This window comes from Variovorax sp. UMC13, assembly GCF_014170375.1.
GTDB lineage: Bacteria > Pseudomonadota > Gammaproteobacteria > Burkholderiales > Burkholderiaceae_C > Variovorax.
The window spans coordinates 1-55,355 of the sequence record NZ_LZZW01000017.1 but is presented as its reverse complement, the minus strand read 5'-3'; the positions used below and the strand labels follow the sequence as shown (position 1 = coordinate 55,355).

Here is a 55,355-nt window from a genome sequence, read left to right as displayed (position 1 = left end):
GCGCGCCTCGGACGCCAACCTGATGCTGCGCCGCCCCTTCAACTACTCCAACGGCGTCACCAAGTCGGGCCAGCTCGAGATGGGCCTGCTGTTCATCTGCTACCAGGCCGACCTGGAAAAGGGCTTCATCGCGGTGCAGAAGCGCCTCGACGGCGAGCCGCTGGAGGAATACATCAAGCCCATCGGCGGTGGCTTCTTCTTCACGCTGCCCGGCGTGCGCGACGCGCGCGACTGGCTCGGCCGGACCTTGATGCAGGCCTAGGCGGCCGCGTCATCCACTCGTTTTTTTCACGCAGCCATTCTTCAAGGAGACCCATGTCCGTGCACTTCCGTCGTCGCTTCCTCGCCACCCTCGTTGCCGGTGCCGCCGGCCTGTACGCCGCCGGTTCGCTGGCCGCCGTGTCACCGCTCGAACTGGTCGCGCCCATCGCCGACTACAAGATCTACGTGGCCGAGAACGTGCGCAAGCTGGCGACCGACACGCGTGCCTTCACGGCCGCGGTGAAGGCCGGTGACATCGAGAAGGCCAAGAAGCTCTATGCGCCCACGCGCACCAGCTACGAGAAGATCGAGCCCATCGCCGAACTCTTCAGCGACCTCGACAGCGCCATCGACTCGCGCGCCGACGACCACGAGAAGGCCGAGAAGGACCCGGCCTTCGGCGGCTTCCACCGCATCGAGTACGCACTGTGGGTGCAGAAGAGCACCAAGGAGGTCAACAAGACCGCCGACAAGCTGCTGGCCGACGTGCTCGAGCTGCAGAAGCGCCTGGTGGCCCTGACCTTCCCGCCCGAGAAGGTGGTGGGCGGCGCCGCGGTGCTGATGGAAGAAGTGGCCGCGACCAAGATCTCGGGCGAGGAGAACCGCTACAGCCACACCGACCTGTGGGACTTCCAGGCCAACTTCGAAGGCGCCTACAAGATCGTGGAGCTGCTGCGCCCGCTGATCGTCAAGGACAACAAGAGCTTCTCGGACAAGACCGACGCCAACTTCAAGACGGTGTTCGACACGCTGGCCAAGTACCGCAGCGCGGACGGCGGCTTCGAGACCTACTCGAAGCTCACCGAGCGGGACCGCAAGCTGCTGGCCGGGCGTGTGAACACGCTGGCCGAAGACCTGTCGAAGCTGCGCGGCATGCTCGGCTTGAACTAAGCCTTCGCGCAGCTGGCGGCTGCGTTGTTTGACCACGGTCTGTCCGTCGCGAGTGAGAATTGCTAGCATTGAGGCTTCGCTTCATGGCGCGCCCGAGCCTCGGGTGCCTCTCACCGTGCCAAACAACCACATCGACGCTGCGCCGGCCCCGGCCGCGCTGCGTCTGGACCAGCTTCCCGACAACCAATGGGCCACCGTGCTCGACGTGGCCCGGCCCGACAGCGCGGAAGACCGCGAGCTTGTGCTGCGCCTGACCGAGATCGGCTTCGTGCCCGGCGAGGCGGTGCGCATCGTCGCCTCCGGCGTGCCGGGCCGCGAGCCGATCGCGGTGCGGCTGGGCCACACCACCTTCGCGCTGCGCCGCCACGAGGCCGCCTTCATCCACGTGACCCGAGGCGCGGCGAACCATGGTTGAAGCCACCATCGATTTCCGCCCCGGCGCGGCCAAGGCTTCGGCGGCGCCGCCCGAACGCGTCGCGCTGCTGGGCAACCCGAACTGCGGCAAGACCGCGCTGTTCAACCTGCTGACCGGTAGCCGCCAGAAGGTGGCCAACTACGCCGGCGTCACGGTCGAGCGCAAAGAGGGCGTGCTGCTCACCGCCGCCGGCCGCCGGGTCTTTGTGCTCGACCTGCCCGGTGCCTACAGCCTCAACGCGCTGTCGGCCGACGAGGCCGTGACGCGCGACGTCGTGACCGGCCGCAGCAAGGAGCTGCCGCCCGACCTGTTGGTCAGCGTGACCGACGCCACCAATTTGCGCTTGAACCTGCGGCTGGTGCTGGAGGCCAAGAAGCTGGGCCTGCCGATGGTGATGGCGCTCAACATGACCGACATGGCCAGGAAGCAGGGCATCGTGGTCGACGTGGCCGTGCTGTCGCGCGAGCTCGGCATGCCGGTGATCGAGACCGTGGGCGTGCACACCGGCGGCGCGAAAGACCTGCTGGCCGCGCTCGACGCGCCCGTGGTCGCCGCCGCCGTGGCCGCGCCCTGGGTCGCGCCCGCGCTCGACGACGTGCTCGCCACCCAGCGCGAGGTCCGGCGCATCCTCGGCCTGGCTGTGACCGAGCCGGTCGGCAGCCTCGCCACCAGCGACCGCATCGACCGCGTGGTGCTGCATCCGCTGTGGGGCATGGCGGTGCTGGCCGTCACGCTGTTCCTGATGTTCCAGGCGGTGTTCAGCTGGGCCAACGTGCCGATGGACGCGATCAAGGCGGCCACCGAATGGGTGGGCGAGGCGGTCAAGACCGTCGTGCCCGAGGGCCTGCTGCAGAGCCTGCTGGTCGACGGCATCGTGGCCGGCGTGGGCGGCGTGATCGTGTTCCTGCCGCAGATCCTGATCCTGTTCCTGTTCATCCTCGCGCTCGAAGATTCGGGCTACCTGCCGCGCGCTGCCTTCCTGCTCGACCGGGTGATGGGCACGGTCGGCCTGTCGGGTCGCTCCTTCATCCCGCTGCTGTCGAGCTTCGCCTGCGCCATTCCCGGCGTGATGGCCACGCGCACCATCAGCAACTGGCGCGACCGGCTCACCACCATCATGATCGCGCCGCTCATGACCTGCTCGGCGCGGCTGCCGGTGTATGCGCTCTTGATCGCGGCCTTCATCCCGGCGCGCACGGTGGCGGGCGTGTTCAACCTGCAGGGCATCGTGCTGTTCGCGCTCTATGTGTTCGGCATCGTCTCGGCGATGGCCGTGGCCTGGGTGATGAAGCGCTTCCGCGACAACAGCTCGCATTCGCCGCTGCTGATGGAGCTGCCGGCCTACCGCTGGCCCAACCTGCGCAACCTGGCGCTGGGCTTGTACGAGCGCGCCTGGATCTTCATCCAGCGCGTGGGCACCATCATCCTCACGCTGACGATCCTGCTGTGGTTCCTGTCCACTTTCCCTTCGCCGCCCGAGGGCGCGACCGGACCGGCCATCCAGTACAGCCTGGCCGGCATCATCGGCCGCGGGCTGGAGCACATCTTCGCGCCCATCGGCTTCAACTGGCAGATCTCGATCGCGCTGGTGCCCGGCATGGCGGCGCGCGAGGTCGCGGTGGGCGCGCTGGGCACGGTGTACGCGCTGTCGGCCACCGGCGACGCCGCGGCCACGGCGCTCGAGCCGCTGATTACGGGCAGCTGGTCGCTGGCCACCGCGCTGTCGCTGCTGGTCTGGTACGTGTTCGCACCGCAATGCATTTCCACACTGGCCGCGGTGAAACGCGAGACCAATGCCTGGAAGTACGTCTGGATCATGGCAGGCTACCTGTTCGCGCTGGCCTACGCGGCCTGCTTCGTCACCTACCGCATCGCGCTCGCACTGGGCTGGGGTTGAGCACAACATGACACAGAACCTGATCGTTGGATTGATCGTCGCCTTCGCCGCGTTTTACGCGGTCTGGCGCTGGATGCCCGCCGCCTGGCGCCGCGCGGCGGCCACGCGCGTGGCCGCCGGCTCGCACAAGGCCGGGCTGGTCGATGCGCAGCGCGCCGAGGCCTTGGCGGCCTCGCTGGCCAAGAGTTCGGGCTGCGGTTCGTGCGACAGCTGCGGCAGCTGCGCCACCCCCGGCGACAAGTCTTCCCCCTCCGCCCAACGCGCCGCCCCCTGACGGCATGCCCCTGCAGCTCCTGATCGCGGGCGGCGGCATCGGCGGCCTGGCGGGTGCACTGGCGCTGGCGCGCGCCGGCCATCGCATCGAAGTGCTCGAGCAGGCGCCGGCCTTCGGCGAAGTCGGTGCCGGCATCCAGCTCGGACCCAACGCCACCCGCCGGCTGCAGGCCCTGGGCCTGGCCGACGCACTCGACGGCATCGCGGCCCGGCCCGAGGCGCTGGTGGTGCGCGCGGCCGACGACGATGCCGAACTCGCGCGCTTGCCGCTGGGCGAGGCCATGCAGCGGCGCTACGGCGCCCCGTACTGCTGCGTGCACCGGGCCGACCTGCATGCGCTGCTGCAGGCCGCCGCGGGCGCGCACGAGGCGGTGGTGTTGAACACCGACGCGCGCATCACCCAGGTCGAGGTCTGCGACGACGCCGTGGCGGTCGGCACGGCCGACGCGCGCGCCTGGGAGGGCGATGCGCTGGTCGGTGCCGACGGCCTTTGGAGCACGGTGCGGCCCAAGGTGGTGGAGGCCTCGGAGCCGCCGCATGTCACCGGCCACACGGCCTGGCGCACGGTGCTCGAACAGGCCGCGCTGCCGGCCGCGCTGCGCAGCACCCAGGTGCGCGTGTGGCTGGGCGCGCGGCTGCATGCGGTGGCTTACCCGGTGCGCCGCGGCGAGGCGCTCAACCTGGTGGTGCTGGCCGAGTCCGCGCCGGCCGGCGATGCGCGCGACTGGGACCAGGCCACCAGCCTGGCCGCGCTGCAGCGCGCCACGGGCCGCTGCGGCCCCGCGCTGCAGGCCTTGCTCGAAGCCGCGCCCACCTGGCGCGGCTGGACGCTCAGCGACCGCGCGCCCCTGAGCGGTCCGCAGCAGATGGCCGGCGAGCGCATCGCGCTGCTGGGCGACGCCGCCCATCCCATGCTGCCCTACATGGCGCAGGGCGCGGGCATGGCGATCGAGGACGCGCTGGCGCTGGCCGAGGTGCTGGCGGGCGCGCAGAGCGCGCAGGTCCCGGTCGCCTTGGCGCGCTATGCCGAGGCCCGCTGGCAGCGCAATGCGCAGGTGCAGGCCCGGGCGCGGCGCAACGGTGAGGTCTTCCACGCCACCGGGCCGGTGCGCTTCGGCCGCGACATGGCGATGCGGCTGCTGGGGGCGAAGCTGCTCGACCAGCCGTGGCTGTACGGGGGCTGAGCCCGCGGCGCCTCAGAGCCTGAAGCCCTGCAGGCGCTCGATGCGTTGGGCCAAGCCTTCGCGGCCCAGGTAGTGGCCATGGTGGCCGTCGGCCAGCTGCGCGAGCGCGCTCTCGAGTTCTTGCAGCTTGGCAGCGCGGTCGGCGTCGAAGGCCGTCTGCACGTCGATGCCGATGCCGCTGCAGGCCTCCGCGATCAGGTGGGCGCTCGCGGGCGCGCCGCAGGCCGCGCACTGGACGATGGCCTCGACGTCGGGCTCGGCGCCGTTGGCCAGCAGGGCGGCCGTGAGTTCGGGGCCGATCTGGCCGTCGATGTTGCGCAGCGCATCGGCCGCCACCGGGGCGCCCGCGCGCACCAGCGCCGCGGCGGCCACGAAGGCGCCGTGCGCCAGCGCGACGTCGGTCGCCAGCGCGCTGCCCTGCTGCGGTCCTTCGAAGCGCACGCCCGCCGCGGCCAGTTCCACGATCAACGCGGCATCGTCGGTGGCCACCGCATGGCGCAGGGCGGCGCGCGCGAGGGCCGGCTGGTGGCGCAGCGTGCCCTCGGCCAGCGGCGTACGCCAGTCGTGCATGGCCAGTCGGTAGAAGGCCACCAGCTTGTCCATCAAGTCCAGGTCGAGGCCGTGGTCCTGGTGCCGGTCGTCGAGGTAGGCCAGCAGGGTCTGGCCCGAGAAGTAGTCGCTGGTGGGTGCCAGCGGGTCGTCGTCGAGGTGCAGCGCCGCGAAGGCGGCCGGCAGGTCGGCGGCCACCACGCTCAGGCCGTCCTCGTGCAGCGCATGGGTCCACGCCGGCGGCAGGCCCTGCTTCCAGGCCACGATCCGGCCGTAGTCGGCGCCGGGCTCGACCACCGCGTAGATCCGGTCGCAGTACTCGAAGCCGCCGAAGGGCAGCAGCGCGAGCGTGCCCTGCCAGGGCGGGCCGCCGTCCTCGGCCGCTTCCTCGGCCAGTTCCTGCTCGTGCACGATCCAGCCCTGCAGGTCGCGGTAGCCGTCGCTGCCGTTCCAGAACAGCTCGGACCAGCTCACGGCCTCGATGTTGCCGTTCATCTCCAGCGTCAGGTCGTAGTCGAGCCGGCCGCCGGCCGTCTGCTGCCACAGCGCGAGCAGCGCCTCGGGCAGCGGCCCGGCGCACAGCGCCTGCACGGCCGCGATCTGCGAGGCTGGCATCGGCGGCTGCGCGTCGAAGATCACGCGCTCGGCGAACAGCACGATGCCGTGGGCGCGCAGCGCGACGCGCTCGTCGGACGTGAACCGGATGTCGTTCATGGCAGGCACCTCCGTGTGTTGCAAAACTGTAGCGTTTTGTACGGAGGGGGCAATCCATGCCCACCCTATTTCGGAGCGGTCAATAGTTCTCTGCGGCGCTGCGTGGGTGCTTACGCCAGCCCCATGTCTGCCACAGGATCCGGTGTCAATGAACAGCTCAGGACCTCCTTCGCTCACGGATGTGCCCGACGGCTACGCCGAATGGCTCGCTGAGCTGAAGTCGCGTGTCCAGGGCGCCCGGCAGCGTGCGGCAACCGCCGCCAACCGCGAACTGGTCGCGCTGTACTGGCAGATTGGACGGGACATCCTCGCGCAGCAGGCCAGTCAAGGGTGGGGCGCCAAGGTGATCGAGCGGCTGGCCCACGATCTGCGCACGGCCTTTCCCGAGATGAAGGGGTTCTCTCGCGCCAACCTCTTGTACATGCGCGCTTTCGCCGAGGCATGGCCCGATGAGGAAATCGTCCAACAGGCTGTTGGACATTTGCCCTGGGGACACAACCTCGTATTGCTGAGCAAGCTCAAGACGACGCCGCTGCGCCTGGCCTACGCACAGCGAGCGATCGCGCAGGGCTGGTCGCGCAACGCGCTGAATGTCCATATTGAAACGCGGCTTCTGGAGCGGGAAGGGAAGGCCGTGACCAACTTCTCTGAACGCCTGCCAGCACCACGCTCGGACCTCGCGCTGCAGGCGCTCAAGGATCCCTATGTCTTCGATTTTCTGGGCATTGGCCAGGAAGCAGGGGAACGCGAGATCGAGGCCGCGTTGGTCGAACACATCTCCCGTTTTCTGCTGGAGCTGGGCGCTGGTTTTGCATACGTCGGGCGACAGGTTCCCATCGAAGTCGGCGGCGATGATTTCTTCATCGATCTTCTTTTCTATCACCTGAAGCTGCACTGCTACGTGGTCATCGAATTGAAAGCGGGTGCCTTCAAGCCCGAGCATGCCGGCCAACTCGGCTTCTATTTGACAGCGGTCGACGCGCAACTCAAATCGAAGCAGGATGCCGCGACCATCGGCTTGCTCCTGTGCAAGACGAAAAATCGCGTGGTCGCCGAATATGCGCTGCGTGACTCCCACAAGCCCATCGGCATTGCCGAATACCAGCTGGTCGAATCGCTGCCGAAGGAGCTGCAGACGAGCCTGCCGACCATCGAGCAGATCGAGCAGGAACTGGCGCGTTACCAGGACAAGGCGAAGGACGCGTGAGCCGCGATGGCGTTGATCACAGCTCCGTGCGCAGGCGCCAGATCTCCGGAAACAGCACCACGTCGAGCATCTTGCGCAGATAGCTCACGCCACCGGTGCCGCCGGTGCCGCGCTTGAAGCCGATCACGCGCTCGACCGTGGTCACGTGGCGGAAGCGCCAGAGGCGGAAGGCGTCTTCGAGGTCGGTGAGCTTCTCGCCCAGCTGGTAGAGGTCCCAGTGATCGTGCGGTGCGCGGTAGACCGTGAGCCAGGCGGCCTCGACGCCGTCGCTGGCCTCGTAGGGCTGGGTCCAGTCGCGTTCCAGGCGGTCGGCCGGCACCGGCAGGCCGCGCCGCGCCAGCAGGCGCAGCGACTCGTCGTAGAGCGAGGGCGCGCGGTAGGCCGCATCGACCTGGGCCAGCAGGTCGGCGCGGTGGGCGTGCGGCTTGAGCATGGCGGCGTTCTTGTTGCCCAGCGCGAACTCGATGCAGCGGTACTGCGCGCTCTGGAAGCCGCTGGAGTTCGCGAGGTAGGGCCGCATCGCTGTGTACTCGGGCGGCGTCATGGTCGAGAGCACGGTCCAGGCGCTGACCAGCTGCTCCATGATCCGGCTCACGCGCGCCAGCATCTTGAAGGCATCGGCCAGCTGCTCGGTGGCGATGCAGCGGGTGGCGGCGTTGAGCTCGTGCAGCATGAGCTTCATCCACAGCTCGCTGGTCTGGTGCTGCACGATGAACAGCATCTCGTCGTGCGCGGGCGAGAGCGGATGCTGCGCGCCCAGGATCTCGTCGAGGTGCAGGTAGTCGCCGTAGCTCATCGAGGCGCTGAAATCCAGCTGCGCCTTTTCCTCTTGAACGATCTTTTCGGTGCCCTTCGTCATCAGGTCACCGCGTTCTTCTGGTTGAATTCTGGGCGCTGCCACTCGTCCTGCTCGAGCACCTGAACCAGGTGCTCGACCGACTGCCACACGTCCTCGAAGCGCAGGTACAGCGGCGTGAAGCCGAAGCGCAGGATGTCGGGCACCTGGGCGTCGCCGGCGCGGAAGTCGCCGATCACGCCGTGCGCGATCAGGGCCTGCACGATCGCATAGGCGCTGGCGCTGCTGGCGTCCTGCAGCGCCAGGCAGACCTGCGAGCCGCGCTGTGCATGCGCGCGCGGCGTGACCAGCGTGAAGCGGCCGGGGCAGCGCGCCTCGACCAGCGCGATGAAGGCATCGGTCAGCGCCAGCGACTTGCTGCGCAGCGCCGACATCGCGCCCGCCTCGCCGTCGAAGGCTTCGGCGGCCAGCACGGTGTCGAGGCCGCATTCGAGCGCCGAAAGGCTCACGATGGGCTGCGTGCCGCACAGGTAGCGGCCCACGCCCGGCGCGGGCCGGTAGTGGGGCGTGAACTCGAAGGGCGCGGCATGGCCCCACCAGCCCGACAGCGGCTGCTCGAAGCGGCCCGCGTGCCGCGTGTGGACCCACACGAAGGCCGGCGCGCCCGGGCCGCCGTTCAAGTACTTGTAGCCGCAGCCGATCGCGTAGTCGGCATCGCTGTCGTTGAGCGCGACCGGCACCGCGCCCGCGCTGTGCGCCAGGTCCCAGACGGTCAGCGCGCCCACCGCGTGCGCGGCGGCCGTGACGGCCTTCATGTCGTGCATCGCGCCGGTGCGGTAGTTGACGTGCGTGAGCATCAGCACCGCGACCTCGGAGGTCAGCGCGGCGGGCAGCGCATCGACGCTGTCGATCAGGCGCAGCGTGAAGCCGCGTTCGCGGCACAGCGACTCGGCGATGTAGAGGTCGGTCGGGAAGTTGCTGCGTTCGCTGACCACGGTGCGGCGCGCTTCGTCGCCGTACTCGAGCACCTGGCTCATGGCGGCGAACAGCACCTTGTAGAGGTTGATCGAGGTGCTGTCGGTGCACACCGCTTCGCCCGGCGCGGCGCCGATCAGCCGGGCCAGCTTGTCGCCCAGGCGCTGCGGCAGGTCGAACCAGCTGGCGCTGTTCCAGGAGCGGATCAGGCCCTGGCCCCATTCCTCGGCCACCACCGCCGCGATGCGCGCGGGGGCGGCCGCGGGCAGCACGCCCAGCGAGTTGCCGTCGAGGTAGATCACGTCGGCAGGCAGCGTGAATTGGGCGCGCAGGTCGCGCAGCGGGTCGGCGCGGTCGAGGGCGCGGCAGTCGTCGAGGGTCATGGAGGTTTTCATGGGTTCAGAGGCTGCGCAGGACTGCGCGCACGGGAGATGCATCGGCGCTGACCAGCTTGAGCGGCAGCGCGATGAGTTCGTAGTCGCCCTCGGGCACCGCGTCGAGCACGAGGTTCTCGAGCACGCGCAGGTCGAGCCGGCGGATCACCTGGTGGCTGTCGAGCGTCTTGCTGTCGGCCGGGTCGATGCTGGCGGTGTCGATGCCCACCAGCGTCACGCCCAGCGCGGCCAGGCGCTCGATGGTGGCGGGCGCGTAGGCGGCGAGGGCGCCGTCCCAGTGGTCGACCGGTGCGCGCGCATAGGTGCGCACCAGCACGCGCGGCGGCAGGTCGGCCAGCGCGTGTTCGAGATGCGCCCATTCGATCAGCGGGCCCCGGGCGATCGCATGGATCACGCGGCAGCGGCCCAGGTAGGGCGCGAGCTCGACCTCGCCGATGGTGGCGCCCTCGGGGTCGTAGTGCAGCGGGGCGTCGGCATGCGCGCCGACATGCGGCGACAGGCCGATCTCGCTCACGTTGACCGGGCAGCCCGGGCCGATGCGCGCGGCCCAGCGCTGGCGGTAGGGCGTGTCGCCGGGAAAGACCGGCGCGCCCTCGTACACGGGGGGGGAGATATCCCAGATTCTTTGACTCATGGGCGCCAAAGTTAGCGCCGCGCGATGGGTCGTGGTGTCGGTTATTTCCAACGCTGAACGAAAAGCGCCGTGTCAGGGCGTTGCGCTCGGCGCCGGGTACTCGTCGTGCAGCCGCTGCCAGCTGTAGGTCGGGTCCTGGGGCCAGCCGGGCGGCGAGACCTCCCAGCTTTCCTGCCGGCCCCAGGGCGTGAGGTCGAGCAGGTTGAAGGTGTTGCTGGCCTCCTCGACCCCGCGGCCCGAGGTGAACCAGGTCTGGAACACGCGCGGGCCCTGGCGCATGAACACCGACAGGCCGAAGGCCGCGTTGTCCTGCGCGGTCACGAAGTCCTCGTGGAAGGTCGTGCCTTCGCACGACACCCAGGGAAAGGTCCAGCCCAGCCTCGCCTTGACCGCCTCGATGCGCGCCACGCCCGCGCGCGCCACCATCACGAAGTTCGTGTCGCGCGCATGCAGGTGCGAGAAGTCGTTCATCAGGTTGTCGCTGAAGAAGGAGCAGCCCGGGCAGATGTGGCGCTCGGTGAGCATGTTGTGATAGACGATGAGCTGGTCGCGGCCCTCGAACAGGTCGACCAGATGCAGGTCGGAGCGCGTGGTCGAGGCGAACACGTAGTCGCGCGTGATCTCGGTCATCGGCAGGCGCCGTCGTCGCGCGTTGAGCGCATCGTGCGCGCGGGTCAGTTCCTTCTCCGCCTTGAGCAGTTCGTCGCGCGCCGCCTGCCAGGTCGGGCGCGGGACGATGTCCGGGTATGCCATGGTCGTGTCTCCAGGTTTGTGGACACAGTACACATATCGGGGCGGCAGGTAAAGATGCGGGGAAAAACCCTGGTCAGAGGAGCGTCTCGATGTGCTGCGCGCACTGCAGCACGCGTGCGTCCTCGTAGCAGGGCGCGACCACCTGCAGCCCGACCGGCAGGCCGCGCACTTCGCCCGCCGGCACCGAGCAGGCCGGCACGCCGCAGTAGTTGAACAGCGGCGTGAAGGCCGCATGGCCGCGCGGCCCGGCGGGGCGCCCGCCGATGGTGGCCGGGCCCAGCTGGTCGAGCGGCCAAGCCGTGACCGGCGTGGTCGGGCACAGCAGCACATCGAAGGATTCGAAGAAGCGCGCCAGGCTGGCGCCGATGCGCTGCCGCAGGCGCAGCGCGCGCGCCACATCGGCCGGTGTGATCCGGGCGCCGGCCTCGATCTGCTGCACCAGCACCGGGTCGATGCGTTCGCGTTCCTCGGCCAGCCGGTGGCCGTAGAGCGCATGCAGGCCGGCCTGCTGCAGCGCAAGCAGGGGGTACTCGCGCGCCTCGGCGGGCCAGGGCGGGTCGGCATCGGCGATCCGCCAGCCCGCGGCGCGCAGCGCATCGACACGCGATTGCAGCATCGCCAGCACGTCGTCGTCGATCGCGAAGTCGCAGCCCAGTTGCGGGCTCCAGGCGATGCGCAGGTCGCCGGGCAGCGGTGCATCGAGCGATGGCGAGGCATCGAGCCCGACGCCGATCGGCACGCCCGCCGGGTCGCCCGCGTCGTAGGCCAGCAGCTGGTCGTAGAGCCAGGCGCCATCGGCCACGGTACGCGCCATCACGCCGATCACCGACAGACCGTAGTTGGGTTCGGCGAAGCCCCAGGGATGCGGGATGAGCCCGGGGCTGGGCTTGAAACCCACCAGCCCGCAGTGGGCCGCGGGCCGGCGCGTGGAGCCGCCCGCGTCGGTGCCCAGCGCCAGCAGGCCCAGGCCCGCGGCCAGCGCCGACACCGCGCCACCCGAGGAGCCGCCGGGCGTGAGCGTCGGATCGATCGGGTGCCGCGTCGCGCCGTACAGCAGGTTGGACGTCACGCCCTTGCAGGCGAACTCCGAGCAGTTGCTGATGCCCAGCACCACCGCGCCGCGCGCGCGCAGCCGCGCCACGGCCCAGGCATCGCGCGGCGCGATGAAATCCTCGAACAGCCGCGAGCCCTGCGCGATGTGCCGGCCCTCGACCCAGAGGTTGTCCTTGACGGTGAAGGGCACGCCGGCCATCGGCAGCGTCTCGCCGGACGCGAGGCGGCGCTCGACCGCGGCCGCGTCGTCCAGCACCTGCCGAGGATCGAACTGCACGATGGCGTTGAGCGCGGGGTTGAGCCGCTCGACGCGATCGATGAAGTGGCGCGCCACCTCGGTCGCGCGCAACGCGCCCGAGGCCACGCGCACCGCCAGTTCACGCGCGCCCATCTCGTGCAGGGGCGCTTCCATCACGCGGACTCCGCCGGCACGTTCGCGAGCCAATGGCGCGCGATCTGCTCGCGCGTGGCGCACCAGGCGCCGCTGCGTTGCGCGATGTGCGCGAGCAGCGTCGCCAGGCCGTTGATGCGTCCGGGGCGGCCGATGATGCGCGTGTGCAGTCCGATCGACAGCATGCGCGGCGCCTGCCGCGACTCGGCCAGCAAGCAGTCGAAGGCGTCAATCGCGTAGTCGGCGAAGTCGCTGCCACGCACATAGGCGAAGTTGTCGAAGAAGCGCATGTCGTTGGTGTCGAAGGCATAGGGCAGCACCAGGTGCGGCCGGCCGGCGGCCTGCACGTAGTAGGGCAGGTCGTCGTTGTAGGCGTCGCTGTCGTAGAGAAAGCCGCCGTGCTCGGCCAGCAGCCGGCGTGTGTTCACCGAGGCCGAGGACTTGGTGTGCCAGCCCACGGGCGCGCGGCCGTGCAGCCGGCGGATGCTCTCGACGCAGCGCGCGATCAAGGCGCGCTCGTCGGCCTCGGCCATGCCCGCATGCGACTCCCAGCGCCAGCCGTGGCAGCAGATCTCGAAGCCCTGTTGCGCGGCATCGCTCGCGATCCAGGGCGTGGCCTCGAGCGCACGCGCGCAGGCGTTGAGCGTGAGCGGCACGCCGGCCTCCCTCAGCATGCGCGTGATGCGCCCATAGCCCACGCGCGCGCCGTACTCGAACTGGCTTTCCATGCAGAGGTCGGGCGCACCCACCACCTCGTGGTTGACCTCGTGGCGGCTCTCGTTGCGCGCATCGCCCGCGCTCAGCGCGAGCTCGGCGCCTTCCTCGACGTTGAGCACGAAGGACACGGCCAGGCCCGTATCGCCGGGCCAGCGCAGGGCCGGGTAGTTGCCGCGGTAGCCCGCGAAGTCGCGCGGCGTGCTCATGCGAGCCTCGCGGCGAAGGTGTCGGGCGCGATGGCCGTGGCCAGCCCCTCGCGGTGGATGCGCTCCACCGCCGCGAGCACCGGCGCCATCTCAGCCTCGGCCTGTGCGTAGCGCGGCGCCAGGTCCTGGAACTCGCGCTCGATCTCGCGCAGCAGTGCGGCCTCGTCGACGCGCGTGAGCACGCCGCCCTCGATCGCGACCTCGCCCGCGACCATCGAGAAGTCCAGGCCCGCGCCGCGCTCGGCATAGACCAGCTGGCGCACCGGATCGTTGAAGGGCGTGAACGTCACGCTGTCGGTGCGGTAGGCCACCAGGTCGGCGATGGCGCCCACGCGCAGCGAGCCCAGCGCCTCGCCGAAGCCCAGCGCGCGGCCGCCCGCGAGCGTGCCGGCATGCAGCGCCTCGTGCGCCGACAGCCAGCGCCGGTGGTCCTCGCCGCGCAGCTTCGACACCGCGGCCGCGCTGCCCAGCACGTTGAGCATGTTCACCGTCACGGTCGAGCAACTGCCGTCGGAGCCCAGGCTCACGTTGACGCCGGCGTCGAGCAGCTCGCGCACCGGCTGCACGCCCGAGCCCAGCAGCAGGTTGCTCCAGGGGTTGTGCTGCGCGGTGGCGCCGCTGCGCGCCAGTGCGTCGATCTCGCGCGGGTTGAGCCACACCGCGTGGATCAGGCTGGTGGCCGGTTGGAGGAAGCCGATGCGGTCCAGGTACTTGACGATCGGGCAGCCGAAGAAGAGCTGGCCCGTGACCACCTGCAGCCGCGTCTCCTGCACGTGCGTGATGACGGGCAGGGCCAGATCGTCGGCGAGTCCGCGCACGGCACGCAGGAAGCCCTCGGTGCAGCGCTGCGGCGCCGAGGCCGACACCAGCACGCCCACGCGCTTCGACTGCGGATGGCGCGTGCGGGCGAGTTCGCGCACCAGGCCCAATTGGTCCTCGGGTGCAGGGCGCGAGGCCGCGCGCAGCTCGGCCGCCAGCTCGGCGGGAAAGTGCTGCTCGACAAAGGGGAAGTTGTCGACGATGGGCTTGTCCATCATCGCGAAGCCCACCAGCGCGCGGATGCCGGCGTCGTCGTAGGCCTGTAGCGCGGCCTCGATGCGCGCGCGGTCGATCGCGCCGCCCAGGGCGGTGTCGTCGACCAGCGTGGTGCAGCCGGTGCGCAGCGACTCGATCGCGCCGATCATGGTGCGCAGGTAGACCTGGCGCGGCGTCAGCGTGACGGGCGTGCGGGTGCGCACCAGGTGCATCCAGAGTTCGAGCGGCAGGTTCTCGGTGCGCCCGCGCTGGAAGTGCTCGTGCGAATGCTGGTGGCCGTTGACCAGGCCGGGCACCAGCAGGTGGTCGCTCAGGTCGATCGCGTCGTCGGCATCGGCCAGCGTGCCGGCCGGCTCGATCGCGGCGATGCGATCGCCCTCGACCAGCACGTCGCGCGGCTGGCCGTCGAAGGCCAGCGCATCGCCCAGCAGGGCGCGCGCGTTGCGCAGAAGGGTGCGTTTCTTGCTCATGGACAAGCTCCTGGATTTGCTGTGAACGGACGACCGCCATGAACGACACGACGAACGAAGACGATGTGCGCTGGATGCAGCTGGCGCTGGCCGAGGCGCGCGAGGCTTATGCGCGCGGCGATTGGCCCACGGGCGCGGTGCTGGTGAAGGACGGCCGCCTGCTCGGGCGTGGCCAGAACCGGCAGGTCACGCGTGGCGATGTCACGGCCCATGCCGAGCCCGAGGCCCTGCGCGATGCCTTCGCGCAGCACGGCGCCGAGGCGGCGCAGGGCGCCACGCTTTACTGCACGATGGAACCCTGCCCGATGTGCGCGGGCGCGCTCAAGCTCGGCGGCGTGCGCACGCTGGTGCTGGGCCTGCGCCATGCGCGGCTGCGGCGTACCGACCTCGGCGACTACGACATCGAGGCCTTCTGCCGCCTGACCGGCTTCGAACTCGCGCTGCGCGACGGCGTCTGCGAGGCCGAGTACCTGGCGCTGCGGCTGCGCTGGGGCGGCGACCGCGTGCGGCCCTGAAACGGCGCGCATCAGCGGAAGTGGCGCGAGATGCCCGCCACGCGTTCCATCACCACCATCAGCACCAGCGTGGCCGCGATCAGCACGCCCGACACCGCGGCGGCGCGCACGTCGAGGTTGGATTCGATGATGTGCCACATGCGGATCGGCAGCACCTCGCTGCGCGCGTCCGACAGGAACAGCGACACCGCCACGTTGTCGAAGGAGTACATGAAGCCGATGAAGGCGCCGGCCGCGATGCCGCGCGCGATCAGCGGCAGCGTCACGGTGCGGAACACATAGAGCGGCGAGGCGCCCAGCGAATGCGCGCTCTCGAGCAGGCTGCCGTCCATCTGCAGCAGGCTGGCCGAGGTGGTGCGCAGGATGTAGGGTGTGGTGATGGCCACGTGGCCGATCACCAGCGTCCAGAACGAAAGCCCGGTGCCCGCCAGGTTGAACAGCATCAGCAGCGACAGGCCGATGGCCAGCGCGGGCAGCATCAGCGGCGACAGCAGCACCGACTCGGCCACGCGCGCCCAGGCCTCGCGCCGGCGGGCCAATGCCAGCGCCGCGGCCACGGCCAGCATGATCGACACGCCGGTGGCGATGGCCGCGAGCTTGAGCGACAGCACGAAGGCGTCGATCAGCTCGGGCGACTCGTTCCACAGCGCCGCGTACCAGCGGCTGGAATAGCCGGGCGGCGGGAACTTGAGCGAGTAGCCGCTGGTGAAGGAGGTGATCAGCACCACCACCGTGGGCGCCATCAGCAGCACACCCGCGAACAGGCCCAAGAGGCCGAACACCGCCCAGAAGGAGCGCCGCTCGACCAGGCCGCGCAGCGATTCGGCGGCACGCGGGGTGGCGGAAGGCACGCGCGGCGTGCCCGAGACGAAGGCTTCAGCCATGGACGAACCCCTTGCTGCGCCGACCGAGCGCGTTGATGGCGACCACCACGGCCAGCACGCACACCAGCAGCAGCATGGCGATGGCGGCCGCGAACGGATAGTTGTTGGCCTGGATGGCCTGCTGGTACATGTAGTAGGGCATGAACATCTGCTGGCCGCCGCCCACCAGCGTCTGCGTGACGAAGGCGCTCACGCTGGAGGCGAACACCAGCAGCGAGCCCGCGAGCAGGCCCGGCATCGACAGCGGCAGCGTCACCTGCCAGAAGGTGCGCCAGTGGCCCGCGCCCAGCGCGAGCGAGGCCTGGCGCAGGTTGGCGTCGACGTTCATCAGCGCGGTGATCAGCGGCAGCACCATCAGCGGCAGCTCGATCTGCGCCAGCGCGACCGCCACCGCGCCGGGCGTGTAGAGCAGCTTGATCGGTTCGGCGATCAGGCCCAGGTCGAGCAGCGCGGTGTTGAGGATGCCCTGGCGCCCGAGGATCACGACCCAGGCGAAGGTGCGCACCACCGAGCTGGTCAGGAGCGGCAGGATGATCAGCAGCATCAGCGGGCCCTGCCAGCGGCCCGGCGCCTGGGTGTAGAGGTAGGCCAGCGGAAAGCCGATGACGATCGTCAGCAGCGTGACCTCGAGGCCCAGCCACAGCGTGTTGCCCAGCACCGCGAGGTTGAAGCCGTCGGTGAGGAACTTGGCGTACTGGCCGAAGCCGGCCTGCGTCATCTCGGGATCGTTGTGCAGGCTGACCCAGGCCAGCAACAGCATCGGGGCGAGCACGAAGGCGACGAAGAACAGGCCGAGCGGCAGGCTCAGCGGCAGCGCGGAAGCCGAGCGCGTGGTGGCGGCGTTGGCAGCCATCGCGTCAGCCCGCGAAGACGCCGGCGGGCGAGCCCGGGCGCAGGCTCAGGCCCACGCGGTCGCCGGCCGCATAGCGGTGCAGTTCGGCATTGCGCGGCTGCGTGACCTTGACCGTGCGGCCGTTGCCCAGCAGCAGCTCGTAGACCAGCGAGGGGCCCAGCGGCAGCACCATCTCGACCGTGGCCGCCAGCGCGCCATCGGATGGCTCGGCCAGCGCCAGGTGCTCGGGCCGGGCCGCGACCACCACCGCGCCGCTGCGCGAGCAGGGCGCGGCGCGTTCGAGCGCCAGCGCGCCGCCGCCTTCGCAGGCCACCGAGAAGCCGCCCTGTTCGCCCGCGGCCAGGCGGCCCGCCAACAGGTTGGCGGTGCCGATGAAAGTCGCGACGAAGAGCGTGGCGGGCCGGTCGTAGATGGCCTCGGGCGTGTCGAACTGCTCGACGCGCCCGGCGTGCATCACCGCGATGCGGTCGGCCATCGACATCGCTTCGTCCTGGTCGTGCGTGACCAGCAAGGTGGTGATGCCGAGCTCGCGCTGGATGCGCTTGATCTCGATCTGCATGTCCAGCCGCAGGTTCTTGTCGAGCGCGGCGAAGGGCTCGTCGAGCAGCAGCACGCGCGGCCGCACGGCCAGCGTGCGGGCCAGCGCCACGCGCTGCTGCTGGCCGCCCGAGAGCTCGCGCGGGTAGCGCTGGCCGTAGTCGGCCATGCGCACCATCGCCAGCATCTCGCGTGCGGTGGCGCGCGCGGCCGCCGCATCGACGCCGCGTGCGCGCAGGCCGTAGGCCACGTTGGCTTCCACCGTCATGTGCGGGAACAGCGCGTAGTTCTGGAACACGATGCCCGCGCCGCGTTCGTTGGTGGGCAATGCGTCGACGATCTCGGTGCCGATGCGCACCGTGCCGCCGGTCTGGCGCAGCAGGCCGGCCACCACCCGCAGCAGCGTGGTCTTGCCGCAGCCGCTGGGTCCCAGCAGCGCCACCAGTTCGCCCGCGGGAATGGCCAGCGACACCGACTCGACCGCGGTGGCACCGGCGTAGCGGTGATGGATCTGGTCGAGGACGACATCGACGCCGGGCGCGCGAACGGGACTTTGCATGCGGGTGAAGGCCAGCTGGTGCAACGTCGGAATGACGTCGCGATGCGGTTCACGTCTCAAGAAGCGTGCCATGCGATGTCGGCGCAATGGCGGTCGGTGCTGGCCACAAAGACTTTAAAAATTGGCGCCAATGTCGAAAGAACTTGTGCACAGATGGTGCGCTTCGTTCCATGTTGGCGCATGCGGCCGCACCGCCATGGGGGTTGCGCGTGCGGCGCCAGGCGCGGGCCGGGGAGGGCATGGCGTGGCACAAAGATTGCGCTGCAGTGCCGAGCCTGGATCGCAGGCGTTGCCGCACCACCCAAGGAATTCGCACCATGAGCACCTCCAGCACCCCCTTGTCCCGCCGCCAGCTGCTGCAAGGCGCGGCCGGCCTCGGCGCCGCCCACCTGGCCGCCCACACCGGCCTCGTGCATGCGCAATCGCGTTCGATCTCGGCCACCACTTATCCCGGCGCCTGGGAGTCGGCGCACCGCGCGATCCTGCTGCCGGCCTTCGCCAAGGCCACGGGTGCCTCGACCAACCTGGTGTCTTCGCTGGCGGTCGACACGGTGTCGAAGCTCGTGGCCTCCAAGGCCAACCCACCCTACGACGTGATCATCCTGGACGAAGGCCCCTACCTGGCCGCGCTGTCGCAGGACATCTTCGAGAAGGTGCCGGTCGACAAGATGCCCTACTTGAAGGATGTGCCTTCCAAGCTGGTCGACCCGCGCGGCCTGGGCGTGTTCGTGTCGGGCCAGATCATCGGCATCGCCTACAACACCGAGAAGATCAAGAACCCGCCGCGCTCGTGGAACGACCTGCTCAAGCCCGAGTACAAGGGCCGCGTGGGCCTGGCGGGCATGGGCTCGACGCTGATGTCGGCCTGGATGGTGGAGATCGCGCGCCTCAACGGCGGCAGCGAGGAGAACCTCGAACCGGCCTTCGCCTTCGTCAAGAAGCTGATGCCCAACGTGAGCGCGGTGGCCAGCAACCCGGGCTCGCTCGCCACGCTGTTCCAGCAGGGCCAGATCGACATCTCGGTCCACTACAACAACAACGTGGGCGACCTGCAGGGCAAGGGCGTGCCGGTGGCGCTGGCCAAGCCGGACACCGGCTGGATCCACATCAAGAGCGTGATGCACATCGTGAAGAACACCAAGAACCCCGACCTGGCCGCGGCCTACATCAACGCCGCGCTGAGCCCCGAGGTGCAGACCCGCATGGCGGCCGCGCCGTACTTCGTCGCGCCCGTGAGTTCCAAGGCCGTGTTCAGCGAAGGGCTGCAGGCCTATGCGAAGAACACCGCCGACATCGAAGCGATGAATGGCGTCGACTGGGCCAAGCTCAACCCGCGCCGCGCCGAGTACATCGACCGCTTCAACCGCGAAGTGAAAGTCTGACCGCATGAAGCGTGTACTGCTGGGCATGCTCACGCCCTCGTCCAACACCGCGCTCGAGCCGCTGACCTCGGCCATGGTCGCGGGCCTGCCCGAGGTGTCGGCGCATTTCGCGCGCTTCCGCGTGACCGAGATCTCGCTGCGCAGCCAGGCGCTGGGCCAGTTCGACATCGAGCCGATCCTCGAGGCCGCGCGGCTGCTGGCCGATGCGCGCGTCGACGTGATCGCCTGGAACGGCACCTCCTCGGGCTGGCTCGGCTTCGATACCGACGAGGCGCTGTGCGCGCGCATCACCGCCGAGACGGGCATCCCGGCCTGCACCTCGGTGCTGGCCTTCAACGAGGCGATGGCGATGTCGCGCCGAAAGCGCTTCGCGCTCGCCACGCCCTACCTGGCCGACGTGCAGGAACGCATCGTCGCCAACTACCGCGCCAGCGGCTACGACTGCGTGGCCGAACGCCACCTGGGCCGCCACGTGAACTTCGAGTTCGCCGAGGTCACGACCGACGAGATCCGCGCCATGGTGCGCGAACTCGCGGCCGCGTCGCCGCAGTGCATCTCCACCTTCTGCACCAACCTGCGCGCGGCGCGGCTGGTGCCGGCGCTCGAAGCCGAGCTGGGCATTCCTGTGTACGACACGGTCAGCACCGCGGTGTGGAAGGCGCTGCGGCTGTGCGGCGTCGACACGCGGCGGGTCGAGGGCTGGGGCAGCCTGTTCACCGAACTGCATGGCCTGCACTGAGGCCTGCACGGGGCAGTCCGTCTCTGGGTACCATCCGAGCGTTCCTCGCTTTTCCTTTCGCACGCAAGCCCACACCATGGCCTCTTCCACCCTCCGGCGCGCGGCCCAGCCGGCCGCGAAGGCCGCGTCCAAGGCCGACATCTACGAGCGCATCTACGAGGCCGTGGTCGAGCACCGGCTGCTGCCCGGCACCAAGCTGTCGGAGGAGCGCGTGGCCGAGCTGTTCGCGGTCAGCCGCACGCAGGTGCGCGGCGTGCTGCAGCGGCTGGCGGTCGAGCAGCTGGTCACGCTGATCCCCAACCGCGGCGCCTTCGTCACCACGCCCAGTGTCGACGAGGCGCACGACGTGCTCGAGGTGCGGCGCACGCTCGAGCCGGCGATCGTGCTGCGGCTGATCGACCGTATCGCCGAGGGCAAGGCGCCCACCGCCGTCAAGCAGCTGCGCGCGCTGCTCAAGCGCGAGCAGCAGGCCCACGCCAGCGGCGACCGGCGCGCCGCGGTGCGGCTGTCGGGCGAGTTCCACGTGCAGCTCGCGCAGCTCTCGGGCAGCAGCATCATGGCGCGCATGATGCGCGAGCTCACGCCGCTGACCTGCCTCGCGATCCTGACTTTCGAGGCGCCGACCGTGGCCGCCTGTCCCAACGACGAGCACGCGCTGCTGATCGACGCCATCGAGGCCGGCCAGAAGAAGGCCGCGGTCTCGCTCATGACCGAGCACCTGCACCACATCGAGCGCTCGCTCAACCTGCACGAGCGGGAGGAGCCGGAGATCGACCTGGCGGAGGCGCTGCTCGGATAAAGGTGTAAATGCAATGCTATGGCATTGCATTTGCAAGTGTGCTACCGTGAGGGGATGAAGACTCCCTCCACGTCTGTCTCCGTCGCCAAAGCCGCTCCGGCCCCCATGACCGCGCAACGGCAGGATGCGGCCGTTGTCATGGCGAAGAAGTTCGAGAACGTCTTCGAGCGTGCGTTCACCGCCGCGAAAGTAGCGCCCGGCAGCCGGAAGAGGCGTCTTTTCACGACGCTTCTTCACCATGAGGCGCCCACCCTCAACCGCGACGCAGCCGCCTACTGGGCGTCCAGGAGCCTGCCGGCGACGGCGCTCCAGCAGTGGTTCGAGGCGACCGGCCTGGAAAAGAAGAAGGACCTGTTCATCGCGCTGCAGGTGACGCCGTCGACGCTGTCGCGCGCCAAGCCCCATACGACGCTCGATGCCGCCGTGACCGAGCGCATGCTGCGCCAGAGCGAACTGTTCGTGCGCGCGGCTGAAGTGTTCGGCGAGGACGGCGCGACATGGATGACCAGGCCGCACGACCTGCTCGACGGCAAGGCCCCGGTGGAATACGCGAGCAACGAATTCGGCGGCGCGAAGGTGCGCCAGATCCTCAACGCGATCGAGTACGGCGGCGTCGTCTGATGCCGTCGGTTTGGCGCATCGGCAGCAGCAAGGGGCTGACGCTGCCCATGCTGGCCTTCGGCTCAACGCTCGAATCCGGGCGCTGGCATCGCACCCCGCCGGACGGCCTGCCTGTGGTCTATGCGGGCGCCAGCCGAGCGCTGTGCCAGTTGGAGAAACGCGTTCACTGCAACGGCGTGCAGCCGCGCAACCAGGCGCTGCTTCGGCTGGACTTGCCGGACGATGCGGCGCTGCTCGACGTCCGAACGCTCGAGAGCCTGCCGGCCCACTGGCGCGAGGATGAACCCTGGACCCAGGATGCGGGCGTTCGTTGGCGGGCCTCGGGCGCTTCGCTCGGCTTGTGGGTTCCCTCGGCGGTGGAGCCGGGGGAATCGAACCTCGTGCTCAACCCGGACCATGCAAGGTTCGCCTCGATCGTGCTGACGGTCGAGCGCAACCCGTTCCAGTTCGACGACCGCCTGTTCCATCCTTAGCGCCTGCCGAACGTCACAAGGATTGGATACAAAACACGGCATGCCCATTGCTTCGGCAAGGGCATGGAACACGCCGCACCACCCCTCACGCCCCACTTCTTCGACCTGCTGCTGCTCGACGCCATCGCGTTGACCGCGGACCCGGCCCGCCCCGAGATCCGGGGCAGCGCCATCGGCATCCGCGACGGCTGCATCACCTGGCTCGATGCGCAGCCGCCCGCGCACTACCAGGCCACGCGCACGCTGCGCCTGCCCGGCCACTTCGTCACGCCCGGCTTTGTCAACGTCCACACCCACGGCATCCTGACCATGGTCCGGGGTGTGGCGGCCGACCTGGGCTTCGCGCCCTCGTACACGCCGGGCATTCCCAAGGGCACGCAAGTCGACCCCGCGCAGGCGCGCGCGCTCGCGCGGCTGGGCGCGCTGGAGGCGCTCCTGTTCGGCTCGACCGTGATCGGCGACAACTTCGTGCATGCCGACGTCAGCACCGAGGCCGTGGTCGAGCTCGGCGTGCGGCTGTGCCCGAGCTGGCGCATCCACGACGTGGACTTCGCGCGCGTGGCGCATGGCGACTGGCACCACGACCCGGCCATCGGCCAGCGCACGCTCGAGGCCGGCCTGGCGCTGCACGCACGCTGGGCCGGCCATCCGCGCGTGCGCGTCAACCTGGCGGCACATGCGGTCGACACCTGCTCCGACGGCTTCCTCAAGGAAGTGGCAGCCGCCTCGGCGCAGCACGGCCTCACGGTCAGCACCCACCTGGGCCAGAGCCAGGTCGAGGTCGACCGGGTGCGCGAGCGCAGCGGCCGCACCTCGACCGAGGTGCTGGAAGACGTGGGCCTGCTCAACGAGCGGCTGATGGGCGGGCATTGCATCTACGTCACGCCGTCGGATGCACGGAAGATGGCCGCGGCCGGGGCGCATGCGGTGCACATCCCGAAGTGCAACGCCACTTCGGGCCGCCTCGCGCCCACGCCGATGCTGCAGCGCGCGGGCGTGAACATGGCGCTGGCCACCGACACGCAGCACGGCGACATGGTCGAGCTGATGCGCTGGGCGCTGGTCACGGCGCGGGTGCAGGAGGGCAAGGTCGACGACAGCTGGCAGCCGCACCATGTGTTCCACATGGCCACCATGGGCGGTGCCAAGGCGCTGGGCATGGCCGACACGCTGGGCAGCCTGGCCGTGGGCAAGGCGGCCGACCTGGTGGTGTTCGACGCCAACCGGCCGCACCTGCGCCCGCACGTCAACCCGCTGGGCAACCTGGTCCACACGGGCCAGGGCCGCGACGTGCGCATGGTGGTGGTGGCGGGCGAGGTGCTGGTCGAGGACGGGCGCCCGACGAAGGTCGACATGGAGGCCGTCTGCGCCGAGGCCGAGGCGGCCTCGCGCGCGCTGTGGGGTGGCGAGGGGCGGCGCTACTGGGAGTGAGGACCCGGTGCATCGCGCACCATCGGCGGGAACTTTGTATCCAATCTGTGCGCTGCATTGGCTTCGTTGCCTAGAGGAGATGCCGCTGTCCGCTGCATTCCCAGAGGAGAAGGTCGTCCGGATGGATTGGATACAAAGCTGGCACGTCATTTGCTGAACAAGGGGCAGGCACCGACATCGCGGTGCCATCCACCATCCCGGGGAACCCATGTTCAAGTTCATTGCCCAACTCTTCTTCCTGGCGGCCGCGGTGCTGCCGATGGCCAGCCAGGCCCAGGACGCGATCAAGCTCGGCTATGCCAAGTGCGCGCACTGCACGCCGCTGGCGCTCACGCCCGAGAACGCCACCGGCGTGAAGCTCGAGGCCATCGCCTTCAACACCGGCAACGACGTGCTGACCGCGCTGCTGTCCAAGAGCATCGACGTGGCCCAGGTCACCTACCTGCACTACGCGACCGCGCTCGACAAGGGCTTCGACGTGGTGGCGATCTCGGGCCAGATCAACGGCGGCTCGCAGATCCTGGTGGGCAACGACCTGCCGCTGGCCGAGAACGACTGGGCCGGCCTGAAGAAGCTGATCGCCGACTACAAGGCCCAGGGCAAGCCCTTCCGCGTGGCGGCCTCGCGCGGCAATGCGCAGGACATCCACATGCGCGGCGCCTTCGCCAAGCAGGGCATCGACATCAACAAGGACGTGCAGTTCATCAACATCCCGAACCCCTCGGACCACGTGCAGGCGCTGCGCCGCGGTGAGGTCGAGCTGATCTGCTCGGTCGACCCCTTCGCCACCCAGATCCGCGAAGTGAAGGCCGCCAAGCTCTTCGCCTACCCCTATGACCAGGCCGCGGGCAAGCTCACCAATTTGATCGTGACGCGCTCCGACGTGATCGCCTCGCGCTCCAAGGGCGTGGAGGAGACGGTGCGCTCCATCGTCAAGGTCAACGACCTGATGAGCAGCAACAAGACCCTGTTCGTCGACACCATCCAGAAGGTCACGGGCCTGGACAAGGCCGTCGCCACCGGCGCGGTCGCGAACCTCTACCCCGACTACGAGATGCACCGGGCCTCGGCCGTGGCCATCGCGAAGATGATGCGCGACCTCAAGTACATCAACACCGACGTGAGCGCTGCGGTGGAGAAGAACATGGACTACCGCTTCCTCGAGGCGGTCACGGGCAAGCCCAAGTCCGCCCTGGGGTTCTAGCCCACCCCCGATCGGCTCACTTCGTGTAGCCGCTCCCCCTCAAGGGGGCGCACCCGGCGGCCCGGCTGAGCCGGTTCCTCGGGTGCCCGCGAAGGGGCGGGGAAGGGACGCAGCGCGTGTGCGCTGCGCATTGAAAGAGAAAAGGTTTTGCAGATGACACAGCTATCCACTTCACTCCCCGCGGCGCAGGCCCCGGTGGCCGCCGTTCCGCTCTGGAAGCGGCTCTATGGCCGCATCGAGCGTGCGATCGTGCCGGTCCTGCTGCTCGTGGGCTGGGAGATCTTCTCGCGCTCGGGGGTGTTGCCGCCCGCGCTGCTGCCCGCGCCGTCGCAGGTGCTGGTGGCCTGGGCCGACTGGGTGTTCGCGACCGACGGCAACACGCAGACCTACAGCGGGCACTGGATCCACGACGTGGCGTCGAGTGCGCTGCGGGTGTTCGCGGGCTTCGCGATCTCGACGGTGCTGGGCGTGGGCATCGGCATGGCGATCGGCTGGTCGCGCACGGTGGAGCGGCTGATCGAGCCGGTGCTGCAGATCCTGCGGCCGGTGCCGCCGGTGTCGTGGATTCCGCTGGCCATCATCTGGTTCGGCATCGCCGACAAGCCTGCCATCTTCCTGGTCTTCCTGGGTTCCTTCTTCCCGGTGCTGCTGAGCACCATCCACGGCGTGAAGGGCTGCGACCGCAACCTGCTGCGCGCCGGCGCCATGACCGGCGGCACGCCGGGCAAGCTGCTGCGCTACATCGTGTTCCCGGCCGCGCTGCCGAGCATCTTCTCGGGCCTGCGCATCGCGATCGGCTCGGCCTGGATGCTGACCGTCACCGCCGAGATGGTGGCGGTGAAGAGCGGCGTGGGCTACGTGCTCTGGGATTCGTACTACTTCCTGCGCTACGACATCGTGATCGCCGCGATGGTCAGCATCGGCCTGCTCGGCTTCCTGAGCGACCTGGCGATCAAGCTGATCGCCGCCCGCGTGCTGCGTTGGCAGCGCGGCACCACCAAGGAGGCCTGAGATGAGCCTGATCGAAATCAACAGCGCGACACGCCTGTTCGACGACCCCAAGCGCAAGGGCTCGGTCAAGGCGCTCGACAACGTGAGTCTGCACGTGGCGCGCAACGAGTTCCTGTGCCTGCTGGGCCCGAGCGGCTGCGGCAAGTCGACGCTGCTCAACCTGATCGCGGGCTTCGACAAGCCCAGTTCGGGCACGGTGCGCGTGGGCGGCCAGATCGTGAGCGCGCCCGGCGCCGACCGCGGCGTGGTGTTCCAGCAGCCCACGCTGATGCCCTGGCTCAGCGTCTGGGAGAACGTGGCCTTCCACCTCACGATGCAGGGCGTGGGCAAGGAACTGCGGCGCAAGAAGGCGCAGCACTTCATCGAGATGGTCAACCTCAAGGGCTTCGAGAACCATTTCCCGAGCGAGCTCTCGGGCGGCATGAACCAGCGCGTGGGCATCGCGCGCGCGCTGCTCATGAACCCCGAGGTGATCCTGATGGACGAGCCCTTCGGCGCGCTCGATGAGCAGACCAAGATGGAGATGCATGCCGAGCTGGTGCGCATCTGGCGCGACAGCCAGAGCACCATCGTCTTCGTGACCCACGGCATCGACGAATCGCTGGCGCTGGGCACGCACGTGGCCGTGATGTCGGCACGGCCCGGCCGCATCCGCGAGATGATCACGGTCGACCTGCCGCGCCCGCGCGACCCGACCAGCCCCGAGTTCAACGACGCCAAGCGCCACATCCTGTCGCTGCTGCGCCCCGAGCCCGTGGCCACGGAGGCCTGAGGTGTCGACCTTCGTCACCGGTGCCTGCGGCTTCGTCGGCCTGGCCTTGACCGAGCACCTGCTGTGGCGCGGCGAGAACGTGGTCGGCTTCGACCGCGCCGCGCCGCCGCCGGCCGCGCTGCGGGCCTTCGAGGGCCTGCCCGGCCGCTTCGCGATGGTGCTGGGCGACGTGCGCGATGCCGATGCGCTGCAGCAGGCCATGGCCGCGCACCGGCCGCAGCGGCTGGTGACGCTGGCCGCGATCACCGCCGATGCGCGGCGCGAGCGCGCCACGCCGGGCGCGATCTTCGACGTCAACGTGGGCGGCGTGATCGCGGCGCTCACGGCCGCCGCGGCCTGCGGCGTGACGCGGGTGCTGCATGCGAGCTCGGGCTCGGTCTACGGTGCGAGCGGCGAGAGCGCCGAGGCGCTGAGCGAAGACACGACACCACTGCGGCCCGAAGGCCTCTACGGCATCTCCAAGCAGGCGGCTGAGGGCGCGGCACTGCGGCTGGCGGCGCTGCACGGCCTCGACCTGGTGGTGGGTCGGCTCGGCACCTGCTTCGGCCCCTGGGAGGCCGACACCGGCGTGCGCGACACGCTCAGCGCACCGCTGCAGATCCTGCGCCTGGCCGAGCGCGGAGAGCCGGTCGTGCTGCCGCGTGCGGGCCAGCGCGACTGGCTCTACGTGCGCGACGTGGCGGCCGCGATCAGCGCGCTGCTCGACCGTCCGCACCTGCCCCGCGCCGTCTACAACGTGGCCGCGGGCTTCAGCGGTGCGATGACCGAGTGGTGCGCCGCGGTGGCCGCGCGCCATCCGGGCTTCGACTGGCGGCTGGCGCGCGAGGGCGAGCCGGCCAACGTCGACTACTACGCGCCCTACGACCGCGCACCGATGGCCATCGACCACCTGCGTGCCGACACCGGCTTCTCGCCGCGCTTCGACCTCGCGGCCGCGGCCAAGGACTTTCTCGGCTGGCGTGACGGCCAAGGCCTTTCACCTCGCACGCGGCGCCTGTCGCATCCTGCCCATGCCTGATTCCTCATCCTCCCAACGCATGGCCGGCCAGGTCTGCATCGTCACCGGTGCCGCCTCGGGCATCGGCCGCGCGATCGCGCGCACGCTGGCCGCGCAGGGCGCGACGGTGGTGGTGGCCGACGTCACGACCGAGGTCATCGAAGGCGGCGCGCCGACTGCGGAAGTGATCGCGGCGGAAGGCGGCCGGGCCGTCTTCATCGCGACCGACGTGGCGCGCACCGAGCAGGTCGATGCGCTGGTGGACCAGGCCGTCGCGCGCTTCGGCCGGCTCGACGTGCTGGTCAACAACGCCTGCATCCGCCATGCGCGGCCCTTGCTCGAACTCGAGGAGGCCGACTGGCTGCGCGTGCTCGACGTGAACCTGGGCGGCGTCTACCGCTGCTGCCGCGCGGCGGTGCGCCAGATGCTGCGGCAGGCGCCGGTCGACGAGGTGCGCGGGCGCATCGTGAACCTGTCCTCGCAGCACGGCCTCATCGCCGCGCCCGGCGACCTGGCCTACGGCACCAGCAAGGCCGGCACCGCCTACCTCACGCGCCAGGTCGCGGCCGACTACGCGGCCCAGCAGATCGTCTGCAACGCGGTCGCGCCCGGCAAGATCCAGACCGGCGCCGGCGGCCGCGCCATCGACCCCGTGGTGATGGAACGCGCCGAGCGCCGCACGCCATGGCCCCGGCTGGGCCGGCCCGACGACGTGGCGCGCGCGGTGCTGTTCCTGGCCAGCAGCGAAGCCCGCTTCATCACCGGCACCGAGTTGATGGTCGATGGCGGCTGGATGGCGGCATGACCCACCGTCCAACCCTCTAGGGCGCCCCTTCTTGATTTCTTCACCCCGCACACCTCCCATGTCCGACTTCGACCTCGTCATCCGCAACGCGCGCGCCGTGACCGCTTCCGACACCTTCGACTGCGACATCGGCATCCGCGCCGGCCGCATCGCGCAACTGGGCGCGGGCCTCGGGCCGGGCGCGCGCGAGATCGATGCGGCCGGCCGCACCGTCACGCCCGGCGGCGTCGATGCGCATTGCCACCTCGACCAGCCGATGCCGCCGCCCCAGCGCATGGCCGACGACTTCGACACCGGCACGCGCTCGGCGGCCTGCGGCGGCACCACCACCGTGATCCCCTTCGCGGCGCAGCACAAGGGGCAGTCGCTGCGCGCCGCGGTCGAGGACTACCGCGCGCGCGCCGAGGGCAAGGCGCATGTGGACTACGCCTTCCACCTGATCGTGAGCGATCCCACGCCCGAGGTGCTGAAGGTGGAGCTGCCCGCGCTGATCCGCGAGGGCTTCACCTCCTTCAAGATCTACATGACCTACGACGACATGAAGCTCGACGACGGCCAGATCCTCGACGTGCTCGACGTCGCGCGCCAGGAAGGCGCGATGGCGATGCTGCATGCCGAGAACTCGGACTGCATCGAGTGGCTCACGCGCCGGCTCGAGGCCGCGGGCCGCACCGCGCCGCGCTTCCATGCGCATGCGCGGCCGATGCTGGTCGAGCGCGAGGCCACGCACCGCGCGATCGCGCTGGCCGAGCTGGTCGATGTGCCGATCCTGATCGTGCACGTGTCGGGCCGCGAGGCGGTCGAGCAGATCCGCTGGGCCCGCGCGCATGGCTTGAACGTGTTCGCCGAGACCTGCCCGCAGTACCTGTTCCTCACGGCGGAGGACCTGGGCATCGACGACAGCTACAAGGGCGCCAAGTGCGTCTGCAGCCCGCCGCCGCGCGACAAGGCCAACCAGCAGGTGATCTGGGACGGGCTCAACGACGGGCTGTTCACCGTGTTCTCTTCCGACCACGCGCCCTTCAAGTTCGACGCGCCCGAGGGCAAGAAGCCCGGCGGCGAAGAGGTTTCGTTCCGCCACATCCCCAACGGCATCCCGGGCCTGGAGACGCGCATGGCGCTGCTGTGGTCCGAGGGCGTGCTGGCCGGCCGCATGACGGCCAACCGCTTCGTCGACCTCACCGCCACCGGCCCGGCCAAGGCCTACGGGCTGCATCCGCGCAAGGGCACGATCGCGATCGGCGCCGATGCCGACCTGGTGGTGTGGGACGAGCGCGAGGTGGTGATCGAGAACGCGAAGCTGCACCACGCGGTCGACTACACGCCCTACGAAGGCATGCGCCTGAAGGCCTGGCCGGGGCTCACGATCAGCCGCGGCGAGGTGGTGTGGGACGGGCAGGACTTCCATCCGCGGCGCGGTCGCGGCGAGCTGCTGGCCTGCGGCAGGCCCTCGCTGCTGCCGGCGCGGCGCGCGGGGTGAATGCAATGCGCCTGCTGATCATCAACCCCAACATTTCGGAGAGCGTCACCGCGCTGATCGAGGCCGAGGCGCGCCGCAGCATGGCGAGCGATACCCAGCTCACGATGAAGACCGCGCCCTTCGGCGTGGCCTACATCGAGACCCGCTTCGAGGCGCTGATCGGCGCCTATGCGGTGGCGCAGGTGGCGGCCGAGCAGGCCGAGGGCCACGACGCGGTGATCGTGGCGGCCTTTGGCGACCCGGGCCTGGGCGGCCTGCGCGAGGTGCTGCCGATGCCGGTGCTCGGACTCACCGAATCGGCGCTGGCCAGCGCCTGCCTGCTGGGCCACCGCTTCTCGATCGTCGCGATCTCGCAGCGCATCAGCGCCTGGTACCGCGAGGTGGTCGAGGCCAACGGCCTGGTCGGCCGGCTGGCGAGCATCCGCGCGCTCGACCAGCCGCTGCCCGGCATCGGCAGCGTGCAGACCGACCATGCGCAGGCGCTGCGCGCACTGTGCCTGCGGGCGGTGGAGGAGGACGGTGCCGAGGTCGTCGTGCTGGCCGGCGCACCCCTGGCGGGCCTGGCGCGCACGCTGCGCGGCGACCTGCCGGTGCCGGTGGTGGATGGCGTGTCGAGCGCGGTGCGGCATGCCGAGTCGCTGGTGGCCCTGGCGCCCGGCAAGGCGACCCGGGGCAGCTTCGCGCCGCCGCCGGTCAAGCCCAACGCCGGGCTGCCGCCGGCGATCGAGCGTCTGCTGCTGCAGCGCCGCTGAGCGGGCGCCGCGGCGCTCCGGTCAGGCCGTGAGACGGCCCAGCAGCAGGAACTCCATCAGCGCCTTCTGCATGTGCAGCCGGTTCTCGGCTTCGTCCCAGACCACCGACTGCGGCCCGTCGATCACCTCGGCCTCGACTTCCTCGCCGCGGTGCGCGGGCAGGCAGTGCATGAACAGCGCGTCGGGCTGGGCCACGCGCATCATCTCGGCGTCGACGCACCAGTCGGCGAAGGCGGTGCGGCGCGCGTCGTTCTCGGCCTCGTAGCCCATGCTGGTCCAGACGTCGGTGGTGACCAGGTCGGCGCCGCGGCAGGCTTCCATCGGGTCCTTGAAGACCTTGTAGCTCTCGGCCGAGCGGATGCCCGCGATCGACTGGTCGACCTCGTAGCCGCTGGGCGTGCTCAGGTGCACCTTGAAGCCCAGGATCTCGCTGGCCTGCAGCCAGCTGTTGGCCATGTTGTTGCCGTCGCCAACCCAGGCCACCGTCTTGCCCTTGATCGAGCCGCGGTGCTCGATGAAGGTGAAGATGTCGGCCAGGATCTGGCAGGGATGGAACTCGTTGGTCAGGCCGTTGATGACCGGCACGCGCGAGTTGGCGGCGAAGGCGTCGATCTTGTCCTGGCCGAAGGTGCGGATCATCACGATGTCGACCATGCGGCTGATGACCTTGGCGCTGTCCTCGATGGGTTCGGCGCGGCCCAGCTGGCTGTCGCCGGTGGTGAGGTTCACCACGCTGCCGCCCAGCTGGTACATGCCGGCCTCGAAGCTCACGCGGGTGCGCGTCGAGGCCTTCTCGAAGATCATCGCCAGCGTGCGGTCGACCAGGGGCTGGTGGCGTTCGTAGGCCTTGAACTTCTTCTTGATCAGCGCGGCGCGCTCGAACAGGTAGCCGTACTCCTCGGCCGAGAGGTCGGAGAACTGCAGGTAGTGCCGGATCGGCGCTGCGGCGGGGCTCGAGGTGCTCATGGCTTGGGCTCCGCGAGGAAGGTCTTCACCAGCGGCGCCAGGATGGCGACGATCTCGTCGGCCTCGGCCACGCTGAGGATCAGCGGCGGCACCAGGCGGATCACGCTGTCGGCCGTGACCGAGAGCAGCAGGCCGGCCTCGCAGGCGCGGTTCAGGATCACGCCGCAGGGACGGTCGAGCTCGATGCCCAGCATCAGGCCCTGGCCGCGCACTTCCTTCAGGCCGGCCAGGCCCTCGAACTCGCGCTCCAGCGCGGCCTTGAGGTGGGCGCCGACGTTGGCTGCGTTCTCGAGCAGCTTGTGCTCTTCCATGATGCGGATGGTCTCGACACCGGCGCGCATCGCCAGCGGGTTGCCGCCGAAGGTGGTGCCGTGGTTGCCGGGGCCGAAGATGTTGGCGGCCTTGGGGCCGGCCACGACCGCGCCAATCGGCACGCCCGAGCCCAGGCCCTTGGCCAGGGGCATCACGTCCGGCTTGATGCCGGCCCACTGGTGGGCGAACCACTTGCCGGTGCGGCCCATGCCGCACTGCACCTCGTCGATCATCAGCAGCCAGTCGCGCTCGTCGCACAGCGCGCGCACCTGCTTGAGGTACTCGATGCGCATCGGGTGGATGCCGCCTTCGCCCTGGATGGTCTCGAAGAACACGGCGACCACGTTGGGGTTGCCTTCGGTGGCCTTCTTGATGGCCTCGATGTCGTTGAGCGGCACGCGGATGAAGCCCTCGACCAGCGGGCCGAAACCCTTCTGGACCTTGGGGTTGCCGGTGGCCGACAGCGTGGCGATCGAGCGGCCGTGGAAGGCCGCTTCGTAGACCACGATCTCGGGGCGTTCGATGCCCTTGTCGTGGCCGAACTTGCGCGCCAGCTTGAGCGCCGCTTCGTTGGCCTCGAGGCCGGTGGAACAGAAGAAGGCGTTGGTCAGGCCCGACAGCTCGGTCAGCTTGGCCGCCAGCTGCTCCTGGCCGGGCACATGGTAGTAGTTGGAGCTGTGGATCAGCTTGGCGATCTGGTCCTGCAGCGCGGGCACCAGTTCGGGGTGGTTGTGGCCCAGGGTGTTCACGGCGATGCCGCCCAGCCCGTCGAGGTAGACGCGGCCGTTCGTGTCCCAGACTCGGCAGCCCTGGCCGTGCGACAACGCGATCGGCAGGCGGCCGTAGGTGTTCATGACGTGGGGCGACGTGGGTTCGGCAATGGCGCTCATGCGGTTCTCCGGGAAAGGGAAGGGGATTCTAGGCCGCGGTGTTGACCGGGTTGTTGCTGATTCCGCATCGCAGCAATGTCGTCCCGCATCCGGCGGGCCGGGCCGCCGGATAGAATCGTTGTGCGCTGCAGCACCATTGCCAGCCGCTTTCCTCCCAAGATGATTTCTCCCAACGCCAAAGAAGTTTTCATCCAGGGCATCACGGCCGATGGCCGTACGTTCCGTCCCAGCGACTGGGCCGAGCGCCTGGCCGGGGTGATGAGCCCCTTCCGCCCGGGCGGCGCGACCCCGGGCAGCCACCTGAGCTATTCGCCCTGGTGCGTGCCGACCTCGATCGGCGGCGTCAAGTGCGTGATCGTCCATGCCGACCTACGCGCCCACGACGTGATGGCCTGGGACTTCGTGATGAACTTCGCGCGCGACAACGGCCTGCAGATCGCCGAGGCCTGCCTCGTGCCCGACACGCCGCCGCCGGCCGCCAAGTAGCGGGCCGGAGCGCCGCGGCGCGCACGGCGCCTCAGGGGTGGCGGATGCCGGCCTCAAGGTAGTCCATGAACAGGGCCCGCTCCTGCTGCGCGTTGCCGCGCCGCCCCATCGACAGCGGCCCGAAGGGCGAACGCAGCGCATAGCTGCGGTAGGAAATCCCGTAGTACAGCGAGTTCATGGTGAGCAGCAGCCGGAACTGCAGCACCTCCGTCGGCGTGCCGGGCAGCAGGGCCTGCAGCCGGTGCAATGTCATCTCCAGCACCTCGCGGTGCATCTCGGCGGAGAAGCGCTGCCCCTCCTCACCGAAATCCCAGCCCAGCCGGCCGATGAAGCACACGGCGTCGCGGCCCAGGCCCGGCTCGCCGAGCATGTCGATCATCGGGCCGAAGGCGGCGTCCAGCACGTCGCGCACGCTGTGCTCGCGCTCGCCCAGCGCCTCCAGCCGGGTGCAGCAGCGCGGCACCAGGATGCGCTTGAGCATCTGCGTGACCTCTTCCACCACCCGTGCGCGGTTGCCGAAGTGGTAGTGCAGCGCGGACAGGTTGGCCGCGCCCGCGGCCGCGACGATGCGGCGCAGGGAGACCCCATTCATTCCCTCCTGCGCGAACAGACGCATGGCCTCGAGCAACAGACGCTCGCGGGTGCCTGCGCTGGCGGCCTCGTCGCCTTTGGCGCTCGCGGGAACGGAAGGGGTTCGCATGGGTCGCCGATTGTCTACGCATCGCCAGCCAGGGTTATCTCTAATTCAAGTGAATTAATTCAGTGGAATTATCACGCCGTGCCATCCGCAGGTGGCGCCGGCCGTGCGCGAGCGAGGGCCGCATGAACTGAACAGAACAAGGAGACATCCCATGAACCAGTGCGCGGCCTCGGCCGACCGACGCAATCCCGCCAGTTTCTGGCTCACGGCGCTGGCCAGCGCCGCGATGCTGCTGGGTTGCGGCGGCGGGGGAAGGAGCGGGGTCACGCTGGCCGACCCGCCACCGGAGGTCGCGCCCACGCCGCCGGACACCTCGGCTTCGCTCTCGGGCACCTTCGCCGGCGGCCCGGTGATCGGCCTGGACTACAGCGGTTCGGTGAGCGGCGCGCGCCGGACCGACGGCGAGGGCCGCTACCGCTATGCCGCGGGCGAGACTTTGCGCTTCGCGATCGGCGATCTGCCGCTGGGCTCGGCGCCTGCGGCCGACGCGCTCTCGCCCCTGGTGCTCGGCAAGGCGAGCAACGCGTCGGCGCCCGAGGCGAGCAACCGGCTGGTGCTGCTGCAGACGCTGGACGTCGACGGCGACCTGAACAACGGCATCCAGCTCAGCGATGCGGTGCGGGACATCGTCTCGAAGCACGCGCGGGCGATCGATTTCAGCCAGCCATCGGCGGCATTCCGCGCCAGCCTCGCGCCGCTGCTGGCGGCGCTCGAGGAGGCCAAGGCCTTCACCGACCTGGACCCGCGGCCGCGCACGGCGAAGGGGGCTGCCGCCGCGCAGGAGCATTTCCAGCGAGCCACCAAGCCCCGCCAGGTGGTGATGACCGCCGGGGGCGCCCTGCGTGGTTTCGAAGCCGGTCCCGCGGCATGGCAGTACCTCGGCATCCCTTACGCGCAACCGCCCGTGGGCGACCTGCGCTGGCGGGCGCCGCAGCCCGCGAAAGCCTGGAGTGGGGTGCGCGAAGCGGTGGCATGGCCCGACCAGTCCGCGCAGATCAGCGCGCTCGAGCGTTTCGGCGAAGGGGGCATGAGCGAGGACTCGCTCTATCTGCACGTGACCGTGCCCAAGAGCGCCTCGAAGCTGCCCGTGATGGTGTGGTTCCACGGCGGCGGCTTCACCTCGTTGACTGGCAACACCAAGCCTTTCAACAACCCTGGCGCACTGGTCGGCAAGGGCGTGGTACAGGTGTCGGTCAACCATCGCCTCGGTCCCTTCGGCTACATCGCCCATCCGGCTTTGAGCGCGGAAAGCGGCTATGGCGGATCGGGCAACTATGGCCAGTTGGACCTGGTGATGGCCTTGAAGTGGGTCAAGGCCAACATCGCGGCCTTCGGTGGCGATCCCGACAACGTGACGATCTTTGGCGAGTCGGGCGGCGGCCGCAAGGTGCTGTCGCTCATGGCATCGCCCAGCGCGGCGGGGCTCTTCCACAAGGCGATCAGCCAGAGCGGCACCCTGATCCGCGACACGCGGACCCTGGCCTCGGCCGAGGCCATCGGCCTGGCGCTGCAGAAGCGGCTCGGCGCAGCGTCCATCGAAGAGATGCGCGGGCGGCCCTGGACCGAGATCGTGGCGGCCTCCGCGGCGCTCGTGCCATACACCAACATCGACAACCGGTACCTGCCGCACAGCGAGCGCGTGAGCTTCGAGTCGCGCACGCACAACGACGTCCCGTTCATGCTGGTGGTCAACACCAACGACACGCCCGACCCGATCGAGACGGCCCGGAACGTGCTGCCCTGGATGGCGCAACTCAGCGCCAGCAAGCACTACGCAGCGCTCTTCAGCCAGGTGCCGGGCGGATGGCGTGCCCGGGGCGTGAAGACCAACCATGCGGGCGAACTGCCCTATGTGTTCAATGCGCCGGAAAGCGTCGTCACCCACTATCTGCTGGACCTGGTGACCGACCCGGCCACCGGTTCGAAGCTGGCCATCGGCGACCTGAACGGCAATGGCGTCACCGGCTCCGCGGGCGATACCGAGGACATCCTCACCTCGGCCGGCTTCGACGGCGTCGACGCGCAGGCCATCGAGAACAGCCTGGCGATCTGGACCCAGTTCGCGAGGTCGGGCAGCCCCAGCGTGGCCGGCCTGGTCGACTGGCCCGCCTATGTCCCGTCGACGGACCTCTACGTGGAGCTCGGGGCATCGCCGATCGTCCGCTCGGGCCTGTCCACCGTCTTCCCCTGATTCCCATCCTGAGCCTTGCGGCGAGGCATCGTGCCCCGCCGCGCCACAAAAACGGAGACTTCATGATCGAACGAATGGCTTCAAGCCGGTGCCTTCGCGGCACGACGATGTGCCTTGCTGCTCTGGCCAGTGCGGCGATGCTGCTGGGTTGCGGCGGCGGGGGAAGGAGCGGGGTCACGCTGGCCGACCCACCACCGGAGGTCGCGCCCACGCCGCCGGACACCTCGGCATCGCTCTCGGGGACCTTCGCCGGCGGCCCGGTGATCGGTCTGGACTACAGCGGTTCGGTGAGCGGCGCGCGCCGGACCGATGGCGAGGGCCGCTACCGCTATGCCGCGGGCGAGACCTTGCGCTTCGCGATCGGCGATCTGCCGCTGGGCTCGGCGCCTGCGGCCGATGCGCTCTCGCCCCTGGCGCTTGGCAAGGCGGGCACCGCGTCGGCGCCCGAGGCGAGCAACCGGCTGGTGCTGCTGCAGACGCTGGACGTCGACGGGGATTTGAACAACGGCATCCAGCTCAGCGATGCGGTGCGGGACATCGTCTCGAAGCACGCGCGGGCGATCGATTTCAGCCAGCCGTCGGCGGCATTCCGCGCCAGCCTGGCGCCGCTGCTGGCGGCGCTCGAGGAGGCCAAGGCCTTCACCGACCTGGACCCGCGGCCCCGCACGGCGAAGGGTGCTGCCGCCGCGCAGGAGCACTTCGCGCGTGCCACCGGCGCGCGTCATCAGGTCCAGACCACAGGGGGCGGGCTGCGCGGCTTCGAAGCCTCGCCCACGACCTGGCAGTACCTGGGCATCCCCTACGCGCAACCGCCGGTGGGGGCGCTCCGGTGGCGTCCGCCGCAGGCGGCCGGGACCTGGAACGGCACGCGTGAGGCGACTGCCTGGCCGGACCAGTCGGCCCAGAATCCCACGCTGGAGCCGCTGGGTGAAGGCGGCATGAGCGAGGACTCGCTCTACCTCCATGTGACGGCGCCCAAGAACGCTTCGAAGCTGCCGGTGATGGTCTGGTTCCACGGCGGTTCGTTCGCGATCCTCACCGCGAACTCCAGGCAGTACAACAACCCCGAAGGCCTGCCGTCGAAGGACGTCGTGCTGGTCACCGTCAACCACCGCCTGGGCCCCTTCGGCTACCTCGCGCATCCGCTGCTTTCCGCGGAAAGCGGCCATGGCGGCTCGGGCAACTACGGCCAGATGGACCTGGTGATGGCGCTGCAATGGGTCCAGGCCAACGCCGCGGCCTTCGGCGGCGATCCGGGCAACGTGACGATCTTCGGCCAGTCGGGCGGGGGCGGCAAGGTCTACGCGCTCATGAACGCACCCGAAGCGGCCGGCCTGTTCCACAAGGCGATCGTGCAGAGCGGGGCGAACGCCATCGCGACCTCGGGCACGGCGGCCGCCTCGCTGGCCGGTGGCGAGGCGATCGGCAAGGCGATGTTCGATCGCGTGTCGGTGCGCACGCTGGCCGAGGCCCGTGCGCTGCCCTGGACGGCCTTCACCCAGGCCGACCTCGACGCCGGCATCCCGCGCGAGACCTACCGGCCCAATGTGGACTTCCGCCACCTGGTGAAGACCTACGGCCAGAACATGGTGGACGGCATGCCCAGCGACGTGCCGCTGATGGTCGGCGCCACCTCGGGCGACTACCCCTCGCTGCGCGCCGCGCTGCCGGTCTTCATGGCGCAGCGCACGCCGACCTACCGCTCGCCGCAGTTCGTCTACCGCTTCAGCCGGATCCCGGACGGCTGGGCCGGGATGGGCGTGCAGAGCGGGCACAGCGGCGAGCTGCCCTACCTGTTCAACTATCCGCTGGGCCTGGTGAGCAACTACACGATGGGACTGGTCCTCACGCCCGATGGCCGCAAGCCACCGATCGCCGACCTGAACGGCAATGGGGTCAGCGGCACGGCCGGCGACGCCGCCGACATCGCGGCGTCGATCGGCTGGGGGCCCGACGATGCGGCGGTCAGCGCGGCCACGATGACCCTCTGGACCCACTTCGCGAAGCACGGCGCGCCCGGCACGGCGGCCATCGACTGGCCGGCCTATGCGAGCGGCACCGAGCCGTACCTGGAGATCGGCCCGGGAGGCACGACGACCGTTCGCGGCGGGCTGGCCGGCGCGTTCCCCTGAAGAAGAGGGCGCCCGGCCGGCACGAGAAGGGCGAAGCGCCCGCGCTCACTCCTCCCAGGTGCGCGTCCCGCCCTGCTGGAAGCTGCGCCGGTAGGCCGAGGGCGTCGAGCCCACCATTTGCCGGAAGCGGCGCGCGAAGTGCGCGGGCTCGCCGAAGCCCGTGCTCTCGCCGATCTCCGCGGCCGAGGCGGCCGTGAACACCAGCAGCGTCTTGGCGCGCTCGATGCGGCGTTCGGTCACCAGCTCCAGGAAGGTCTTGCCGGTCTCGCCCTTGAGCAGGTGGGCCAGGTGCGTGGCCGAGACGTGGCTGGCCTGTGCCGCGTCGCCCAGCGTGAGCTCCTGCGCCAGGTTCTGGCTGATGTAGCGGATGCAGCGCAGCACCGCCGGCCGGTACGACTGCAGCGCCATGCCCCGCGCCTCGCAGTCGCGGAAGTCCTCGCCGTAGCGGCGCCACACCATGCCGATCAGGTGCAGCAGGTGGCTGCGGATCAGCAGGTGGCTGGCCGTGTCCTCGCCCGGCGGGCGCTGCGCCTCCTGCGCCATGCGCTCGCACAGATCTTGCAATTGCAGGGTTTCGTGCGCGTCGAAGCGGAAGTCCAGGCAGTGCTGGAAGCGGAAGGGCGCGAGCTCGGGCGCGCGCGACAGCGGCACCTCCGACAGTTCGAACACATCGAGGTCCAGCGCGGGCAGCAGGTAGTCCTTGCTGATGTTGATCACATGAAACACGCCGTCGGCCGCGTTCGGGATGTAGTGCACCAGAAAAGGCAGCACGAAGCTCACCGTGCCCGCGGCGATGGGGCGCTGGCTGCCACCGATGTAGTGCGTGGTCTCGCCGCGCGTGTTGACGTAGATCTGGAAGTACTCGTGCCGGTGCGGCACCGGGTTCGGCAGGCAGTTGCTCTGGTCGTGGATGCCGAAGTAGGCACGCTGCGCCCGCGCCGCCATCGTGTAGTTGCTGATCGCAGCACGCGCCGCACCGGCACGGGGCGGCGTGAGTTCGATGAGGGAAGAGGGCGCTGATTGCATGGAGGGAGCCGGTCGCAAGATCGCAAGGATTGCATAGCTTTGCGCAAGCCTGTGCGTTGAGGCCGGGGGGCCTCGTTCCTAGACTCTAGCAACGCTTCCTCAAACCTTCCAGAGAGACAAACCTGATGTCCGCCGAAACGAAAAATCCCCCCGCACCGATCCCCGAGGCCCTGCAGGTCCAGCCCGTGTCCATCGCCATCGTGGGCAGCGAGCAGCGCTTCCCGGTGCGCCGCGTCTACTGCGTGGGCCGCAACTACCTGGCCCACATCCGCGAGATGAAGGAGGGCGACGAGCGCGACCCGCCCTTCTTCTTCCAGAAGCCCGCCGACTCGGTCGTGACCGACGGCCGCGTGCCCTACCCGGTGCTGACGGACGATTTCCAGTTCGAGTTCGAGCTGGTCGTGGCCATTGGCAGCGAAGCCCAGGACGTGTCGCCCGAGGATTCGCTCGACCACGTGTTCGGCTATGCGGCCGGCCTGGACATGACGCGGCGCGACCGCCAGCGCGAATGCAACAAGCGCGGCCTGCCCTGGGAGCAGGGCAAGTCCTTCGACCACTCTGCGCCCTGCGGTGCCATCCATCCGGTGGCGCAGGTCGGCCACATCCGCTCGGGCGCGCTGAGCCTCACGGTCAACGGCGCTGCGCGGCAGGATTCAGTGCTCGAGAAGATGATCTGGAACGTGCACGAGATCGTCAGCGAGCTGTCCAGACAGTACCGGCTGTTCCCCGGCGACCTGATCTACACCGGCACGCCCGAAGGCGTGGGCCCGGTGCAGCGCGGCGACCGGCTGGTCGGCCGCATCGAGGGCCTCGCGCCCTTGCAGGTCGAGATCGTCTGAGCCCCCGTCACCGCATCGAAAGCAGGAGCAAGCAACCATGAAACCACTCGAACGCATCTCGTATTCGGCGATTTCCGACCGCCCCGCGCTCAAGCTGCCCGGCGGCAAGCGCCTGGCGGTCTGGGTCATCGTCAACGTCGAGGAATGGAACATCGACGAGACCATGCCCCGCACGGTGCTCACGCCGCCGGCCGGCGGCTCGCCGATGCCCGACATCCCGAACTGGGCCTGGCACGAGTACGGCAACCGCGTGGGCTTCTGGCGCATGCTGGAAGTGATCGACCAGCTGGGCATCGGCGCCACGCTGGCCATCAACGGCTCGGCCATCGCGGCCTACGAGCCGATCGCGCGCGCGGCCAAGGAACGCCAGTGGGAGTTCATCGGCCACGGCTTCGGCCAGCGCAACATGCAAAAGGTGCCGGACGAGGTCGAGGACATCGCCAAGACCACCGAGGCCATCCGCGCCTACACCGGCAAGCGCCCGCGCGGCTGGCTGGGCCCAGGCCTGACCGAGACCTGGCACACGCCCGACATCCTGGCCGAGCAGGGCTACGAGTACGTCTGCGACTGGGTGCTCGACGACCAGCCGGTGCAGCTCAAGACGCGCAACGGCGGCACCATCGTCAACGTGCCCTACACGCAGGAGTGCAACGACGTGGCGATGATGCTGATCCAGCACCACAAGGCCAGCGAGTACCGCGACCGCGCGATCGACCAGTTCGAGCAGCTCTACGCCGACGCCAAGGATTCGGCGCGCGTGATGGCGCTGGTGGTGCACCCCTACATCATGGGCGCGCCGCACCGCCTGCGTTACTTCCGCGAGGCGCTGGCCCACATCCAGGCGCATGAGGACGTGGCCTTCCTGACCGGCGAGCAGATCCTCGACTGGTACGGCGCCGCGCGCAACGCGGCCTGAACCCTTCGCCGGCGCGGCGCCGCCGGCGACCTTTCCAGAAGAAGCAACAACAGACAGATTTCTCGCCCGGCGAGAAGGAGACAAACCGTGCAATCCTCAACCTCGGCCCTTCCCTCGGCCGGCGATGCGCGCCGCGAGGCGCCCATCACCGCGCTGGAGATCGGCATGTTCCTGGTGCTGCTGGCCTCGTACGCGCTCAACGCGATGGACCGGCAGATCTTTCCGCTGATCGCGGCCGACGTGCGCCGCGAGTTCGGCTTCGGCCTGGCCGACACCGGCCTGCTGTCGACCATCTTCACGCTGGGCATGGCCGTGGCCGGCGTGCCCACCGGCTACCTGCTGGCGCGGCTGTCGCGCAAGGCGGTGCTGCAGATCGGCATCGCGATCTTCTCGGCCGGCACGCTGCTGACCGCCTACTCGCACGGCTTCGCCGACATGATCCTCTACCGCGCCGCCACCGGCATCGGCGAGGCCATGCAGCTCACGGTGGTGATCGCGATCGCCGCCAGCTACTTCGCGCGCTACCGGGCCACGGCCGTGGGTGCGATCAACTTCTCCTTCGGCATCGGCGCCATCGTCGGGCCGCTGCTGGGCGGCCACCTGATCGGCGCCGAGCGCGACTGGCGGCTGCCGCTGCTGGCCTTCGGCCTCGCGGGCTTCGGCGCCATGGCGCTGATCGCGGTCACCGTGAGCCGGCGCATGACCGAGAAGGTGGCGGCCGCCGGCACGCGCATCGACGAGCGCGGCGCCACGACGATGTGGAACCGCAACACCGTGCTGCTGACCGGCATGAGCGTGATCGGCGGGCTCTGCATCTACGGCTACCTGGGCATGTACCCGACCTTCCTGCGCGAGCACCTGCACTACACGCCGGCCGACACCGGCCGCGTGATGAGCATCTTCGGCTTCGGCGTGTTCGCCTCGATCTTCGGCGGCTGGCTCGGCGACCGCTTCCATCCCAAGCTCGTGCTGTCGCTGAGCTTCGGCGGCACCGGCCTGCTGGGCTTCCTGATGTTCTCGGGCCCGACCGGCATCGGCGTGCAGTCGGTGCTGTCCTTCGCCTGGGGCTTCGTGGTGAGCGGCGTGCTGTACGTGAACCTGGCCGGCTACCACATCAAGGCCGTGCGGGCCGCGCTCACCAACCGCGCCACGGGCGTGTTCGTGACGACGCTCTACGGGGCCGGCGCGTTTGCGGGCTTCCTCATCGGCGGCATCGCGGCGCGCTTCGGCTGGAGCGTGGCGGGCATCGTGCAGATCACGCTGCTGGCGGCGCTCGGCATCGTGCTCACGCTGCTGCTGCGCACCGACCGCATGGCGCTGCCGGCGCGCGCGAAGCAATCGTGATGGTGCTGGATGGGGCGCTTCTCGGCGGCGCCGCGGCCCTGGCGGGCGCGCTCAACGCGGTGGCGGGCGGCGGCAGCTTCCTGACCTTGCCGGCGCTGGCGATGGTCGGCGTGCCGCTGGTGTCGGCCAACGCCACCGGCACCGCCGCACTGCTGCCGGGCTACCTGGCCGGCGCCTGGGCCATGCGGCGCGAGTTGTCGGGGCCGATGTCGCCCTCGCTGCCGCGGCTGGCGGTGCTGTCGGTGCTGGGCGGCGCGGCCGGTGCGGCACTGCTGCTGTCGACCTCGAACCAGGCCTTTGCCCGCATCGTGCCCTGGCTGCTGCTGGCCGCGACCTTGCTGTTCGCGATCGGGCCGGGACTGGTGCGGCGCCGTTCCATCGATGCAAAACCGCGCGGCCCCTGGCTCGCCGACCTGGGGATCGTGGCCGTCGCGGTCTATGGCGGCTATTTCAACGGCGGCCTGGGCATCCTACTGCTCGCGGTGCTGGGCGCGCTCGGCCATACCGACATGGGCCGCATGAACGGCATCAAGAACTTCGTCTCGGCCATCCTGACGCTGATCGCCGTCGGGCTCTATGCGGCCAGCGGCGCGATCGTCTGGTCGCATGCGCTGTGGATGGCGCTGTTCGCCACGCTCGGCGGCTATGCGGGCGGCACGCTCGCACGGCGGCTGCGGCCCGACCTGGTGCGCGGCTTCGTGGTGCTCACTGGCCTCGCGATGACCGCGGCCTTCCTCTACAAGGTCCGCTGAGCGGGCCTCCCTTTTTTTCTTCTTCACCATCACGGGGCTCGGAACATGACAACAAGCAAGAGAGCGTTCATCCGCATGGCCGGCGCGCTGGCGGTCGCGACCACCGGTGCGCCGGCGCTGATCGGCGTGGCCTCGGCGCGCACGGCGCCCGCGGCCGCGCGCCGCGGCAGCTACCTGATCCGAAACGGCGCGGTGATCACGGTCGACCGCGCCACGGGCGTGCTGCCGCGTGCCGACCTGTGGGTGCGCGACGGCGTGATCGAGAAGATCGGGCGCGGCCTGCGCGCGCCGGGCGCCGAGGTCATCGATGCCAGCGACATGATCGTGATGCCGGGCTTCGTCAATTCGCACTACCACATGTGGAGCGCCATCGGCCGCAGCTTCACCGCGCGCGAGGGCGGCTTCTCCTACTACCCGGCCAAGGGCGCGACCTCGGTGCTGTATTCGGCCGAGGACTTCTACAACAGCGTGCTGCTGGGCTGCGCCGAGCTGGCCAACGGCGGCACCACCACCGTGCACAACTGGTCGCACAACACGCGCTCGCCGGCCCATGCCGACGCCGAGCTGCGCGCCCACCGGCAGGCGCTGCTGCGCGCCCGCTACGCCTACGGCCACGTCGACCAGATGCCGGCCGAGGAGGTCAACCGCTACCAGGACCTGCCGCGCGTGCAGCGCGAGTGGTTCGGCGAGCGCTCGCCGCTCGACGGCCTGGTGCACCTGGGGTTGAACCTGCGCGGTCCGCAGCAGAGCACCGATGCGGTGTTCCACGAGGAGATGAAGTTTGCCAAGGCCAGCGGGCTGCCGGTGGCGATCCACGCGCCGCAGGAGTTGCCCAACAACGTCGATGCGGTCGACTACGAGCGGCGCGGCTACCTGGGGCCGGATTTCATGATCGCCCACTACGTGCCGGCCACGCCGGCCGACCTGGCGGCCATGGCGCGCACCCGCACGCCGCTGAGCTTCGCCACGCACTCCGAACTGCGCCTGAGCAGCACCGGCGATGCACGCGCCGCGCTGTTCGCGATGCGCGCGGCCGGGCTGACGATCTCGCTGTCGAGCGACGCCACCTCGATCGCGCCGCCGGACATGTTCGAGATGATGCGCTTCACCTGGAACCTGGGCGTGCCCTGGACCGACACGCCCAGCGAGAAGGCCCAGGCCGTGGGCGTGCAGGAGGTGATCGAGATGGCGACGATCAACGGCGCCAGGGCCATGGGCCTGGCCGAGGTCACCGGTTCGCTCACCGAGGGCAAGCGCGCCGACATCATCCTGGTGCGGACCCGGGACCTGAACATGTGGCCGGTCGGCAACATCGAGACCGCGATCGTGCAGGGCGGGACCGGCAGCAACGTCGACACCGTGCTGGTCGACGGCCGCATCCTCAAGCGCAACGGCCGGCTGACGGCCTACAACCTGGCGCAGATCCGCCAGCGGGCCCAGGCCTCGGCCACCCGAATCCGGGCCGCGGCGGGGGACAAGCTGGTCTTCTGATCGTTTGTCGGGAACGCAGAAATGAAAAAACCGCCCGAAGGCGGTTTTTCACTTTTTGCACTTTGCTGCAGCGCACCCCTGTCAAACGGCGGACTGGAAACCAGTCCGGGCTTGGCCTGACAGGGTCAGGCGGCGGTGGCCGGTGCGGCCAGGGCGAGTGCCTTGACCTTGGCCGACAGGCGGCTCTTGTCGCGAGCAGCCTTGTTCTTGTGGAAGATGCCCTTGTCGGCGACGGTGTCGACGATGCTCTGGGCCTTCGCGAAGAGTTCGGTGGCCTTGGTCTTGTCGCCGGCCAGCACGGCCTTCTCGACGTTCTTGACCGCGGTACGGTATTTGGAGCGCAGCGAGGTGTTCGCGGCGTTGAGCTTGACGTCCTGGCGGACGCGCTTGCGGCCCGACGCCAGGCGCGGGTTCTTCTTTTTGGGTTTTGCGGATGCCATGATTTAGGTTCCTTGTGTCTGGGGATGATGCAGCAAAGCCAAACATTATAGCCCGCCCCCGAGGGCTCGCGCACTTCGTGTCGCTTCGCCTTCCCCCTCCGGGGGCGACACCAGCGGCCCGGCGAAGCCGGTTCCGCGGTGTCCCTGGACTTTCGCTGGGGAAATTTGGGCCGTATCGACGGGTTTGCGCTCCCGGTGCTCCGGTGCCCGGTTTCGCCTTTTCTGGCCTGCGGGCCGGGCGCGGGGTGGGGGGAGCCTACACTTCCGCGCCGTGTCCCTGCTCAAATCCGCCTCCACCGTTTCGCTCCTGACCCTCGCTTCGCGGGTTGCGGGCCTGGTCCGTGATCTGCTGATGGCTTCGGTGTTCGGCGTGAGTGCGCTGACCGATGCCTTCAATGTCGCATTCCGCATTCCCAACCTCTTCCGCCGGGTGCTGGGGGAGGGGGCGTTCAGCCAGGCCTTCGTGCCGGTGCTGGCGGCCACGCGCACCGAGCAGGGCGACGCGGGGGCGCGGGCGCTGGTGGACCATGTGGCGACGCTGCTGACCTGGACGCTGGTGCTGCTGTGCATCGCCGGGGTGCTGGGCGCGCCGCTGATGGTCTGGGGCATGGCCAGCGGGCTGCAGCAGACGGCCCAGGGCTACGAGGCGGCCGTCTTCATGACGCGCTGGATGTTCCCCTACATCGGCTTCATGTCGCTGGTGGCGCTGGCCGGGGGCGTGCTCAACACCTGGCGCAAGTTCGCGGTGCCGGCGGCCTCGCCGGTGCTGCTCAACGTGGCGCTGATCCTGTCGATCCTGATCGGCGCGCCGCTGTTCCGGCGCTGGGGGATCGAGCCGATCTATGCGCAGTGCATCGGCGTGATGGTCGGCGGCCTGCTGCAGTTGGGCATCCAGCTGCCGGCGCTGCGGCGCATCGGCATGCTGCCGCGCGTGGGCGTGCGCTGGCGCGCGGTGCGCGCGGCCTGGGCCGACCCGACCACGCGCAAGATCGTCCGGCTGATGCTGCCGGCGCTGATCGGCGTGAGCGTGGCGCAGATCTCGCTGCTGATCAACACGCAGATCGCCTCGCACCTCGCGCCCGGCAGCGTCACCTGGGTCAGCTACGCCGACCGGCTGATGGAATTCCCGACCGCGATGCTGGGCGTGGCGCTGGGCGTGGTGCTGATGCCCCAGCTGGCCGGGGCCCGCGCGGCCAAGGACGACGCCCGCTATTCCTCGCTGCTCGACTGGGGCCTGCGCCTGGTCGTGCTGCTGTCGGTGCCCTGCGCGGTCGCGCTGCTGGTGTTTTCGGGGCCGCTGGTGGCGGTGCTGTTCCACTACGGTGCCCTCAAGGACGCCGACGTGCCGCGCATCGCGCTGGCGCTGGCGGGCTACGGCGCGGGCCTGGTCGGCATCGTCGCGATCAAGGTGCTGGCGCCCGGCTACTACGCCAAGCACGACATGCGCTCGCCGATGCGGATCGCCGTGGCCGTGCTGGTGCTGACCCAGCTGCTCAACCTGGTGTTGGTGCCGATCCTGCAGCACGCGGCGCTCACGCTCACCATCGCCATCGGCGCCGTGGTCAATGCGCTGTGGCTGCTGTGGGGCCTGATGCGGCGCGGCAGCTACCGGCCCGAGCCGGGGTGGCTGCGCTTCGTGCTCCAGGTGGTGGTGGCCTCGGCGCTGCTGGGCCTGCTGTTGTACTGGGGCGCGCACCATTTCGACTGGGTCGCGCTGCGGGCCCAGAAGCTGCAGCGCATCGGGCTGCTGGCGGCGCTGATCGCCGCCGCGGCCCTGCTGTACTTCTCGGCGCTGGCCCTGCTGGGCATCAAGCTGCGCAGTTTCATCAAGCGATAGCCCGCGCAGCGGGATGCCGTCGCCTTGACGCTCCCCGCGCGCTCCTCTACAAAGCCACATGACGTTCAGCTTCTCGGCGCCGACCGCCCTCGAATACTTCGATTCGCTCGTCAAGAGCGACGATCAGTTCCCGCTGCTCGAAGCCGCGGCCGCACTCGCCCAGGACGAATACCCCGAACTCGACGTGCAGCAGGTGCTGGGCGACATCGACCAGTTGCTGGCCCGTCTCAAGCGCCGGCTGCCGGCCGACGCGGCGCCGCTGGCCCGGCTGCGCGCGCTCAACCAGTTCTTCTTCCACGACCTGAGCTTCGGCGGCAACGTCAACGACTACTACGACCCGGACAACAGCTACCTCAACGCGGTGCTGCGCACCCGGCGCGGCATCCCGATCTCGCTGGCGGTGCTGTGGATGGAGCTGGCCCAGGGCCTGGGCCTGCAGGCGCGCGGCGTGGCTTTTCCCGGCCATTTCATGATCAAGGTCACGCTGCCCAAGGGGCAGGTGGTGATCGACCCCTTCAACGGCAAGTCGCTGTCGCGCGAGGAACTCAGCGAGCGCCTCGAGCCCTACAAGCGCAGCAACGGCCTGGTAGGCGATTTCGACATCCCGCTGGGCCTGTACCTGCAGGCGGCCGAGCCGCGGGAGATCATCGCGCGCATGCTGCGCAACCTCAAGGAAGTGCACCGCGCGCAGGAAGACTGGCAGCGCGTGATCGCGGTGCAGGACCGCCTGGTGGCGCTGCTGCCCGAGGCCTGGGCCGAGCACCGCGACCGCGGCCTGGCCCATGCCGCGCAGGGCCACACGGCGCTGGCGGTGCGCGACCTCGAAACCTACCTCCAGCATGCCGAGGAGGCACTCGACATCGATGCCGTGGCCGAGCAGGTTGCGGCGCTGCGCCGCGCGAGAAGCTGATGGCCGACGACCTCGGCACCCGGCACCAGTTCCATGGCGTGCAGCCGGTGCTGCCGGTGGCCGACGCGGCGCGCGCGGCGCGTTACTTCAGCGAGGTGCTGGGTTTCGAGCTGGACTTCATCGCGGGCGAACCCCCCAGCTACGCGCGGGTCAAGAAGGGCGACCGCAGCTACGGCGACCCGGTCTACATCCGCCTGTGGCAATGCAACACGCGCGAGGCCCGGCCCTGGCGCGGCGAGATCGTGATCCATGTCGGCCATGACCTCGACGGCCTGCATGCGGCCTACGTCAAGCGCGGCGTCGACGTCATCGAGCCGCCCACCTCGCATCCCTGGGGCCTGCGCGAGTTCGCGATCCGCGAGCCCGACGGCCACGTGCTGCGCTTCTGCGGCTACCTCTAGCGGCCGCGCGCCACGGCGCGGCAGGCACGCATCCTGCTGCAGGACACCATGACCGAACACGCCCTCACCCTGTCGCCCCGCCGCTGGCTGTTCGCCGCCGGCGGCCAGCCGCTGCGGGTGCTGCTGGCGCTGGGCAGCCTGATGCTCTTCTGCGTGCTCTCGGGCCTGTCGCATGCACTGATCCCGCTGGCGCTGGGCACCATCGCGAGCGCACTGGCCGAGACCGACGACAGCTGGCAGGGCCGCTGGCGCGCGCAGGCGCTCACGCTGGCCTGCTTCGCCGCCATGGCCTTCACGATCGAGGCGCTGTTCGGCCGGCCCTGGCTGTTCATCATCGGCCTGGCCTTCTCGGCCTTCGCGCTGACCATGCTGGGCGCGATCGAGGCGCGCTTCAAGGCCATCGGCCACGCCACGCTGATCCTGGCGATGTACACCACGCTGAGCCTCGACCACGTGGCCGCCACCGAGCCGCGCTGGCACGAAGTGGCGCTGCTGCTGGCGGGCGCGGCCTGGTACGGCGCCTGGTCGGTGGGCTGGGCCGCGCTGTTCCCGGCCGAGCCGGTGCAGGCGCTGCTGGTGCGGCTGTTCGATGCGCTGGGCGGCTATGTGCGTTTCAAGGCCTCGCTGTTCGAGCCGCTGCGCGGTGTCGATATCGAGCGCAAGCGGCTGTCGCTGGCGCAGCTCAACAGCCGCGTGGTGGCCGAGCTCAACGCGGCCAAGGAGAGCATCTTCCGGCGCGTCGGCAGCCGTGCGCCCACCGGCCGCATCACGCGCTATCGCGGGCTCTACCTGATCGCGCAGGACGTGCACGAGCGCGCCAGCTCCTCGCACGACGACTACAACGCGCTGGCCGACGCCTTCTTCCACAGCGACGTGCTCTACCGCTGCCAGCGCGTGCTGGCGCTGCAGGGCGAGGCCTGCCAGCGGCTGGCGCTGTCGATCGCGCGGCGCGAGCCCTTCGTGGTGGGCGGCGCGACGGTGCAGGCGCTGTCCGACCTGCGCAGCGCCATCGCGCACGAACGCGCGCGCGACGACACGCCGCAGCGGCGCGCGCTGCTGGCCTCGGTCGAGGCGCTGGCGCGCAACCTGGCGCTGCTCGACGGCCAGCTCGCGGGCGCGAGCCAGCCCGAGGCCCAGGCCGGGCGCACCGACATGGACCTCTACGACCGCTCGCCGCGCAGCGGACGCGATGCGCTCGAGCGCGTGCGGCGCCAGCTCACGCCGCGCACGCCGCTGTTCCGCCATGCGGTGCGGCTCGCGGTGGCGCTGGTGGCCGGCTACGGCCTGATGCAGTGGATCCACCCGGCGCAGGGCTACTGGATCCTGCTGACCACGCTGTTCGTCTGCCAGCAGACCTATGGCGAGACCATGGCGCGCATGGGCCAGCGTGTGGCGGGCACGGCCCTGGGCGTGGTGCTGGGCTGGGCCGTGCTCACGCTGTTCCCGCTGCCCTGGCTGCAGTCGCTGGTGGCGGTGGCCGCCGGCGTGTTCTTCTTCGCCGCCCGCGCCCGCCGCTACCTGCTCGCGACCGCCGCGATCACGCTGCTGGTGCTGATGTTCTTCAACCAGGTCGGCGACAGCGGCCTGCTGCTGTGGCCGCGGCTGATCGACACCGCCATCGGCAGCGCGCTCGCGGGCCTGGCCATGGTGCTGGTGCTTCCGCACTGGGCCGCGCGCCGCATCAACGCGCTGGCCGCCGACGCGATGCGCGCCCATGCCGCCTACCTGCGGCAGATCGGCGCCCAGTACCGCTCGGGCGCGCGCGACGACCTGGCCTACCGGCTCGCGCGGCGCAACGCCCACAACGCCGATGCGGCGCTGTCCACCGCGGTCAGCGACATGTTCCGTGAGCCCGGCGTGGTGCGTCCGCACGCGGGCGTGGCGCTGCGCTTCCTGATCCGTTCGCACACGCTGCTGAGCTATGTGTCGGCGCTGGGCGCGCACCGCATCGCGCTGGCACAGGCGCAGTCGGCCGCCGCCCTGCAGCAGAGCATCGAGGGCGGCGCGGCGGCGCTCGACGGGCTGGCGTCGGCTTTCGAACGCGGCGCGCCCGAGGCCGGCGGCGGCGCGGCGGGCCAGCCGGTGCGCGAGGCGCTCGCGCTGGCGGTCGCACCCGATGCTGACGAGCCCGTCGCGCTGGTGCGCACGCAGCTGGGCCTGATCGCGCTGCAGATCGATGCGCTGGGCGCACACACCGAGGAATGGCTGCGCGCGGCCGCGGCGCCAGCGCCCGGCCCGGCGCCCATCGCGACCGAAGGCAGCGGCGGCGCGCGCTGAGCCTGCTCCCGCTCAGTGGGTCTGCGTGCCCGCCGTCGACGGCGAGCCGGCCAGGCCGAACTGCCGCCAGGCGCGGCGCAGCTGGGTGTCGGAGCCGAAACCCGAGAGCTCGGCCGCGCGTGTGACGTTGGCCCCGGATTGCAGCGCGAGCTGGGCCGAGGCCAGCCGCAGGCGCCGCAGGTAGACCAGCGGCGCCACGCCCGCATGCGCCATGAAGAGCCGCGTGAGATGGCGCGGCGAGGTGTGGGCCACCTCGGCCATGCGCGGCACGGTCCAGTCGAACTGCGGCTGGGCGCTCACCGCGTCCTGCACCCGATGCAGCGCGGCGTGCAGGTGGTGGCGGTGGGCGAGAAAGGGCGAGAGCTCGGGGTCCTGCGGCCCGCGCCGCAGCGCGACCACCAGGGTCTGCGCGACCTGCGCCGCCAGCGCCTCGCCGCAGAGTTCGCCGATGCGGTGCAGCACCAGGTCGATGCCGGTGGTCACGCCCGCGCTGCTGTAGAGGGGCGGATCGAGCACGAACACGCGGTTGGCCACCACCTCGCAGCGCGGCTCCACGGCCCGCAGCTCGTCGAGGTGCTGGTGGTGCGTGGTGGCGCGCCGGCCCGCGAGCACGCCCGCATGCGCCGCCAGCACGGCGCCGGCGCAGATCGTGACCAGCTCCAGCTTGCCGCGCTCGAAGCGTTGTCCTCGCAGCCAGTGCAGCAGTTCCTGCGCCTCGGGCGTGTCGACCGCCAGCGTGCCGCCGGGCAGGCCGACCAGCACGATCCAGCCCGGGTGCTCGCTGGGCGGCGGCAGCGCGGACAGGCCGGCCAGCGTGATGCCGACCGAGCCCACCGAGGTCGGCCGCGGGCTCGCGAACGCGATCTCGAAGCGCGCCGGCTGGCCCGCGGCGCGCAGCAGCTGGTTGGCGATGCGCAGCGCCTCGGCCGGGCCGGCCCAGTCCAGCACCAGGCTGTCGGGCAGCAGCACGAAGACGACGCGGATCGGGTCCATGGCCAGACCGTGCGTGCCGCGCGCGGCCTCAGGCCACGGCGCGTTCGAGCGCCTGCGCCACGCTGCAGACGTCCGCGAAGCGGTCCTGCAGCACCGTGGCCGTGCGGGCCTTGATGTCGGCGGCGGGCAGCGGCCGGCCGTCCGGCTGGGTCATGTCGAAGGTCAGCGTGGCATCGAGCACATAGTCGATCTTCCAGCCCAGGTCGGAGGCGTGGCGGGCCGTGGTCTCGCAGCATTGCTCGGTGCGGATGCCGCTGACGATGATCCGGCCGATGCCGTTCTGCGTGAGCCAGACGTCGAGCCCGGTGTTGACCAGCGCGCTGTGCCGGTGCTTGGTGAAGCGCGCCGCCGGCTCGAAGTCGGCCAGGCCCTCGAGCGGACGCACATGGCCCGAGGCGAGGGCGAAGGGGTTGTCGCTGCGCTCCGGCCCGTCGACGTGGAACACGCGAAGGATCGGCACGCCGGCCGCGCGGCAGCCGTCGATGAGCGCGTTCTGGGCCGCCAGGTAGGCGCCCATGTCGCGCTCGGTGCTGTAGGGGCGGTGGCGGAACGACTCCTGGGCGTCGATCACTATGAGACAGGTTTTCATGGCAGGGTGCACAAGGCGTGGTGGGATGGTGCGCCCTATTCTTCAGGGCGGCAAGCCCGCCGTCCGTGCCATGCCGGACCTGTGTCGATCAATTCAGGACATCACAGCTCGACCAGCGTCTTGAAGCCGCCGAAGAACATGCGCTGGGCGTCGAAGGGCATGGCTTTCGGGTCCATCATCGATTTCAGGCGCGGATCGGCCATCACCTTGGCGTTGATCGCATCGCGCTGCTTGCGCGAGCTGTAGGCGATCCACGAGAACACCACCACCTCGTCCTCCTGCAGCTTGACGCTCTGCGGGAAGGAGGTGCTCTTGCCCGGCTTCACGTCGTCGGCCACGCACTCGATGTATTCCAGCGCGCCATGCTCGCGCCAGATCTTGCCGGCCTTCTGCGCCATGCGGCGATAGGCCGGCAGCTTGTCCTTGGGGACGGGAACGACGAAACCATCGACATAGCGGGCCATGGGAGTTCTCCTCGTGGTGTGGAAGTGCCAGCGCAGCAGCAGGTGGATCGGCGGCGTCACGCGGGCTTCGACATGCCGGCGTTGACCATCCAGGGCGTGCCGAAGCGGTCCGTGAACATGCCGAAGCGCTCGGCCCAGAAGGTCTTGGCCAGCGGCATCGTGACGGTGCCGCCCTCGGCCAGCGCGTTGAACACGCGCTCGGCCTCGGGCACCTCGTCGTAATTGAGCGTGAGCGAGAAGCCCTTCATCGGGTCGTAGGGCTTGCCCTCCATGTCGTCCGATGCCATCAGCACGCCGTGGTCGAAGCTCAGGCAGGCATGCATCACGCGCGCCGCCGAGGTGGCCGACAGCTTGTCGGCCTCGGCGCCGGGCATCTGAGCGTAGGTCATGACCTCGAGCTTGCCGCCGAGCACCTTCTTGTAGAAGGGCATGGCCTGGGCCGCGGTGCCGTCGAAGAAAAGATAGGCATTGAAGGAAGACATGGAAGCTCCTTGCGAGGGTGGGGCGTGGGATGCGGCGTTATTTGTGTACGCCGTCCACAAAGCGTAGCAAGGCGCCGTGACGGCGTCCAGACAAGACCCGTCCGCCATCGCGGGAACAGGGAGAAGAAAGCGAAGGCTCAGGCCAGCTGCGCGGCCTGAAGCTCCTTCTTGAGGTAGGCGTAGAACAGCGGCGCCGCCACCAGGCCCGCGGGCCCGAACACCGCCTCGGCCACGAACATCACGGCCAGCAGCTCCCACACCGCCATCTGGGTGCGGCTGCCCACCACCTTGGCGTTGATCACGTACTCGGCCTTGTGGATCAGGATCAGGAAGCCCAGGCAGGCCAGCGCCGTGACCGGCGACACCGAGAGCCCGACCACCGTGATCACCACGTTGCACAGCAGGTTGCCCACGATCGGCACCAGGCCGGCGACGAAAGTCAGCGTGATCAGCGCCGGCGTGTAGGGCAGGCGCAGGTCCCACAGCGGCAGCAGGAACAGCAGGAAGATGCCGGTCAGGAAGGTGTTGAAGGCCGCGATCCAGAACTGGGCCGCGACGATCTGGCCGAAGGTCTCGCCGAACAGCGTGATGCGCCGGTGCAGCTGCTGGGCCAGCGGGCGCCGCGTCGTGGCCGCGTGCGCGACGGCGGCGAGCGAGCCCACGATCAGGCCCACGTAGGCGAACAGCAGGCCGCCCAGCCAGGCGCGGCCGGTGAGCGCCAGCGCGCCGGCCTGGGCCCGCAGGTAGCCGGCGATCACGCGCTGGATCTCGGCCGCGCCCTCGGGCAGGTAGATCGCCACTTCGGGCGGCAGCTTGAGCCGCAGCTCGAGCACGGTGCGCGCGATGTAGTCGAGCAGTTCACGGTACTGCTCGGAGGCGTTGAGCACGAAGTCGCGCGCCTCGGAGAAGGCCAGCGCCATCAGCGCGATGGGCGCCAGCATCACCAGCGTGGCCGCGACGGTGCGCGCGGTCGGCGAGGTGGGGGCGCCGATGCGCGGCGGGGTCTTGACGCGCCGGCTGCGCCGCAGGCCGGCATCGATCACGCGCGCGAACCAGCGCGTGGCCAGGAAGCCGATGCAGACGCACAGCAGGCCGGGCAGCAGGCCCTGCCACATGACCAGCAACAGGGCCGCGGCGATCAGCACGTAGCTGGCAATCACCACGGGACGGGATCGGTCGGCGGCGGGGGCTTCGATCACGTGGCGGGGGGGCGTCGGCCGGGGCGGGTCAGGCGACGACGACGGCTGCGCCGGTACCGCGTTCGGCGATGGTGCCGATCTCGTGCACGGTCTCGCCGGCGGCGCGCAGCGTGGCGGCACAGGCGGCGGCCTCGGCCGCGTCGATCACCACCACCATGCCGATGCCGTTGTTGAAGGTGCGGTTCATCTCGATGTCGTCGATGCCGGCCACCTTCTGCAGCCAGGCGAACAGTTCGGTCTGTGGCCAGCTGCCCTTCTTCAGGTGGGCGGCCGTGCCTTCGGGCAGCACGCGCGGGATGTTCTCCAGCAGGCCGCCGCCGGTGATGTGGGCCAGCGCCTTGATCGGGTGCTTGCCCAGCGCCTCGAGCACCGGCTTCACGTAGAGGTGCGTGGGTTCCATGATGGCTTCGCGGAAGGGCTTGCCGTCCAGCGTGGCGGGCAGGTCGGCGCCCGCGCGCTCGATGACCTTGCGCACCAGGCTGAACCCGTTGGAGTGCACGCCGCTGGAGACCAGGCCCAGCACCACGTCGCCGGGCTTGACGTCCTGGCCGGTGAGGATCTTCGATTTCTCGACCGCGCCGACCGCGAAGCCCGCCAGGTCGTACTCGCCGGCCGGGTACATGCCGGGCATCTCGGCGGTCTCGCCGCCGATCAGCGCGCAGCCCGAGAGCTCGCAGCCGCGGGCGATGCCGCCGACCACGGCCGCGGCGGTGTCGACGTCGAGCTTGCCGCAGGCGAAATAGTCGAGGAAGAACAGCGGCTCGGCGCCCTGCACCAGCACGTCGTTGACGCTCATGGCGACCAGGTCGATGCCGACCGTGTCGTGCATCTGCCATTCGAAGGCCAGCTTGAGCTTGGTGCCCACGCCGTCGGTGCCGCTCACCAGCACCGGTTCCTTGTAGTGCTTGGGCACCTCGAACAGCGCGCCGAAACCGCCGATGCCGGCCAGCACGCCTTCGCGCATCGTCTTCTTGGCCAGGGGCTTGATGCGGTCGACCAGCGCGTCGCCTGCGTCGATGTCGACGCCGGCATCCTTGTAGCTGAGCGGGGTGTGGGTGGTGGAGTTCATGGGCAGGCGAGGCTTGACA

At 69.9% G+C, this 55,355-nt stretch carries 55 protein-coding genes (1 of these 55 running past the window's edge); 33 read left to right on the top strand and 22 right to left on the bottom strand.

All coding sequences use genetic code 11. The features are described from left to right. From efeB to A9977_RS14550, 6 genes are all read left to right on the top strand, one after another. Positions 1-262, top strand: the 3' end of a protein-coding gene (gene efeB, locus A9977_RS14575) for an iron uptake transporter deferrochelatase/peroxidase subunit (RefSeq protein ID WP_183025576.1). Its footprint begins 1,070 nt before the window's first position; the window shows 262 of its 1,332 coding nt (coding positions 1,071-1,332); the start codon falls outside the window, past its left edge; its stop codon occupies positions 260-262. 53 nt (positions 263-315) lie between these two features. Then, positions 316-1,152 (top strand): iron uptake system protein EfeO, encoded by an 837-nt coding sequence (gene efeO / locus A9977_RS14570; RefSeq protein ID WP_183025575.1) that lies wholly within the window; start codon positions 316-318, stop codon positions 1,150-1,152. Positions 1,153-1,267: 115 nt separating this feature from the next. Then, the gene (locus tag A9977_RS14565) at positions 1,268-1,567 is read left to right on the top strand and encodes a FeoA family protein (protein ID WP_310936138.1); all 300 of its coding nucleotides are present in this window, start codon (positions 1,268-1,270) and stop codon (positions 1,565-1,567) included. After that, on the top strand, positions 1,560-3,464 hold the full coding sequence (locus A9977_RS14560; protein ID WP_183025573.1) for a ferrous iron transporter B: 1,905 nt from the start codon (positions 1,560-1,562) through the stop codon (positions 3,462-3,464). The genes A9977_RS14565 and A9977_RS14560 overlap by 8 nt, the downstream gene beginning before the upstream one ends. A gap of 7 nt (positions 3,465-3,471) precedes the next feature. Further along, positions 3,472-3,738 (top strand): DUF6587 family protein, encoded by a 267-nt coding sequence (locus A9977_RS14555; protein WP_183025572.1) that lies wholly within the window; start codon positions 3,472-3,474, stop codon positions 3,736-3,738. Between the two features lie 4 nt (positions 3,739-3,742). After that, positions 3,743-4,921, top strand: coding sequence for an FAD-dependent monooxygenase (locus A9977_RS14550; RefSeq protein WP_183025571.1), 1,179 nt, complete (start codon positions 3,743-3,745; stop codon positions 4,919-4,921). Between the two features lie 12 nt (positions 4,922-4,933). Here A9977_RS14550 and A9977_RS14545 read toward each other — a convergent pair whose 3' ends face one another. Then, complete coding sequence (locus A9977_RS14545) at positions 4,934-6,184, bottom strand: SMI1/KNR4 family protein (RefSeq protein ID WP_183025570.1); 1,251 nt, start codon at positions 6,182-6,184, stop codon at positions 4,934-4,936. 148 nt (positions 6,185-6,332) lie between these two features. Between A9977_RS14545 and A9977_RS14540 the strand changes: the two genes are divergently transcribed. Next, positions 6,333-7,391: a YhcG family protein gene (locus A9977_RS14540; RefSeq protein WP_183025569.1), complete on the top strand. Its 1,059-nt coding sequence runs from the start codon at positions 6,333-6,335 to the stop codon at positions 7,389-7,391. A gap of 16 nt (positions 7,392-7,407) precedes the next feature. Here A9977_RS14540 and kynA read toward each other — a convergent pair whose 3' ends face one another. From kynA to A9977_RS14505, 7 genes are all read right to left on the bottom strand, one after another. Further along, on the bottom strand, positions 7,408-8,250 hold the full coding sequence (kynA, locus tag A9977_RS14535) for a tryptophan 2,3-dioxygenase (RefSeq protein WP_183025568.1): 843 nt from the start codon (positions 8,248-8,250) through the stop codon (positions 7,408-7,410). Then, on the bottom strand, positions 8,250-9,545 hold the full coding sequence (gene kynU, locus A9977_RS14530) for a kynureninase (protein ID WP_259651977.1): 1,296 nt from the start codon (positions 9,543-9,545) through the stop codon (positions 8,250-8,252). Before kynU ends, kynA begins: the two co-directional genes overlap by 1 nt. 16 nt (positions 9,546-9,561) lie before the next feature. Further along, on the bottom strand, positions 9,562-10,191 hold the full coding sequence (gene kynB / locus A9977_RS14525; RefSeq protein WP_183025566.1) for an arylformamidase: 630 nt from the start codon (positions 10,189-10,191) through the stop codon (positions 9,562-9,564). A gap of 72 nt (positions 10,192-10,263) precedes the next feature. Beyond that, the gene (locus A9977_RS14520; RefSeq protein WP_183025565.1) at positions 10,264-10,944 is read right to left on the bottom strand and encodes a DUF899 domain-containing protein; all 681 of its coding nucleotides are present in this window, start codon (positions 10,942-10,944) and stop codon (positions 10,264-10,266) included. 73 nt (positions 10,945-11,017) lie between these two features. Then, positions 11,018-12,409 (bottom strand): amidase, encoded by a 1,392-nt coding sequence (locus A9977_RS14515; RefSeq protein ID WP_183025564.1) that lies wholly within the window; start codon positions 12,407-12,409, stop codon positions 11,018-11,020. Beyond that, positions 12,409-13,311 (bottom strand): polysaccharide deacetylase family protein, encoded by a 903-nt coding sequence (locus A9977_RS14510; RefSeq protein WP_183025563.1) that lies wholly within the window; start codon positions 13,309-13,311, stop codon positions 12,409-12,411. The genes A9977_RS14515 and A9977_RS14510 overlap by 1 nt, the downstream gene beginning before the upstream one ends. Then, on the bottom strand, positions 13,308-14,816 hold the full coding sequence (locus A9977_RS14505; protein ID WP_183025562.1) for an amidohydrolase family protein: 1,509 nt from the start codon (positions 14,814-14,816) through the stop codon (positions 13,308-13,310). Before A9977_RS14505 ends, A9977_RS14510 begins: the two co-directional genes overlap by 4 nt. Positions 14,817-14,854: 38 nt before the next feature. On the opposite strand from A9977_RS14505, the gene A9977_RS14500 reads away from it, so the two are divergent. Beyond that, complete coding sequence (locus tag A9977_RS14500) at positions 14,855-15,331, top strand: nucleoside deaminase (RefSeq protein WP_183025561.1); 477 nt, start codon at positions 14,855-14,857, stop codon at positions 15,329-15,331. Between the two features lie 11 nt (positions 15,332-15,342). Here the strand turns inward: A9977_RS14500 and A9977_RS14495 are convergent, their stop codons facing one another. Genes A9977_RS14495 through A9977_RS14485 form a run of 3 tightly spaced genes read right to left on the bottom strand, consistent with a single transcriptional unit; the run spans position 15,343 to position 18,164 of the window. Continuing rightward, complete coding sequence (locus A9977_RS14495; protein WP_183025560.1) at positions 15,343-16,215, bottom strand: ABC transporter permease; 873 nt, start codon at positions 16,213-16,215, stop codon at positions 15,343-15,345. Continuing rightward, the gene (locus tag A9977_RS14490) at positions 16,208-17,068 is read right to left on the bottom strand and encodes an ABC transporter permease (protein ID WP_183025559.1); all 861 of its coding nucleotides are present in this window, start codon (positions 17,066-17,068) and stop codon (positions 16,208-16,210) included. The genes A9977_RS14495 and A9977_RS14490 overlap by 8 nt, the downstream gene beginning before the upstream one ends. A 4-nt stretch (positions 17,069-17,072) precedes the next feature. Further along, positions 17,073-18,164, bottom strand: coding sequence for an ABC transporter ATP-binding protein (locus A9977_RS14485; protein WP_183025558.1), 1,092 nt, complete (start codon positions 18,162-18,164; stop codon positions 17,073-17,075). Positions 18,165-18,481: 317 nt separating this feature from the next. Here A9977_RS14485 and A9977_RS14480 point away from each other — a divergent pair, with 317 nt between their 5' ends. The 13 genes from A9977_RS14480 (at position 18,482) to A9977_RS14420 (ending at position 30,630) form a co-directional block, all read left to right on the top strand. Continuing rightward, positions 18,482-19,546 carry an ABC transporter substrate-binding protein gene (locus tag A9977_RS14480; protein WP_183025557.1) on the top strand — a complete coding sequence of 355 codons (1,065 nt, stop codon included), beginning with the start codon at positions 18,482-18,484 and terminating at the stop codon, positions 19,544-19,546. A gap of 4 nt (positions 19,547-19,550) precedes the next feature. Next, positions 19,551-20,285 carry an aspartate/glutamate racemase family protein gene (locus tag A9977_RS14475; RefSeq protein ID WP_183025556.1) on the top strand — a complete coding sequence of 245 codons (735 nt, stop codon included), beginning with the start codon at positions 19,551-19,553 and terminating at the stop codon, positions 20,283-20,285. A gap of 76 nt (positions 20,286-20,361) precedes the next feature. Then, positions 20,362-21,084 (top strand): GntR family transcriptional regulator, encoded by a 723-nt coding sequence (locus tag A9977_RS14470; protein ID WP_183025555.1) that lies wholly within the window; start codon positions 20,362-20,364, stop codon positions 21,082-21,084. Positions 21,085-21,189: 105 nt separating this feature from the next. Continuing rightward, entirely contained in the window at positions 21,190-21,705 is a 516-nt protein-coding gene (locus A9977_RS14465) for an antitoxin Xre/MbcA/ParS toxin-binding domain-containing protein (protein ID WP_183025554.1), read from the top strand. Continuing rightward, positions 21,705-22,178, top strand: coding sequence for an RES family NAD+ phosphorylase (locus A9977_RS14460; RefSeq protein ID WP_183025553.1), 474 nt, complete (start codon positions 21,705-21,707; stop codon positions 22,176-22,178). Before A9977_RS14465 ends, A9977_RS14460 begins: the two co-directional genes overlap by 1 nt. Positions 22,179-22,241: 63 nt before the next feature. Beyond that, positions 22,242-23,609 (top strand): amidohydrolase family protein, encoded by a 1,368-nt coding sequence (locus A9977_RS14455; protein ID WP_183025552.1) that lies wholly within the window; start codon positions 22,242-22,244, stop codon positions 23,607-23,609. Between the two features lie 208 nt (positions 23,610-23,817). Beyond that, positions 23,818-24,813 carry an ABC transporter substrate-binding protein gene (locus A9977_RS14450; RefSeq protein WP_183025551.1) on the top strand — a complete coding sequence of 332 codons (996 nt, stop codon included), beginning with the start codon at positions 23,818-23,820 and terminating at the stop codon, positions 24,811-24,813. Positions 24,814-24,966: 153 nt separating this feature from the next. Beyond that, complete coding sequence (locus A9977_RS14445; RefSeq protein WP_183025550.1) at positions 24,967-25,824, top strand: ABC transporter permease; 858 nt, start codon at positions 24,967-24,969, stop codon at positions 25,822-25,824. Position 25,825: 1 nt separating this feature from the next. Then, positions 25,826-26,596 carry an ABC transporter ATP-binding protein gene (locus A9977_RS14440; RefSeq protein ID WP_183025549.1) on the top strand — a complete coding sequence of 257 codons (771 nt, stop codon included), beginning with the start codon at positions 25,826-25,828 and terminating at the stop codon, positions 26,594-26,596. Between the two features lies 1 nt (position 26,597). Then, positions 26,598-27,614 carry an NAD-dependent epimerase/dehydratase family protein gene (locus A9977_RS14435; RefSeq protein ID WP_183025548.1) on the top strand — a complete coding sequence of 339 codons (1,017 nt, stop codon included), beginning with the start codon at positions 26,598-26,600 and terminating at the stop codon, positions 27,612-27,614. Next, positions 27,607-28,398 (top strand): SDR family NAD(P)-dependent oxidoreductase, encoded by a 792-nt coding sequence (locus tag A9977_RS14430; RefSeq protein ID WP_259651976.1) that lies wholly within the window; start codon positions 27,607-27,609, stop codon positions 28,396-28,398. The genes A9977_RS14435 and A9977_RS14430 overlap by 8 nt, the downstream gene beginning before the upstream one ends. A gap of 58 nt (positions 28,399-28,456) precedes the next feature. Next, entirely contained in the window at positions 28,457-29,878 is a 1,422-nt protein-coding gene (gene hydA, locus A9977_RS14425) for a dihydropyrimidinase (RefSeq protein ID WP_183025547.1), read from the top strand. A 5-nt stretch (positions 29,879-29,883) separates the two neighbouring features. After that, positions 29,884-30,630, top strand: a complete 747-nt coding sequence (locus tag A9977_RS14420) for an aspartate/glutamate racemase family protein (RefSeq protein WP_183025546.1) — start codon at positions 29,884-29,886, stop codon at positions 30,628-30,630. A gap of 21 nt (positions 30,631-30,651) precedes the next feature. Here A9977_RS14420 and argF read toward each other — a convergent pair whose 3' ends face one another. Continuing rightward, the gene (argF, locus tag A9977_RS14415) at positions 30,652-31,596 is read right to left on the bottom strand and encodes an ornithine carbamoyltransferase (RefSeq protein ID WP_183025545.1); all 945 of its coding nucleotides are present in this window, start codon (positions 31,594-31,596) and stop codon (positions 30,652-30,654) included. Then, positions 31,593-32,798: an aspartate aminotransferase family protein gene (locus A9977_RS14410; protein ID WP_183025544.1), complete on the bottom strand. Its 1,206-nt coding sequence runs from the start codon at positions 32,796-32,798 to the stop codon at positions 31,593-31,595. The genes argF and A9977_RS14410 overlap by 4 nt, the downstream gene beginning before the upstream one ends. A gap of 159 nt (positions 32,799-32,957) precedes the next feature. Between A9977_RS14410 and A9977_RS14405 the strand changes: the two genes are divergently transcribed. Continuing rightward, positions 32,958-33,284, top strand: coding sequence for a DUF3579 domain-containing protein (locus A9977_RS14405; RefSeq protein ID WP_183025543.1), 327 nt, complete (start codon positions 32,958-32,960; stop codon positions 33,282-33,284). Between the two features lie 31 nt (positions 33,285-33,315). Here A9977_RS14405 and A9977_RS14400 read toward each other — a convergent pair whose 3' ends face one another. Beyond that, the gene (locus A9977_RS14400) at positions 33,316-33,984 is read right to left on the bottom strand and encodes a TetR/AcrR family transcriptional regulator (RefSeq protein ID WP_183025542.1); all 669 of its coding nucleotides are present in this window, start codon (positions 33,982-33,984) and stop codon (positions 33,316-33,318) included. Positions 33,985-34,135: 151 nt separating this feature from the next. Here A9977_RS14400 and A9977_RS14395 point away from each other — a divergent pair, with 151 nt between their 5' ends. Both A9977_RS14395 and A9977_RS14390 read left to right on the top strand, forming a co-directional pair. After that, a complete protein-coding gene (locus A9977_RS14395) occupies positions 34,136-36,175 on the top strand; it encodes a carboxylesterase family protein (RefSeq protein WP_183025541.1) in 2,040 nt (679 codons plus the stop codon). Positions 36,176-36,282: 107 nt separating this feature from the next. Then, positions 36,283-38,307: a carboxylesterase/lipase family protein gene (locus A9977_RS14390; protein ID WP_183025540.1), complete on the top strand. Its 2,025-nt coding sequence runs from the start codon at positions 36,283-36,285 to the stop codon at positions 38,305-38,307. 45 nt (positions 38,308-38,352) lie between these two features. Here the strand turns inward: A9977_RS14390 and A9977_RS14385 are convergent, their stop codons facing one another. Further along, the gene (locus tag A9977_RS14385) at positions 38,353-39,333 is read right to left on the bottom strand and encodes an AraC family transcriptional regulator (protein WP_259651975.1); all 981 of its coding nucleotides are present in this window, start codon (positions 39,331-39,333) and stop codon (positions 38,353-38,355) included. A gap of 125 nt (positions 39,334-39,458) precedes the next feature. Between A9977_RS14385 and A9977_RS14380 the strand changes: the two genes are divergently transcribed. From A9977_RS14380 to A9977_RS14360, 5 genes are all read left to right on the top strand, one after another. Continuing rightward, positions 39,459-40,172 carry a fumarylacetoacetate hydrolase family protein gene (locus A9977_RS14380; protein ID WP_183025539.1) on the top strand — a complete coding sequence of 238 codons (714 nt, stop codon included), beginning with the start codon at positions 39,459-39,461 and terminating at the stop codon, positions 40,170-40,172. 37 nt (positions 40,173-40,209) lie between these two features. After that, positions 40,210-41,088 carry a polysaccharide deacetylase family protein gene (locus A9977_RS14375; protein ID WP_183025538.1) on the top strand — a complete coding sequence of 293 codons (879 nt, stop codon included), beginning with the start codon at positions 40,210-40,212 and terminating at the stop codon, positions 41,086-41,088. Between the two features lie 87 nt (positions 41,089-41,175). After that, entirely contained in the window at positions 41,176-42,432 is a 1,257-nt protein-coding gene (locus A9977_RS14370) for an MFS transporter (protein WP_183025537.1), read from the top strand. A gap of 2 nt (positions 42,433-42,434) precedes the next feature. Then, on the top strand, positions 42,435-43,184 hold the full coding sequence (locus A9977_RS14365) for a sulfite exporter TauE/SafE family protein (RefSeq protein WP_183025607.1): 750 nt from the start codon (positions 42,435-42,437) through the stop codon (positions 43,182-43,184). A gap of 45 nt (positions 43,185-43,229) precedes the next feature. Then, positions 43,230-44,675 carry an amidohydrolase family protein gene (locus tag A9977_RS14360; protein WP_183025536.1) on the top strand — a complete coding sequence of 482 codons (1,446 nt, stop codon included), beginning with the start codon at positions 43,230-43,232 and terminating at the stop codon, positions 44,673-44,675. Positions 44,676-44,800: 125 nt separating this feature from the next. On the opposite strand, the gene rpsT is transcribed toward A9977_RS14360, so the two are convergent. Continuing rightward, positions 44,801-45,115, bottom strand: a complete 315-nt coding sequence (rpsT, locus tag A9977_RS14355) for a 30S ribosomal protein S20 (protein ID WP_183025535.1) — start codon at positions 45,113-45,115, stop codon at positions 44,801-44,803. Positions 45,116-45,386: 271 nt separating this feature from the next. On the opposite strand from rpsT, the gene murJ reads away from it, so the two are divergent. The 4 genes from murJ to yccS are packed head-to-tail and all read left to right on the top strand — an operon-like array spanning position 45,387 to position 50,540. Then, entirely contained in the window at positions 45,387-46,952 is a 1,566-nt protein-coding gene (murJ, locus tag A9977_RS14350) for a murein biosynthesis integral membrane protein MurJ (RefSeq protein ID WP_183025534.1), read from the top strand. 58 nt (positions 46,953-47,010) lie between these two features. Beyond that, the gene (locus tag A9977_RS14345; RefSeq protein WP_183025533.1) at positions 47,011-47,862 is read left to right on the top strand and encodes a SirB1 family protein; all 852 of its coding nucleotides are present in this window, start codon (positions 47,011-47,013) and stop codon (positions 47,860-47,862) included. After that, complete coding sequence (locus A9977_RS14340; protein WP_183025532.1) at positions 47,862-48,263, top strand: VOC family protein; 402 nt, start codon at positions 47,862-47,864, stop codon at positions 48,261-48,263. The genes A9977_RS14345 and A9977_RS14340 overlap by 1 nt, the downstream gene beginning before the upstream one ends. A 48-nt stretch (positions 48,264-48,311) precedes the next feature. Then, positions 48,312-50,540, top strand: a complete 2,229-nt coding sequence (yccS, locus tag A9977_RS14335; protein ID WP_183025531.1) for a YccS family putative transporter — start codon at positions 48,312-48,314, stop codon at positions 50,538-50,540. Between the two features lie 12 nt (positions 50,541-50,552). On the opposite strand, the gene A9977_RS14330 is transcribed toward yccS, so the two are convergent. The 6 genes from A9977_RS14330 to purM all read right to left on the bottom strand — a co-directional run bounded on the left by A9977_RS14330 (position 50,553) and on the right by purM (position 55,336). Next, the gene (locus tag A9977_RS14330; protein WP_183025530.1) at positions 50,553-51,533 is read right to left on the bottom strand and encodes a GlxA family transcriptional regulator; all 981 of its coding nucleotides are present in this window, start codon (positions 51,531-51,533) and stop codon (positions 50,553-50,555) included. Positions 51,534-51,561: 28 nt separating this feature from the next. Further along, complete coding sequence (locus A9977_RS14325; RefSeq protein WP_183025529.1) at positions 51,562-52,122, bottom strand: isochorismatase family protein; 561 nt, start codon at positions 52,120-52,122, stop codon at positions 51,562-51,564. 101 nt (positions 52,123-52,223) lie between these two features. Next, positions 52,224-52,586 (bottom strand): DUF1428 domain-containing protein, encoded by a 363-nt coding sequence (locus tag A9977_RS14320; protein WP_183025528.1) that lies wholly within the window; start codon positions 52,584-52,586, stop codon positions 52,224-52,226. Between the two features lie 56 nt (positions 52,587-52,642). Continuing rightward, a complete protein-coding gene (locus A9977_RS14315) occupies positions 52,643-53,068 on the bottom strand; it encodes a VOC family protein (protein ID WP_183025527.1) in 426 nt (141 codons plus the stop codon). A 137-nt stretch (positions 53,069-53,205) separates the two neighbouring features. Continuing rightward, complete coding sequence (locus A9977_RS14310; protein ID WP_310936137.1) at positions 53,206-54,267, bottom strand: permease; 1,062 nt, start codon at positions 54,265-54,267, stop codon at positions 53,206-53,208. Between the two features lie 28 nt (positions 54,268-54,295). Then, on the bottom strand, positions 54,296-55,336 hold the full coding sequence (gene purM, locus A9977_RS14305) for a phosphoribosylformylglycinamidine cyclo-ligase (protein WP_183025526.1): 1,041 nt from the start codon (positions 55,334-55,336) through the stop codon (positions 54,296-54,298). Positions 55,337-55,355: the final 19 nt, after the last annotated feature.

Bases quoted from the DNA above. Each gene is read 5' to 3' on its own strand.
- efeO (WP_183025575.1), top strand. From the start codon at position 316: ATGTCCGTGCACTTCCGTCGTCGCTTCCTCGCCACCCTCGTTGCCGGT.
- A9977_RS14560 (WP_183025573.1), top strand. From the start codon at position 1,560: ATGGTTGAAGCCACCATCGATTTCCGCCCCGGCGCGGCCAAGGCTTCG.
- A9977_RS14555 (WP_183025572.1), top strand. From the start codon at position 3,472: ATGACACAGAACCTGATCGTTGGATTGATCGTCGCCTTCGCCGCGTTT.
- A9977_RS14550 (WP_183025571.1), top strand. From the start codon at position 3,743: ATGCCCCTGCAGCTCCTGATCGCGGGCGGCGGCATCGGCGGCCTGGCG.
- A9977_RS14545 (WP_183025570.1), bottom strand. From the start codon at position 6,184: ATGAACGACATCCGGTTCACGTCCGACGAGCGCGTCGCGCTGCGCGCC.
- A9977_RS14540 (WP_183025569.1), top strand. From the start codon at position 6,333: ATGAACAGCTCAGGACCTCCTTCGCTCACGGATGTGCCCGACGGCTAC.
- kynA (WP_183025568.1), bottom strand. From the start codon at position 8,250: ATGACGAAGGGCACCGAAAAGATCGTTCAAGAGGAAAAGGCGCAGCTG.
- kynU (WP_259651977.1), bottom strand. From the start codon at position 9,545: ATGACCCTCGACGACTGCCGCGCCCTCGACCGCGCCGACCCGCTGCGC.
- kynB (WP_183025566.1), bottom strand. From the start codon at position 10,191: ATGAGTCAAAGAATCTGGGATATCTCCCCCCCCGTGTACGAGGGCGCG.
- A9977_RS14520 (WP_183025565.1), bottom strand. From the start codon at position 10,944: ATGGCATACCCGGACATCGTCCCGCGCCCGACCTGGCAGGCGGCGCGC.
- A9977_RS14515 (WP_183025564.1), bottom strand. From the start codon at position 12,409: ATGGAAGCGCCCCTGCACGAGATGGGCGCGCGTGAACTGGCGGTGCGC.
- A9977_RS14510 (WP_183025563.1), bottom strand. From the start codon at position 13,311: ATGAGCACGCCGCGCGACTTCGCGGGCTACCGCGGCAACTACCCGGCC.
- A9977_RS14505 (WP_183025562.1), bottom strand. From the start codon at position 14,816: ATGAGCAAGAAACGCACCCTTCTGCGCAACGCGCGCGCCCTGCTGGGC.
- A9977_RS14500 (WP_183025561.1), top strand. From the start codon at position 14,855: ATGAACGACACGACGAACGAAGACGATGTGCGCTGGATGCAGCTGGCG.
- A9977_RS14495 (WP_183025560.1), bottom strand. From the start codon at position 16,215: ATGGCTGAAGCCTTCGTCTCGGGCACGCCGCGCGTGCCTTCCGCCACC.
- A9977_RS14490 (WP_183025559.1), bottom strand. From the start codon at position 17,068: ATGGCTGCCAACGCCGCCACCACGCGCTCGGCTTCCGCGCTGCCGCTG.
- A9977_RS14485 (WP_183025558.1), bottom strand. From the start codon at position 18,164: ATGCAAAGTCCCGTTCGCGCGCCCGGCGTCGATGTCGTCCTCGACCAG.
- A9977_RS14480 (WP_183025557.1), top strand. From the start codon at position 18,482: ATGAGCACCTCCAGCACCCCCTTGTCCCGCCGCCAGCTGCTGCAAGGC.
- A9977_RS14475 (WP_183025556.1), top strand. From the start codon at position 19,551: ATGAAGCGTGTACTGCTGGGCATGCTCACGCCCTCGTCCAACACCGCG.
- A9977_RS14470 (WP_183025555.1), top strand. From the start codon at position 20,362: ATGGCCTCTTCCACCCTCCGGCGCGCGGCCCAGCCGGCCGCGAAGGCC.
- A9977_RS14465 (WP_183025554.1), top strand. From the start codon at position 21,190: ATGACCGCGCAACGGCAGGATGCGGCCGTTGTCATGGCGAAGAAGTTC.
- A9977_RS14460 (WP_183025553.1), top strand. From the start codon at position 21,705: ATGCCGTCGGTTTGGCGCATCGGCAGCAGCAAGGGGCTGACGCTGCCC.
- A9977_RS14455 (WP_183025552.1), top strand. From the start codon at position 22,242: ATGGAACACGCCGCACCACCCCTCACGCCCCACTTCTTCGACCTGCTG.
- A9977_RS14450 (WP_183025551.1), top strand. From the start codon at position 23,818: ATGTTCAAGTTCATTGCCCAACTCTTCTTCCTGGCGGCCGCGGTGCTG.
- A9977_RS14445 (WP_183025550.1), top strand. From the start codon at position 24,967: ATGACACAGCTATCCACTTCACTCCCCGCGGCGCAGGCCCCGGTGGCC.
- A9977_RS14440 (WP_183025549.1), top strand. From the start codon at position 25,826: ATGAGCCTGATCGAAATCAACAGCGCGACACGCCTGTTCGACGACCCC.
- A9977_RS14430 (WP_259651976.1), top strand. From the start codon at position 27,607: ATGCCTGATTCCTCATCCTCCCAACGCATGGCCGGCCAGGTCTGCATC.
- hydA (WP_183025547.1), top strand. From the start codon at position 28,457: ATGTCCGACTTCGACCTCGTCATCCGCAACGCGCGCGCCGTGACCGCT.
- A9977_RS14420 (WP_183025546.1), top strand. From the start codon at position 29,884: ATGCGCCTGCTGATCATCAACCCCAACATTTCGGAGAGCGTCACCGCG.
- argF (WP_183025545.1), bottom strand. From the start codon at position 31,596: ATGAGCACCTCGAGCCCCGCCGCAGCGCCGATCCGGCACTACCTGCAG.
- A9977_RS14410 (WP_183025544.1), bottom strand. From the start codon at position 32,798: ATGAGCGCCATTGCCGAACCCACGTCGCCCCACGTCATGAACACCTAC.
- A9977_RS14405 (WP_183025543.1), top strand. From the start codon at position 32,958: ATGATTTCTCCCAACGCCAAAGAAGTTTTCATCCAGGGCATCACGGCC.
- A9977_RS14400 (WP_183025542.1), bottom strand. From the start codon at position 33,984: ATGCGAACCCCTTCCGTTCCCGCGAGCGCCAAAGGCGACGAGGCCGCC.
- A9977_RS14395 (WP_183025541.1), top strand. From the start codon at position 34,136: ATGAACCAGTGCGCGGCCTCGGCCGACCGACGCAATCCCGCCAGTTTC.
- A9977_RS14390 (WP_183025540.1), top strand. From the start codon at position 36,283: ATGTGCCTTGCTGCTCTGGCCAGTGCGGCGATGCTGCTGGGTTGCGGC.
- A9977_RS14385 (WP_259651975.1), bottom strand. From the start codon at position 39,333: ATGCAATCAGCGCCCTCTTCCCTCATCGAACTCACGCCGCCCCGTGCC.
- A9977_RS14380 (WP_183025539.1), top strand. From the start codon at position 39,459: ATGTCCGCCGAAACGAAAAATCCCCCCGCACCGATCCCCGAGGCCCTG.
- A9977_RS14375 (WP_183025538.1), top strand. From the start codon at position 40,210: ATGAAACCACTCGAACGCATCTCGTATTCGGCGATTTCCGACCGCCCC.
- A9977_RS14360 (WP_183025536.1), top strand. From the start codon at position 43,230: ATGACAACAAGCAAGAGAGCGTTCATCCGCATGGCCGGCGCGCTGGCG.
- rpsT (WP_183025535.1), bottom strand. From the start codon at position 45,115: ATGGCATCCGCAAAACCCAAAAAGAAGAACCCGCGCCTGGCGTCGGGC.
- A9977_RS14345 (WP_183025533.1), top strand. From the start codon at position 47,011: ATGACGTTCAGCTTCTCGGCGCCGACCGCCCTCGAATACTTCGATTCG.
- A9977_RS14340 (WP_183025532.1), top strand. From the start codon at position 47,862: ATGGCCGACGACCTCGGCACCCGGCACCAGTTCCATGGCGTGCAGCCG.
- yccS (WP_183025531.1), top strand. From the start codon at position 48,312: ATGACCGAACACGCCCTCACCCTGTCGCCCCGCCGCTGGCTGTTCGCC.
- A9977_RS14330 (WP_183025530.1), bottom strand. From the start codon at position 51,533: ATGGACCCGATCCGCGTCGTCTTCGTGCTGCTGCCCGACAGCCTGGTG.
- A9977_RS14325 (WP_183025529.1), bottom strand. From the start codon at position 52,122: ATGAAAACCTGTCTCATAGTGATCGACGCCCAGGAGTCGTTCCGCCAC.
- A9977_RS14320 (WP_183025528.1), bottom strand. From the start codon at position 52,586: ATGGCCCGCTATGTCGATGGTTTCGTCGTTCCCGTCCCCAAGGACAAG.
- A9977_RS14315 (WP_183025527.1), bottom strand. From the start codon at position 53,068: ATGTCTTCCTTCAATGCCTATCTTTTCTTCGACGGCACCGCGGCCCAG.
- purM (WP_183025526.1), bottom strand. From the start codon at position 55,336: ATGAACTCCACCACCCACACCCCGCTCAGCTACAAGGATGCCGGCGTC.